Raw genomic sequence first — 49,306 nt, forward strand, 5'->3', positions numbered from 1 at the left:
TCTCAAGTTATATAGAGATCTTCAGCTTTTTTGGTGAATTATAATGGAAACTAAGGTGATCTGCTATGGCTATCACTTCCTTCCTGGTCGGTGAGGAGGAGACCCCGATGGGAGCGCGTTTTCGTACCCCCAGGGCGCTGCGCAGAAACGAGGAGGCGCTGGCTGTTCCCAGGCTGATGGTCGCTGGGGCCGGGCTGCTGAATGAGACGGAGGAGCTGCCCGGAACGGTTTGCTATGATCTGGCTGAAGAGTATCTGGCCAGGCTCGATGCCTGCTATCAGCGGCTGAGCAAAGAGCATGCCCATCTGCGCCGGCGCCTGGCTTTAACGCATCGCCTGGTGGTGGGGGTGTTGCCAATGAGTATGCTCTCCCTGGGTCTGGCCCTGGCCGGTCTCTTGCTGGCCCTGCCTCTGGAATGGAGCATCGGGGCAGCCTCGCTGGCGGTGGTGCTCACGCTGCTACTGCTGCGCTTCCATCAGCGCTCTCAGCGCGAGCTGGAGGAGCATCTGCAACAGCTGCATGAGCTGTATGCGGCCTATCTGGAATGCTTCCGGGCCTATGAGGTGGCTGACGTTCAGCAACGTGGGGAGGCTCTTGCTTCTCTGTTTGAGCACTGGGTGGGGCCGCATCAGCCCCCTCGCTCGTGTGAGTAATATATGTTTTCTATTGTTTTTACCTAGAACATAAAACAATATATGATATGAGTAGTAAGCGATCCTGTGCCGGGTTGGGGGGCTGGTATGCGTGATCACTCGGCAGAGCAGGGAGCGGGCCCGTCCGAGGAGGCTGAGGGCACATCGCGCCGGACCAGGCGCCGCCAGGTCCAGGCGAAGGTGGTGGCATCCCCTTCTGAGCCGCTGGCATACTTTCCCGACCATCTGGCTGATTTCTATCAATTGCTTAAGTCGGACTATGAAGAGCTTCGCCGTGCCAATCGTATCATCTTCTATGAGACGCGGGTCATTGTCTGGCTCTGCGTGATTGTGGCTTTGGTGATTATGTTCAGGGCCTCCGTTGTGGGTGGCTCGATTCTCTCGGTGGCGACGCTGCTGGTAAGCCTGATTGGTAAGCTGATCAAGGTTAAGAGCAGCGAGCGGGAGGATCTGGGAAAGCGGCTGGAGGCGCTGCGCCTGACGACGTTGGAGATTGAACGCATCTGTCTCAGTTTGCATCTGGCCCGCTCCATTAGCGATCAGCAGCGCCGTGATCGGCTGCTGGAGGAGCTGGCGGAGGAGCGGGGCCTGACCAGCGAAGAGGCGAGGCAGTCCCCTGCTGCCGGTTCTCCTATTGCCGACCAGGAGCCTGGGATGCAGCAGTTTCCGCCCCAGGAAGGGCGGACCTAGCGCGTTGCGACTAAGGCAGAGAGTGAACAGCCGCAGCATTCCCCGGATCTCCTTTAAGGACGAGCAAGAGGAGCGAAGGTCGAGTACCCAGGCCAGGGTGGGCCTTCGCTCCTTGCTTGTCCTGGTCGCGGTAAGGTGCCGGATGCAGCCGCTCACGGAGACTGGTGGGCTGCCCGGTCAGGAGGGGGGGCGGCGATGGTGTTGCGCAGGAGACCTAGCCCGGCGATCTCTAGCTCTACGACGTCGCCCGCCACCAGCCAGCGATGGCGCTCCTGGCCAAGTTCGAGCAGGCAGCCGCCGCCGCAGGTGCCGGAGCCCAGGATGTCGCCAGGGCGCAGGCGGACGTGCTGTGAGGCGCGCTCGATCATCTGGGGAAAGGTGTAGTGGATCTCCTGAAAGTTGGCTTCGGTCAGGAGGAGGCCATTGACGCGGGCGCGCATGGGGAGGTCGAAGCGCTCGTGGGCGCCGCTGCCACGGCGGTAGGGCTGCAGCTCGTCGGGCGTGACCAGGCAGGGACCGAAGGAGGTGGCGAAGTCTTTGCCTTTGGCAGGTCCCAGCTGGACGGCCATTTCCTGAAGCTGGAGGTCGCGCGCGCTCCAGTCGTTCATAATCATATAGCCTGCAATGTAGTCGGCAGCTTCCTCGGCGGCGATGTCCTGGCCCTTGCGCCCGATGACGGCGGCCATCTCTAGCTCATAGTCCAATGCCTGGCTGTGGCGTGGATAGGGAATCGCTTCGTCGTGCCCGTAGAGGGCCGAGGTGTTCGAGAAATAGAAGACAGGAATCTGGTACCATTGCGGCGGCACCTCCAGTCCGCTGCGGGCGCGGGCGTTGCGCACGTGGGCCTCGAAGGCGAAGAAGTCGCGGATGGTGGGAGGGGTGGGAATGGGCGGGCGCAGGTGGACCTGCTCCAGCGGGTAGGCCAGTCCTTCTTGACTTTGCAGCCATCTTGGTTCACGCTGGCTGGCCAGGGCGAAGGCAGCGCGCAGTCGCTCCCAGGCCGCTGCTCCTTGCTGAAGGAGGGCCAACACTGTGGAAGGAAGGGGCTCTTCGCTGCCTGCGCTGAGAGATCCGGCAGCCAAGCGACCAAGGGCGGCCAGGTCGAGAACGAGGCTGTTGAGGAGGACGCCGGCCCTCCCCTCGTCGCACGGTGCGGTGGGGTTGAGGACATAGGTTACCAGTTTCATGGGCTTCTACCTCCAGAGAGACCTCGGCTGGTGGGCCGAGTGGGGAAAGCAGTCGACTCGACGTGCTTGTGCTGATGCTGGCTGGGGTCCCTCTTCCTGCAGGAGGCCTCTCTATCTCCTTCTCTGCTGTGAGGGCCGGAGATGCGAGCGATGCTGAAGAAGGAGAAGAGAGGCTCAGCCTGACGCTGGCTTACGCGGGACGATCAGGAAGCCACTGCGGCCATGCTGGCGAAGAGCAAGGGCTTCTCCGGCTCGTTCTGGTCGCCGCTGAATTCGCGGTACATGGCGGCGACGTTCGCCACGATGCGCTCGCCATCGGTCCAGGTCGCGTAGCGGTCGAGGGGAATATCGCGGGCGGCCTCCAGAGCCGACAGGCCGGCCTCGTAGCGCTTGCGGGCCTCGTCATAGATGTACTGCAGGTAGCCCTTGAGTTCGCTGACGCCGTGCTGGTCGGTGATGGGGCCGTGGCCGGGAACGATGATTTCGGGGTCAAGCTGCAGGATCAGGTCGCAGGCACGCAGCCAGTTCGCCGTCGGGCCGGCCCACATGATGGGGTGGGCGCCGATGAAGAGGATGTCGCCGCTGAAGACCACGCGCTCGCTGGGGACGTAGACGATGATGTCGCCGCGGGTGTGGGCTGGTCCGACTTCGATCAGACGCACCTCTTTGCTGCCGACGTGCAGGGTAAGCTCGCCGCTGAAGGTGCGCGTCGGCGGGGTCAGGGTGATGTCGCTGAAGTCGAAGGCGCCGAAGGCCCGCTGCAGGAAGCGTTGCAGTTGGGGCAGGTTGGCTGTCTGGGTGAGCAGGGTGCGCAGGCGCTCGGGCGGCTCTTCTTGCATCTCGATGGCGGCTTGCCTGGAGGCAATGATCTGGGCATTGGCAACAAGCTGGTTGCCGTAGCAGTGGTCGCCGTTGGCGTGGGTGTTGACAACGGTGCCGATCTCGGCGGCGGCTGGCACGGCCCGTTTCATGGTCTCCAGCATCTGGCCGGTGAGCTTGAGGTCGAACAGGGTGTCGACGAGCAGGGTGGCCTGGCCGTCAACGATCAGCCCGGCGTTGCTCAGGCCCCAGGTGCCGGGCGGCTGTAGATAGGCATAGAGGTCGTGGCCGAGGTCGTGTAGTCCGCGGGTGTAGGCGAAGCTTGCCATGTCTTCTCTTTCCTCCCTTGTTGGTCTCCTGCCTGGCTGGCTGGCTGGGTCCCTGACGGTGCCGCCAGCCAGACCTTCCTTGGGCCTGGTAGCCCCAAGGCGGAGGTGCTATTGTGAACTCCCTGATCCTTTCCTTGCTGGTCCTGATACAGTATCGCACGTCTTCCCAGCCTTGGCGAGGGGAATCGTTATGTGCTGGCCGCTCGGGCCTTCTCCTTGCTGAGGACGACTTTCCATGCTCGCTGCTGGGAAAGGTCATTATGACCTATCTATATCGAAAAAAATAAATTTAACATGGGCAAAATTGGGGCATATAACTATTGATCTTCGCCACTTATGCTGATATAATAGGTCACTGTGAGTGATCTCCGTTATCGGTTCTACCAGCTACCTGGAACTGGCTGACGATAAGCCCCGACCTGTTCCTGCGGAGGGACATGGGTCGTCTGCTGCTTTCGTTGGCGGTACACTTGTGCTAAGAGAACGAGTAAAGGGAGGTAAAGGGCATGGTACAAGCAACAAGGCCGGCAAGCGGTCTGGGGCGCGGGACGAATCCCTGGCTGGCGCTGCTGGCGATGATGTTCGGGCTGTTTATGGCCCTGTTGGATCTGTCGATTGTGACGATTGCTTTGCCGGCCATTGTGCAACAGTTGCAGACCGATCTGACGATGGCTGGCTGGGTGTTGGATGCCTATAGCCTGGTGTTCGCTGTGCTGCTGGTGACCGTGGGGCGCCTGGCCGATCTGTTCGGGCGCAAGTGGATCTTTATGGCTGGGATGGCGGTCTTTATGCTGGGGTCGCTGCTCTGTGGACTGGCTCCTTCGATCGGCTGGTTGATTGGCTTCCGGGCGTTTCAGGCTGTGGGGGCGGCGGTGCTGAATCCCGTCAGTCTGGCCATTTTGATGGCCATCTTCCCCCGCGAGCAGCGGGGGGCGGCGGTCGGCCTCTGGGGTGCGGCGGCTGGTCTGGCTACGGCCCTTGGCCCGGTCCTGGGCGGGCTGATTGTCCAGACGCTGAGCTGGCGCTGGATTTTTTACGTCAATTTGCCGTTCTGCCTGGTTGGGCTGGTCCTGGTCTGGCTCTGGGTGCCGGAGACGCGCGAGGTGCGTCGGGATGGGCGCGCCGGGCGCCTGGATTGGTCCGGTTTGTTGTTGTTGAGTGTGGCCCTGTTCTCGCTGGTGCTGGCGGTGATGCAGGGCAATGATTGGGGGTGGGGTTCGCTGCCTACGCTGGCGCTCCTGGGCCTGGCCCTGGTCGGTCTGGCGGTCTTTGTCGGGGTCGAGCTGCGTGTGCGGGAGCCGATGGTCAACCTGCGCCTCTTCGGGATTCGTAGCTTCCTGCTCTCGGATGTGGCGATGTTGCTCTTCGGGGTGGCGATGCAGGGGGCCTTTGTGATGGCTGTCTTCTACTTTACCGAGCTGCGTGGCTACGGGCAGCTGGAGGCAGCCTATGCTTTGCTGCCGCTACCGCTGGCCTCACTAGTCCTATCGCTGCTGATGGGGGCTGTCGGGCGCCGCCTGCCGCCGCTCCTGGTGGGCCTGACGGGGCTGCTGCTGGTGGCGCTGGGGTTCACCCTGCTGGCGCTGGTGAGCGCCTCGGCGGGATCGCTCGACACGGCCTGGCGCCTGGCCTTGATTGGCGTGGGCATGGGCATGTGTTTCCAGAGCTTCCCCACCTTTGCTCTCAGCGAGGTGCCCCCGGCTCAGCTTGGGGTCGGCAGCGGGATTCTGAATACCTTCCGCCAGGTGGGCTTTGCGCTCGGGGTGGCTGTGCTGATTGCCCTCTTCACGGCCCAGCTTCAGCAGGATCTGCAGCAGGCCCAGCAGGAGAGCCTGCAGGTGGTGGCGAGCGATCAGCAGTTGCCGCCGGCTTTGCGCAGTCACCTGGTGACGGCCTTGCGGCAGGCACAGACGGGACAGACGGCGACACAGGCTCAGACGGGAGGTACAACGACGACGGTCGATTTGAGGCCACTGGCCCAGACGGTGCCTCCTGGCCCACAGCGGGAGGCTCTGCGTAGCCATCTGCAGATGTTGGGTGGGCGTATTAGCGCGATCTTCAAAGATGAGGTGATGGCGGCTTTTGCGGCGACGTGGTGGGCTTCTGCCGCCTTCGCTGCCCTGGGTCTGGGGTTGACGGCGCTGGCAGCTTTCTCGAGCAGGGGGAAGGGCCGCGCTCGTCAGGGCGCGCCCAGGGGCGGCGATGAGACGGTTATGGCTGAGGCGGGCGCCGTTTCCTAGCTGAGGATGGCCCTGCTCCTGTCAGACCCCACTGAGGTGGAGGGACTGGGGCCGGGCCTTCGGCTGGGCTGGTCCTGCGGCTCTGTCCCAAAGAGGGGCGAACAAACCGGCCCTGGCGCGTGGAGAAGAGGAGGAGTTGCACGCTGCCCTGCCCCGCGCGGCTCCGCTGGCTGAAGCCGGGAGCCTGGACTGCGAGCTGCCGCGGCTCGCTGCGAGGCCGCGGCTGGGTGGTTAGTTGTCGGACGCCACTTGCGGCTCTGGGCCGGCTGTGGTGGCTGCCTCTTCCTGGGCCAGGTGCTGCAGGACACCCTCGCGCAGCTGCTTGGCCCAGTACAGCTCAAGTTTCCATTGCTCGATCCAGTGGTACATGACGTTGAGGATGTGCTCAAGGCGCTCGGGGCTTCGGAGTGCTTCGTTGTCGTTGGCTTTCCGGAGGAGATCTTCAGCTTCGCGATAGATGTGTTGGATGTGCTCCTTACAGTAGCCGATGTAGTGCTCGATCAGCTGCAGGCGCTCGGCAGGGGTGAGGAATTCAAAGCCGGCCACTTTGTGGGCGAAGATTTCACGGTATTCCCCCAGGTTGGAAGTGGTGTCCATCATGCGCTGGTGGAAGCGCTGGCGCCCGGCTTCGGTGATGCGGTAGACGCGCGTTTGACGGTCGCCCTGCTGGAAGCTCCCGTTCTGCTCAACTTGAATAAGTCCCTGCTGCTCCAGCCGGGCCAGCAGCGGGTAGAGTCGGCCATGACTGAGGGTGGCGTAGGGGCCGATCATGTCGTTGATGATCTTGGCAATCAGGTAGCCGTGGGCCGGGCCTCGCATGAGGGTGAAGAGGATCAGTAGTTCATACAGCATAGGGTCCTCAGCATCTGGAATGGATCAGCTTTTCTTCTGTCAGTGTGCGGGCAGGGCGACGCTCCCTTCCTTACAGTATAATAGCAAACAGCGTCCCCTTCCTGATAGGGGCGCTTCCTTGCTTGTTCATTGCCTGACTGCGTCGGAGGCCGTCGATGGCTGCCGGCAATCTGCTCAGTCTGGCAGATTGCGCGCCTTCTTATAGCACAGATACACCACGCGCCAGGCAAGCGATGAGGCGGGATGAGGCAGGATGAGGCGGAACGAGACCGTTAGCTCCATCGCGGAAGGGAAGAAAGGAGTATGCTGTGAGCACTGAAGCCTCTCTATCAGCATCTTCGGTCAGGGCGGCTGACGGGGTGCCGCGGACTCGGCGCCTGGTCGGCCCGGGCGAGGCTGCACGTCTGCGCTGGGTGGACGAGTATGATCTGACGCCCGATGGGCGCCGCGCTGCCTTTGTGATACGTGAGTCGCTGCCTGGAAAGGCCCGCCCGCAACGACACCTCTGGCTGCAGGAGACCAGCGGCGATGGCGAGCCGTACCCGCTCTCCGCTGGACTGGATACGAGCGAGCAGTATTCTCCGCGCTGGTCACCTGACGGGCGCCTGCTGGCCTTTTTGGCGAAGGAGAAGGAGGAGAGAAGCGGCGATAGAGAGCGGTTGGCGCTCTTCGTGCTGGCGGCTGAGAGGGGGACGGCCCGCCGCCTCTGTACGCTGCCAGGCGGCCTGAGCGACCTCGCCTGGTCGCCGGATGGCTCGCGCCTGGCCTTTCTCGGCTATGAACGGCCCGAGCCGGAGGGTGATCCGCGCGTCTTTGGCCGCGAGGCCGAGCGCTGCCAGCGGTTGTGGACCGTCTACCTCGATGAGGGTCTGCCGCGCCCGGTGACCCCCGATGGGCTGGCGATCTGGGAATACTGCTGGTCGCCGGATGGCCGCCGCTTCGCCGTCTATTTCTCTGATGGCCCGGAATTGACTACCTGGTACCGCGGCCAGATCGGCGTCGTCGAGGCCGGGGGCGGCACTGTGCGTCAACTGACCTCCCTGGAGCATCAGGCCAGCGGCCTGGCCTGGTCGCCAGATGGCAGACGCCTCGCCTTCGTCTCGGGCGAGTGGAGCGATGTGATCCGCGGGGCTGGCGATCTCTATGTGGTGTCCTTGGAGGGCGGTCCAGCTCGCAATCTGACCCCCGATGCCGACATCAGCCTGGCCTGGTGTCGCTGGTTCCCCGACGGGCGGCACCTGCTCTATACGGCCTGGAGCGGACTGCACCAGCAGATCGGCATTCTGGATGAGGCCAGCGGCAAACGTCAGGTGCTGGAAGCCGGGGTAGTGCTGCGCGACGGCTGGCCTTCACTCGCGACAACACCAGACCTGCGCCGCTTCCTGACAACGCGCAGCTCGCCTGAACAGCCGCCTGACCTCTACCATGTCGAACTGCTCGACCTGGCGCCGGAGGACCAGCCAGGCCAGGAGACAGAGAGACGCCTGACCTGGCGCCGTCTGACGCGCCTGAATCCGCTGGCCGAAGAGACCTGGTGGCTGCCGCAGAGCCAGCCGTTGAGCTACCGCAGCGTTGATGAGTGGGAGATTGAGGCTCTCTTTACGCCGCCCCTGGTGCGTCGCGGCCAGGGAGCGCCGCCGCTGGTGGTTTGGGTGCATGGCGGCCCATCAGGGGCCTTTCTGGCAGGCTTTGAGAGCGGCTGGAGCCTGCTGCTGGCCTCCGCCGGCTATGCCGTGCTGCGCCCCAACGTGCGCGGCAGCCTGGGCCGAGGCCGAGCCTTCGCCGAGGCCGTGGTCGGCGATATGGGGGGCAAGGATCTGCAAGATGTGCTGCGGGGCATCGATCTCCTGGTGGAGCGCGGGCTGGTCGACGGCCAGCGCCTGGCGATTGTCGGCTGGAGCTACGGCGGCTTCATGGCGGCCTGGGCCGTGACGCAGACCCAGCGCTTCCGGGCGGCGGTCATGGGGGCCGGCATCTGCGACTGGCATGGCTTCCATGCCCAGACCAACATTCCCGATTTCGATGTGCGCTTCCTGCTGGCCGATCCCCTGACCCAGCCAGAGGTCTACCGCGCCCGCTCGCCCCTGACCTACGCGGCCCAGGTCACAACGCCGACGCTGATCCTGCACGGGGCCGAGGATGACTGCGTGCCTGTCAGCCAGGCCCACGCCTTCTATCGGGCCTTGCGTGAGCGCGACGTGCCTGCCGAGCTGGTGATCTATCCGCGCGAAGGGCATGGCCTGCGCGAGTTACCTCATCTGCGCGATCGTGAGGAGCGTCTTCTGCACTGGCTCGATCGCTACCTCTGGTAGGTGAGGCTCTGGGAAGCTCGGGAGAGAGAGCCATCGATGGACCGGTGGGGGTCTCTCTCCTGAGTGAGGTGCCTGATGGGCTGCCTGCTGCCGCTGGTGCCTGACCCTCAACTGCTTTCCCACTCGCTCGCCTGAAAGTACCACTTCCTGTACACTTGCCCGCTTCCTTTCTGGAGAGTATGCTACACTGTTCCCTGTCAATCAGCAAAGCAGGCAAGTGCGAAAGGATCAACGTACGCGCCAGAGAAAGGAGCGGAGCGAGCGCTATGAGCTTGAGACTGAGTCGTCATGGTCGCGCGAGCTTCATTCTGGCCCTCTCTCTCCTGGCTTTCTGTGTGGCCTGTGGGAATGCCAGCGGGTCGGGCGGGCAGTCACAGGGGACGGCGCCGCAGACCCGAACGATGAGCGACGCCGTGGGCAGTCTAGAGCAGCATCCCCGGCCCACCAGCATTGTGATCCCCAGTCAGCGTAGCACGCCGACGCCAACGCCAAAACCGACCTCTACGTCGTCGAGCGTCAGCAATGCCTCCCATGTTTGTGGGGCAACTGCTCCCGCCACGAGCGGTGCGGCTCCCGCCGCTGGCTCTATCGCCTCTACCGGTAAGGGCAGCGCTCCTTATGGTCAGCCGCCAGCCCTCACTTCCGAGGAGATCATGCTGACCCAGAAGCTCTTTCAGCAGATCAATCAGGATCGCGCCGCCTGCGGCCTGCCGCCATTTGTCTGGAATATGACGCTCTCGGGCGGGGCGCGCCTGCATAGCTGGAATATGTATCACTGCGGTTTCAGTCATACCTGTCCCGATGGGCTGCCGCAGTGCACGCGCATCGCTAACGAGGGCTTCACCTTCAGCGACTGTGGTGAGAATATCGGTCTGGCCGGCCCCTATCCGACGCCCTCGGGCGGGGCCTATAACATTCAGGCCAGCATGGCCAATGAGCCGGCCACGGGCTGGCACCATATCCATCTCTTCAGTACGACCCTACACCAGATTGGGATCGGCGTCTATGTGGCCCCCAATGGCTGGATCTGGTTCACCGAGGATATGATCAGCTAGCCAGGGTCCGGGAGTGAGACGGGCGCTATCCGGCCTCTGGCTTTCCTCCCTCTTGCCTGGCCTGCTTTTTTGCAGGCGCTCGACCGTCCTCTCTCTTCCTCTCCCTTCTTTGCTTCGCCCGGCCTGGCTGTCTCTCTCCCTGCCGCTGCACTGGCGGCGGGCGGGAAACCGGACCTGCTACGTCGCGGGCGCCCCGCTTGTTGTGAGGGAGCATATACTAAAAAGGAAACTCTGGGAGTCATGTGGTGTAAGCGGGAGGGAAGGTAGCATGACAGCCGAGGGAGACATACGGGCGCTGGCCTGGCGACTGGCTCGGCGAGCGCGTGAGCTGGTCGATTGCCAGGCGGCTGGCCTGCTGCTTGGGTGCCCCGATGAGACGGTCCGTCATCCCCTGCTTGATCTCTTTGTTCCTGACGCCGCCAGCTATGTCGGCTGCTCTGGCGGCGGCCTGGATGAGGAGAGGCTACGCGCCTTGCTGCAGTATGAGCAGGTGCGGGCTTTGCTGGACATTGCCGCTCAGAGCGGGCGCGTGCACTGTTGCGAGGCTGATCCCGTCCTGCGCTGTGCTACTGCCATTGGCAGTCTGGCGGTGGCTCCTCTGGAGCGCCCGGCGGGCGTTCTGGGGTCGGTGCTCCTCTTCGATGAACGGCGCACCGCTTTCGCTGCCGGCGAGTGTCGACTGCTGGCGGCTGTGCTCTCCCGGCTGGCGCGCGAGCTGGAGCAGCAGCTCCGCCTGCTTTCACAGGTCGCCCGTGCGCCTGCTCGGGATCAGCGCCAGGGGCCACCACAGAGGCTGATGCTGGTGCCTGGAGGGGACGGCGCCGCCGCCGGCGTTGGCGACCACCACGCGCTGTGCTGGCCGTCGGAGCTGGATCAGTTGAAGTATGAGTTTATCTCGATGGTCAGCCATGAGCTGCGGACCCCACTGACGGCGATCAAGGGCTATGCCAGCCTGCTGCAGGCGTACGGCCTCTCCCCCTCTGGCCAGGGGCAGGGACGCAAGGGCAGCGACGGGCTGACGGAGGAACTCCAGCGCCATTATCTCGATGTGATCATGGAGCAGGTCAATCATCTGGAGGCTCTGGCCGGCGATCTGCTCGATGTCTCGCGTATTCATGCCAATCACCTCGACCTGCGCTCGACTTCCCTGGATATCGCCGCGCTCTGCCGCCGCGCCGTGGAGCTGATTCGCCAGCGCGTCGAACGCGAGACCCCTGGCAAGTATCTGTTTCGCTGCCGCTTCATGGAGCCGCTTCCTCCGGTCTGGGCCGACGCCGACCGCGTGCAGCAGGTGCTGACCAATCTGCTGGAAAATGCAGTGAAATACTCACCCGCCGGCGGGCTGATCACCATCGAGGCCGGCCTCTCCCGAGAGGGACGGCAGGCCGGAGGTGGGTTGATGCAGGTCAGCGTCTGTGATCAGGGGATTGGCATCTCGCCTGAGCAGCAGTCGCGCCTCTTCCGGCCTTTTAGCCGCCTGGAGCAGGAGAGCAGTGAGTGTGTGCCAGGGGTGGGTCTGGGACTCTATATTACACGCCGCCTGGTTGAGGCGATGGGTGGGCGCATTGAGTTGCGCAGCCGCGCCGGTGAGGGGACGCGCGTGACCTTTACGCTGCCGCTGGCGACGGCTGTGCCGGAGGCGACGGCTGGCCGTGCGCGCTAGCTCGTCTGGCCGTCTGCCGAGGACGCCGCGCAACCGTTGCGCCCGGTGAGGCTGGCAACGGCCCGGCCCCTACTTGCGAAATATAGTCCAGTTTGCTATAGTGTGGCTGGAATGATAGTGAGACTCAACAAGGTAGGGACGAGGCCATGCATATCAGCCTGCTAGAAGATGACTCCGCTATTCAGGAGATGTTACAGCTCGTCCTGCAGGACGAGGGCTACAGTGTCACGATCTACCCTACTGCTGAGGAATGCCTGAATGCGCTCAAGGGTGCCACGCAGGATCAGGCCCCCTCGCCCGATCTCCTGATCGTTGATTGGCTCTTGCCAGGGCTGGTCTCCGGGATTGAGGTGATCCAACAGGTCCGTCGTCTCCCACAGTATCGCTCGCTCCCCATTATTTTGACGACCGCGGCTACGCTGACCGAGCCGGAAGATGCGGAGTTGCAGGGGTTGCAGGTGACGCTTTTGGAGAAGCCGTTTGCTATCGATGATATGGTCAGGCTGGTCCGCGATCTGACGCAGCGCCATAGTCCTTCGGAACGCTAACGCTCCCGCTCCCGTGAGAGGCAGCGCGCGGCGCGCTGGTCTCTTGCCTGGCTCGGCTTGTCTGGCTCGCGGGTGTGGTCTGTGGTGGCTCTCTTCTCTCGCTGATCGATCTCGGGCCAGACTGGCCCAGGCCGAAGGTCTTCAGGCGGCAGGCTGCAGGGTGTTGCTGGCCTCTTCCTGGCCCCGCTCTGTCCGTTTGTCCGGCTGTCTGGCTGGCCAGGGCGGTCTGGTTTGCTGGGCTCTCCGCTGCGCGGTTGGCTGATACGCTCTGGCTAACCTTAAAGAAAGCTGAAACTTTTTGGTAGAGGCGTATTGTTGACTTGTTCTTCTCCCCATGAGCCTGTTATCCTAACAGTAGGGAATGCACCCCGACTGCTGCAAGGCAGGAAGCAAACAAGACAGCCGCAGCGGGTTCGCTGTGGTCTGCGTTTGCGTCACTCAACAGCGACGTTTCACTCGTTTGAAACGCGGAAGACGAAGAAGAAGAAGGAGAGCACAGCATGCAAAATCAGAAAGGTCGTGGTCGTGGTTTCGCATCCATGAGCCCGGAGAAGAAGCGAGAGATTGCCAGCAAGGGCGGTAAGGCGGCCCACGCTCTGGGTACGGCCCACAAGTGGACCAGCGAGGAGGCCCAGGCTGCTGGTCGCAAGGGTGGCTCGATCAGCCGGCGGCGCCCGAAGAATGCCCAGACTCAGGCTCAAGCCTAGCCTGGACTCAGGCGTTGCTGGGGATGATACGGCCTCGTGCGCCGCACTGCTGGGCGCCGCACGGGGCTAGCTGCGATCTTACTTCAGACTGTTCCGCGTCCGTTGGACGCTGGTTGTTTCCTTTCCCTTCTTTTCCAGACTGGTAACGCTACAGAGGCTGGCCGTTCTTCGACGGGCAGCCTTTTTTTTGGGGGCCTGCCAGGGGGCTAGGCTGGCTGTGCTTGGGAAGCCGGGCGCGGCTCCGGACGGGCTGGGACTGGCCGGGAGTACTTTTTTGAGGGTGCGCTGTCTGCTGCCTGGGAGGGGCTGGTATAATCTCCTCTGTACGCCGGAGCAGAGGCGACGAGCAACAACTGTCGAAAAGGAGGCTCCCTATTTCGCAGAGAGCACCACGCCTGGTTGATCCGACAACGGGTATCGCGGTGAGCGAGGCGCCCGGGGCGGGCGAGAGCGCTCAGTGGGAGGTCGAAGAGGAGGAGGCGGCGGCGGGCGCTGGCTGGTCGCTGCTGGGGCTGCGCTTGCCCTTCAGTCTGGCGCGCCTGCGCCCGGGCCGCGGCTTGACCCTGCGCCGCTTCTCGGTAGTGGAGGCGGCCCTCTTGTTGATGCTGGGTATTCTGGCTTCGAAGGGCCTGGGGGTGCTGCGCCAGGCGCTCTTTAATGCCCTGTTCGGGACGGGACCGGAGGCCAATGCCTACTATGCGGCTTACCGCTTGCCTGATACGCTCTTCAATCTGGTGGCTGGGGGAGCGCTGACGCAGGCTTTTATTCCGGTCTTTGTGGCCTACCAGCGCCGCGGCGATCAGCGCGAGGCCTGGTATCTGGCCAGCCTGGTCTTCAATGTGCTGCTGGTGGCGCTGACGCTCCTGCTGCTACTGGGGTGCTGGCTGGCGCCGGCCTTTGTGGTCCATATTTTGGTGCCGGGCTATCCGCCGGCGGTCCAGGAGCTGACGATCCGCCTGACGCGCATTATGTTGATTCAGCCGCTGTTGTTGGGCCTGGGGACGATCGTGACGGCGATTTTGAGTAGTCGTGAGCAGTTTTTGCTGCCGGCGCTGGCAACGGCGATCTATAATGTGGGCTTGATTGCGGGCTTGCTGGTGGCGCTGGTGGTGCCAGGGGTGGGGATTTATGGGCCGACGCTGGGGGTCTTGCTGGCGGCGGCGCTGCAGATTGTGGTCCAGCTTCCGGCTCTCTGGCAGCAGGGGGTACGCTATGTCTTCGCCTGGAATCTGCGCTATCCGGGCCTGCGCGAGGTGATGGCGCTCTTTATTCCGAGTATGCTGGCGGTGGCGGTGGCGTATGTGAGTTCGATTCTGGAGACGACGGTGACGTCGTTTCTGCCGGATCTGGCCAGCCTGGCGGCGCTGCATAATGCTTATATGTTGTTTTATTTGCCGGTGTCATTGATCGCGCAGGCGATCGGTCAGGCGGCGCTGCCGCGCATGGCGCGTCTGGAATTGGAGGGCCGCTATGGGCGCTTGCGCCGCTTGTTCGGGCAGGTGATTGGGTCGTCGCTGGTGCTGAGTGTCTTGTCGGCGCTGGCTTTGGGCGGGCTGGGGCTGTTTGTGATCGATCTGTTGTTTCGCCACGGGGCCTTTGATGATCATTCGGCCTGGTTGACGAATCTGGCTCTGTTCGGCTATGTGGTGGGGTTGCCAGGGGTGTGCGTCGGTGACGTGGTGGCGCGCAGTTTTTATGCCCTGAAGGATGCGCGTACTCCTTTGTTGACGAATGTCTTTGCGCTGCTGACGCGGGTGGCGCTGATGGTGGGGCTGTTCGTCTGGCTGTCGGGCGAGCAGCAGATTCTGGCGGTGTCGCTGAGTTTGTCCGGCTCGGCTTCGGCGGAGGCCCTGCTGTTGTGTCTGGTGCTGTGGTGGCGCCTGCGCCAGCGTGAGCAGCGCGGGCAGGCCCAGGAGCCGGCCCGCTGAGGCTGGTTTGGCCGCTGCACTGGGGCCGCGACGCCTGGTGGAAGGGGGTCAGGATGGCTGTGGGTGGTGACCAGGCGTCGGCTCTTTTGTTTTTGGCTGTGGCTGCTGCGCCGCGGCGGTTTGCTCCTCGGTTCTGGTTTCCTCTGGGCCTGGCTCTCTGACTGGCAAGACGCTGGACCTGGTGGCTGCTCCTGTCTTGCTCCTGCCAGTCAGCTTGTCTCTTTGTCTGGCTGGCTGGCTGTTCTCCTCGGTTGCGGTCACCCGCGCGTCGCGCTCTTCGTCGCCGGCTCCACGGGCTGTCTGGCGCAGGGGCCTGGTTTGGTCGGCGCGGGTCGCCTGCGGACTGGTCTGGGCTGTGGGCCGGTAGGTGGGGTGTGAGGTGGGAAAGTGGGATGGGGTCGCCAGATCCCCCGCGTGATGGCCTCTGTGAGGGCCGCTTTCGAAACTCTCCACGGGCCGCTCAGAAATACGGTGGATTCTGACCGTATTTTGACGAATCTGTACATGTAATGCTTGTAGAATATGCCTATGTTTATTCGTGCTTTCTCGAAACTCGCCCCTTGCGCGTTGCAAAAAACGAGTTTCGAGAAAGGTCGTAATCCGATAGATTTTTGGGCAGGGGGGCAGGGGAAAACGAGGCTCTCAGCGCCAAAAAATGGGGCCTCGATCGTTATAGTCTATGAAAGATGTATCCCGGGTCCGTTTCCGTTGGGCGCGGTTGCAGAGGGGACGATCCGCACGAGGATACTGAAAGTGGAAGATCAGTTTGGTTCTGATGGAAACGTTGTAGGGTTGCAGAGGGGACGATCCGCACGAGGATACTGAAAGTCATGCAAGATGGCGCTTGATGTGCGATATTTGTCAGTTGCAGAGGGGACGATCCGCACGAGGATACTGAAAGGCTCCGCTGGCACACGTGCCATGATGACCATGCCGCGTTGCAGAGGGGACGATCCGCACGAGGATACTGAAAGTCCTGGCCAATCTGCACTTTTGCCACCACTTTGCCGCGTTGCAGAGGGGACGATCCGCACGAGGATACTGAAAGCTCCCCGCAAGTTGCGCCGCTTGCATGTTCTGCAAGGTTGCAGAGGGGACGATCCGCACGAGGATACTGAAAGGTGCCGGCGAGGCCGAAAGCCGACAGGGGCGCGGGAGTTGCAGAGGGGACGATCCGCACGAGGATACTGAAAGGGTCAGATCTTCCTCATGCAGCCGCTGCTGCACGACAAGTTGCAGAGGGGACGATCCGCACGAGGATACTGAAAGCCTCTGCCGGTGCCGGTGCCGGTGCCGGTGCCGGCGCGTTGCAGAGGGGACGATCCGCACGAGGATACTGAAAGGCTCCCCGCAAGTTGCGCCGCTTGCATGTTCTGCAAGTTGCAGAGGGGACGATCCGCACGAGGATACTGAAAGGGCGAGAAAACGGAGCCGCTGTTGCAGCAAGATACGTTGCAGAGGGGACGATCCGCACGAGGATACTGAAAGGTCAATTCTGGGTTCTCTTTGGATATAATACCAATGTTGCAGAGGGGACGATCCGCACGAGGATACTGAAAGTTTCGATCTTCGTGTGTGGAGTTGTTTGAGGTGACGTGAGTTGCAGAGGGGACGATCCGCACGAGGATACTGAAAGCTTTGAGCCGCATAACTACCGGAAATACTACTTGTTGAGTTGCAGAGGGGACGATCCGCACGAGGATACTGAAAGCGTTGAAGAAATCGGCAGCCGCGTTGTCTCTTCATAGTTGCAGAGGGGACGATCCGCACGAGGATACTGAAAGTGGGGCAGGGCGAAGGACACGCCCCAGCTGCTGGAGTTGCAGAGGGGACGATCCGCACGAGGATACTGAAAGCCTGGCTCTTGGACAGGAGAAGGAGGAACAGATCGCGTTGCAGAGGGGACGATCCGCACGAGGATACTGAAAGTTCTTTATCTTGCCTCTCTTAGCGTCTTCTTCCAAAGTTGCAGAGGGGACGATCCGCACGAGGATACTGAAAGAATTCACTGCAGCGGGCCATCAGCAATGATCAGCCAGTTGCAGAGGGGACGATCCGCACGAGGATACTGAAAGGAGGAAGATGAGTTTCTCGACGGGGACTGGCTCACAAGTTGCAGAGGGGACGATCCGCACGAGGATACTGAAAGGAGGAAGATGAGTTTCTCGACGGGGACTGGCTCACAAGTTGCAGAGGGGACGATCCGCACGAGGATACTGAAAGGTTGTTGTTCCATCCAGGCTGATGCCTCCTTTCTTGGTTGCAGGGGGAACGATCCGCACGAGGATACTGGAAGAAAGAAAAGGAGGATACTGAAAAGAGATAAAGAAAGTAAAAAAAAGAGGCACAATATATAAAAAGAATAGCGTATTGCCCCGGGCATCGCCCCCCGACTAGCCCGGCGACAATACACTACATTCCTACAAAACGGCCCTTTCCTCCACTTTGGCGGATACCCACCCACCTCACTCCTTCACTCGCACCATCATCCCCCAAAAAAGAGAGCCGGAGCCGCGCCCCAGCTCGTCACCTGGCACGCGCTCCGACTCCCCAACGGACCAAGTACAGAGCGAAACTCGGATAGAGAGAGCTCGGGTACGTTAGGGAAATGGTATCTTGCTCAAACGCTGACTCCTGACCCAACGCCCTAAGCGCGCCGCTCCCGCTGAGACTGAGGCTGATGAGGCCACCGCTCCCACGCTCAGAGGCCGCGTCTGCACCTGCTCCACCTGCTCCGCTCCTCGCTCGCCTTCCTCGCCTGCAGCGTCAGCCCCCAGTGCGCTCCCTCCTCTGATCATACCCTCCGCCTCCGCTTCCGCAATGCCTCTCCTCATGTCTCGACCAGTGTCAGGACCAGCCTGCCCCAGCACGGGACCCACCTCTGCCTCGCCTCTACCAGTGCCTGTACTGGCGCCTGTACCAGCACCTCTACCGGCATCTGTAGCAGCATCGTGACCGGCATCCGACCCGGCGCCTGTACCAGCACCTCTACCAGTGCCTGTACCTGTGCCTGTACCGGCGCCCGCCTCCGCCAGAGGAGGCAGCGGCACCTGACTCCCATACACAAAGAGCCGAAAGTCGCTCTCGGTGAGCACCCGCCAGGCTTGCCGCTGCAACTCCTCACTGACGATAAATCCCCCGACGACCTCGATCTCCCCCAGACCACAACACGCGAGCCGCTCGCGCAAGACAGACAAGACCCGTCGCGCCTCCTCCCAACTGACCGCTCCCCCGATCTCCATCAAATAGACCGTCCGCAACGGTACACCCGCCCGCCGCGCCAGCTCAGGCGCCGTCAACCCACCACAGCGCCGCCGCAACTGGGCCACCGTCCACAACGGTCCCCGCTGCGGCTCAGGCGCCCCCTTCTGCCGCGCCTGACCCTGGCTCGACCCTGCTGCCGCTGCTGCCACCACTCTCATGACGTAAGTACCTCCTCACACAGCGATCGTGAATCTCCAATACCGCCGTCAGCGCTCGCTCTGATCCCACGTAGAGGCTCAGCTCGTGCCCCAGCTCGCCAATGCGCTGCATACGCGCGTTGATGAAGTCGTGCCGCGCGTAACAGGCCAGGCCCGCCAGACCACGTAAGGCCGCCTCATAAGCACCCTCGATCTCATCAAGCAGACGCGCTACTTCGCTCTCGGCCATCATCCTCGGTCCTTTCTTGCTCAATCACGACAGCCCGCCGCTGTCGCTCGTAGGCCGCCGCTATTTCCTCTTGCGCTCGCTCCAGTCCTAGATGCTCACTCAGGGCCTCCTCTAGCTCGGCCAGACGCCCCATGCGCGCGTTGATGAAGTCGTGCCGCGCCCAGCAGGCCAGCCCCTGCAACCCCCAAAACGCCGCCGCATACTCCTCCTCAATCTGCCGCCGCAGCCTCGCTACCTCACTCTCCGCCATCTCTCTGATGCTCTCCTTCCTGCATCGTTTCTCCTCTATCCTTTCTACCTTTACCCGCTTCTCGCTCGCCACATCTCTTGTCCCCCAGCAACCTCGACTTGGTCGCCCTCTCTTCAATTTCTTGCCGGCTACTAACAGATATAAGCTTATCATAGAGACCATACTCTAGTCAATATAGTATCTAGATCATAGAAATCACCAATTTGTTGCCAACAAAGAAGGAGATAGATTGATGAAAGCCCGCTTCCTCCCTGATACCATCCAGCTCGCAGCTTGCCACACGGATATGATCAATAAACTTACTATAGTTTTTAGAGATAATAATAATTATCTAACTTTAGAAAGATAACATTGAAAACGATACTATAAAGGGACTACCTCGCGTTCTAACCTTTTGTTATAGTAGTAAAAAAGCTGGGCTACCTGATGCTGCGTCTGCGCGTGAGGGAAGTCGCAGATGCAAAGGGCATTTCAAGGACCAGGCTTTCCCAAAGGCCTAAGATTAGCTACAGCGTCATCAAAGAGATCTTTCGCGATTCCTATCGCGTCATCAAGACAGACACGTTGCAGCGCCTTGCTGCGGCTTTGCGCGTGCCAGTGACCGAGCTAATCGAGGAAGTGCCTGAAGAACAGTGGAGGCGTGAGACTGGGCAGACAAGTTAATGCCTGATCTTACCTGTACCTGGGTAAGGAAAGAAATTCTTATAGTCATAGAGCCGGAGTAAGAAGAGAGGAGCAGCGGTTATGAAGAGCAAGGATAGCTGCGTCAGGTTGGAAGTGTTTGCACATCTTTCAAAGATGGGTGAAGCTATGATGATTTCAAAGGCACTGCGGCGCTGCGCAATGATAGAGAAGCTGGCTAGCAAGGGGATAAAAGAGGCATGTTGCGCCTGCGCGTAAGGGAAGTGGCCGAGGCGAAAGGCATTTCGATGAACAAACTGTCGCAGCGCTCCGAAATTAGCTACAACATCGTTAGAGCTATCTTCCATAATCCCTACCACGTCATCAGGACCGACACCCTGGACCGTCTGGCGCTGGCCCTGGATGTGCCGGTGACCGAACTGGTCGAAGACGTCTCCCCCGAGCAACGTCGGCGCGAGCTGGAGCAGATCGGCTCCTAAGTGCGGCTCGCCAGCCCGTCAGCGCCAGCCACCCGCTGGTAGCCGGCGGTGCTGCTCAGGCTGGCGGCGCTCAGCCTCGTCCCCTGATCTCACTACGAGCGCGTCAGCCCCGACGTCTCCAGCAAGCGGCGCGCCAGATGCAGCCACTCCTCCGGCGTCTCATCCGGCACCGAACAGCCATTTGCCAGAATCAGGCGGCGCGCGTTCGTCTGTGAGATCGCCGACAACATCTCATTCTTCAGCTCCTCCTCGCTCCCGCGCGTCAGCGGACCCCGCTCGTGCAATCCGCCCATCAGCGTCTTGCTCGTCAACTGCAGCGCCTCGCTCAAACTCGGACCCGTCAGGCGATCGCTCCAGCTCATCACCTGCACCGGATAATCCGTAAAGCTCTCAAAATAGACCTCATCCTCGGTCTGATCGGGATCGGCGTGCACATGGACCACATTCAGCCAGCCGCCCTGCGCCCCCTCCAGGGCTGCCAGATCGTAGGGCCGACCCAGCTCGCGGTACTCCTCGCGCGTAAAATCCGCCGTCGTCGCCCCCATACACGAAAAGAAAATCCCGCTTGCCCCCGCCTGGATCAGCTCGCCCATCAACAGGCGCAGATTGGCCGCAATCGCCTCCATCGCCCGGCGCGCCGCCTCGGGATGGGCGCGGATCACCTCCACCCCCTGACGCTTGCCGATTGCCCGCAGCACATAGGTCAACGGACTGAACAGCGTCACGATCAGCGGATAGTCCGGCCCGACCCGCTCGCGGATCGCCCGCACACACACCACCTGCTCCCGGAAACTCGGCGTTGACAGATCCAGGCGCGGATGCTCCGCCAGCTCCTCCAGGCGGGCCGACCCATCCGTTGGCAACGGATACGGCAGGTCCGGCATTACCTTGATAATATCCAGGGCAAACTTCTCGACAAAGAACTCCAGCGTCAACTGAGCCAGACGCTGGCCTGACCCCTCGGGCCGGAAATGATGCCAGAAGATAAAGGGCACGCGATCCACCGCCTCCCCGGCCAGGGCCGCGCGCACCCGCTCATAGGGCGTCATTGTCTGAGCCATCGTCACACATCCTCTCTCACTCAAAAAGAACCATCAAGCGCCGTCATCGATCCCGCCCGCCCGTCGGCCAGCCAGGCCAGGCCAGACCAGGGCAAGCGATCACTGGATTATATCACGCCGCCCGGGCAGTGCGCCTGACGCCGTCCCTCCCGAGGGCGAGGACGGCGTCGCGCTCGGCCTCGGAGCCGGCTCCAGCAGCAGAGCCAGCTCTGCCACCTGGCCGGTCTGCAGATCGCGCGCCAGCAAAGCATGCCGGCCCGGGGGCCACTGCGGCAGCAGATGCAGCGCCACCGTAAAGTGTCCAGCCCCATCGGCCTCGATCAAGAGCGGCCAGCCACGTCCATCCACAAAGGTCAGATGCCCATCCAACCAGAAGCGCACCGGAGCGAAAGCACTAAAACCGCTGCCCGCCACCCGCACCGTTCCCCCCACAAAGGGCGAACCCCCATCCAGGCGCACCAGACGCGGACCCGGACCCGGACCCGCTCCCGGACTCAGCGTCGCCGCCGGCGGCGACAGAGAAAGCCCCGGCGCAGCCGTCCCCTGCCAGGCGCGCGAGAGCGGCACACTCGACCGCAGCAGAACAGTCCAGGCCAGCACCGCCGTCAAAACCAGCAGCACCAGCGTCCCCCCGAACCACAGCAGGCGCTCAGCGAACGGGCGCCGGCGTGCCAGTCCCGGCCAGGACAGCCCCGTCTGCTCTCCCCGCAGCAGCGCCGCGGATGTCCCAGAGCGTCGCGACATCCCCAGCCGGCGCAGCGGTAGCGTCGTCACCATCGCCAGCATCGCCCGCCGCGCCTCAGCCCGCGCCGCGCGCCGCTGCTCCAGAGCCGTCCGCGTCAGCCCCGTTGCCGCCTCTCCATCCCCACTGCCGGCAGCGGCAGCCGAAGACCCTCCAGGTCCTGCTGAGGCCGAGCCTGGCCGGGGGCCGCTCCCGGCTGCTGGCTGCCTTCTGACCGCCTGGGCCAGCGGGTGTGTCGGCAGCTCGGCCAGGGTCTGGCGCCGATCAGCCTGCAGCCGGGGCTGAGTGCGCACACGCCCCGCCGGGCGGTCAGGATGCGACCGGGCAGAGCGCCCCGCGCCCCGGCTGCGTAAATTTCCCCAGCCAGCGGGCAGCAGCGTACCACAAAACGGACAACGTCGACTTCTACGAGAGAGTGCACGCGCGCAGCGCGGGCAGAGAGCAGGGCGCGCGGCACCAGACCGATGCCCAAAGACATGCATGGCAAAGCCATCCACTTTCTCAGCCCAATCCACCGGGTGGGGGGCAGAACCTATCAGGAACCAGTTGACGCAGTGACGAACACAGGGCGCCCAGATGGCCTGGACCCGGCCCGGGCGGGCGGGCAGAGACCATCTCTATCGTCATACAACGGGAGCCAGCGACCTTTTCGAGCAGAGGAGTGAGGCGAAGGCCGACCCAGGTGGGGAAAAATCCGCACCACCCTGAAAAAATTTACGGCAAGCGGGCGTCATTTTGAGCACGAAAGCATGAAAGAATCGTCATCGCCGTGCATACTTAGATATTGGCACATTTCTTGCAATAAAGAGAAATGGGGGGAAAGAGACCGAAAAAATTTCGGGTTTTGCCCCGGCAACCAACACGTGGGAAGTGGTTATGAGAGGTAAAGGAGTCAGGAAAAAAACAATGGCAACCAATGCGCGGAGAACATCGAGGAGCGCACGCCGAGCCAAGCATGGATGTCAGGAAGAGCCGGTCCTGGCCTTCTACCAGGACGACGACGACCTCTTTCGTGACGACGACGAACTAGTCACAGGAGAAGACGACGAGTTAGAGGAAGAAGAAGAGGAAGAAGACGAGACGCTAGACAACGCCATTCGCAAATATCTGGGAGAGATCGGGCGCTATCCGCTATTGAGCGCCGAAGAAGAGATGGAGCTGGCGCGGCGAGTCGCCGAGGGAGACATCGAAGCCCAGCAGCGTCTTGTCGAATCCAACCTGCGCCTGGTCGTCAGCATAGCCAAGCGCTACAACACGCAAGGCATCTCGCTGCTTGACCTGGTCCAGGAAGGCAACCTGGGACTCATACGCGCGGCCCAGAAATTCGACCCCTCGCGCGGCTTTCGCTTCAGCACGTACGCCACCTGGTGGATTCGCCAGGCCATCAGCCGCGCCGTAGCCGAACACACGCGCACCATCCACATTCCGGTGCACGTCGTCGAAATGATCTACAAAATCAAGCGCATCACGCGCCATCTCTACCAGGAGCTGGGGCGTGATCCCGAAGCCGAAGAGATCGCACGTGTGGCCCGCCTCAGCAAAGAGCGCGTCGTCGAACTACAGGGCATGGCCGAGAATCCCATTTCCCTGGACGCCCCCCTGACCGACGACGAACCCTATCACCTGGCCGACACCCTGGAAGACACACGCGCCACCGCCCCGGCGGAGGCCGTCACCCATCGGGCCTTGCGCGACCAGATCGCCAGCGCTCTCGAACTGCTCAACCAGCGCGAGCGGCAAGTCATCGAAATGCGCTACGGTCTGGCCGACGGCTACTGTCACACCCTGGAGGAGCTGAGCGCCCACTTCAAACTGACGCGCGAGCGCATCCGCCAAATCGAAGTCAAGGCATTACGCACCCTACGTCAGCCGATCCAGGCCCATCTCTTGCGCGACCTTGCCTGACAGGACGCGGGCAGCAACTTCATGGCGTTCTTCATAGAGCGAGCGGGGACGGACCTGGCGCCGGCGGCCTCTTCCGCTGTCTGGAAAGCAGCGACCAGGCCGCCCGCCGTCCAGTCCCCCCTTGCATGACACCGTATCCCCTCGCGCCCTGTGCACCACCTGCCGTCTCCTCGCTCATTCCTACTTACAGATCGCGATGGGCGAAGCGCAGCATCCCCAGCAGCGGCAGCACCACGATATAGAGGACCACCCAGAGCGCCATCGCCGGCGTCAGCGCCTCCGCCCCGATGATCGGCAGAGTCTGAGCCTGGCGAATCCCGATCAAATCCTGAGCCACCGGCGGCAGCAGGGCCGCAGAAGCCGCATGCCAGAGCGCATCGGCGGGCATCAGCAGCTCAAAGACCGTCCTAATGCGCTCCACCGTCGTACTCTCGCCCGTAATCTGCGTCACCACCTGGGCAAAGCTGGCGATCGGCGTCGCCAGAAAGAGCAAGGCTGCGATCGCCCCGTTCGCCAACGTTGGCAGACTGGCGCTGCCCACCGTCAGCAGGGCCAACAGGCTCAACATCCCCAGTTCCAGCAGCCCCAGGGCCTGAACCACCCCATCGGGCCAATAGCCGGTCTTCCAGTAGATCACCCCCAGAAAGCCCAACTCCAGCACCGCTGTATAGACTGCCAAAACCAGCGCATAGGCCAGCCACTTCCCAAAGACGATCTCCACCCGATGCAACGGCTTCGGCACAATCACCGACAGCGTTCCCGCCTCGATCTCCCCCGAGAGCATCCCCGCCGTCAGCAGCAGCGTCATCAAACTCGACTGCAAATAGACCGACCAGCTTGCCAGCACCGTCATCAGCGCCCCGATTCCCAGCAGCAGCAGATCGAGATTCTCAGGCTGGGCCCGCGTCAGATTATCGACCAGGGCATTGAGCAAGAGAGTAAAGAGGCCCAGCAACAACACCGTCAGCACGACCACCGCGGCAAAGATACGGCGGCGCACAATCTCCTTGATCGTAAAGCGAGCGATGACCAACCAGCCCATAACTCAGCAGCACCTCCTCAGCGGACCTATTGCAGGCTGCGTGACAGCTCGATGGTGCGCAGAAAGACCTGCTCCAGCGAGCGCCGATGCGGGGCCAGGCGATAGAGGCGCGCCCCGCAGGCATGGACCGCCTCCGCCACCTCGGCGGCCTGCTCCTCACTGCGCAGGCGCAGCAACACGCGACAGGGGTCATACTGATCGCGCTCCACCGCCAGCGCCAGCCTGGCCAGCTCTTGCAGCAAGGCCTCGCTCAGCGGCTCCGCGCGCAGCTCCACCAGCAGCGGCTCATCAAACAGCTCCTCGGGGGCCCCGATCTTCAAAATCCGTCCCAGATTAATAATGGCCACCCGATCGCAGAGAGCCTCAACATCGGGCAACTGATGAGAGTTAATAAAAATGCTCGTCCCCGCCTGCTTCAGATCGAGCAGCAAGCTGCGCAAATCGTGCTGACCGACCGGATCGAGGCCCGTCGACAACTCATCGATAATCAGCAGCTCCGGGCGATTCAGCAGCGCCTGCGCCAGGCCAATGCGCTGCAGCATCCCCTTCGAGAACGTGCCCAGGCGCTGACGCTCGCGGCCCGCCAGGCCAACCAGGGCCAGCACCTCCTCGATCCGTGCCCGTAAGAGCGAGCCGCCCATCCCATAGAGCGCGCCATGAAAGCGCAAGAACTCCTCCGCCGTCAGCCAGCGGTGGAAAGTTGGCAGCTCGGGCAGGTAGCCGATGCGGCGCCGCACCTCACGGTCGCCCAGCGGGCGCCCCAGCAGGCGAACCGTGCCTTCGGTCGGCTGCACCAGGCCCGTCAAGATCTTAACCACCGTACTCTTGCCCGCCCCATTCGGTCCCAAAAAGCCAAAAGCCTCGCCGCGATACGTCACAAAGCTGAGATGATCGACCGCCAGCAACCGGTGATAGAGCTTCGTCAGCCCCTCAACCTCGATCGCCGGCTCGCGTCCCTCTAGCTCACCACTCATGAACGCTCCTCGCTCCTCTTCCTCAGATTAGGTCACCAGCGCCTGGATGGATGGGATCACATCCAGACAGATCACAGGTAGCCAGCCAGCGCGATCAGCCGTCTCCCATTCCCTGGCTGAGAGCAGAGAGCAGCGGACAAAAGAAGACCTGGCCTGACCAGGTCTCCTGCCGTTACCTTGCCTGGCTTAGCCAGCCAGAAGGCAAACAGCAATGGATCGGCCAGAAGCCATCAGACCCGCGCTCTTGATGAGTCCTCCTGACGGCTTCTGCCGGTCCAGGCGCTACCTTGTATGACGCCGGAGCGCGCAGCGCGGCGAGCGTCCAATCCTGAGCGGCTGCCAGCGCCAGCGAGCTGGTGACAGCAGGTGGAAAGGCGGGCCGAGCTGATAAGGCTCACGGAGTCGACCCGCCGGCCTGCTGCAACCAGGCGCTGAGGCCAGCCTGGCCTGGCCTACCCTGACCTACTGCAGGCTATTGGCCACCGTCAGCAGCTCAGACCGATCGTGACTGCTCTCACCCAACAGATAGACGCGCCCCTGGGCCTGCCAGAGCACGGCCTCCCCGACCGGCAGATCCGTCATCTTATTGGACGACTCAAGCTGGTTACTGGTCAGCAAAAGGCCCGATTGACCCTGAACCGTCACCGTCTGGGAAGACATACTCGCCAGCACAGGGATGGGCACGGTCCCGCTGCTCAGATCGATCTGGCGTAGCTGCTGCACCAGCGACGGGGGCAGCCCCGGCAGCGAGAGCAAGAAAGCGCGCAGATCCTCCAGCGAAGCCTTGCCGGTCGCCTCGATGGTCGGCGATGGCGTCTGCACGATCACCAGCACCTTGCCACCGCTGCTCACATAATGCGCCTCAACGACGCGCGAGACATGGATCACAAACGTCGCCCCGTCCAACTGGGCCGGGACAGCGATATTCGCATGACCGACCCGCGCCAGATAGGCGCGAGCGCTGGCCGCCCGGAACGTAAAGGTCGCCTGCCCGCCCTCCAGCACATCAAAGACCGGCTGCCGCCCACTGAAAGAGGCGGGCAGAGTGGTCGGCAGCTTCATCGTGAAGCCAGCCAGCCGCTCAGCCTGGGCGCGCGTCAGATTGCGCTGCTGGTGCAGCAGCCCCGACGACACCTGAATCTCACCCAGGTCGCGCAACTGCGGAAGCTGCGACGTCTGGATCGCCTGCTGACTGACCGTCACCGGCTGGAAGCGCTGCACACTGAAGAACGAGAGGAGAGTCGCCGCCAGGCCCGTACCGCTGCTGATCACAAACAAGACCACCAGCAGCACCACCGCTGCGATGACCATCCACGAGCGGAGCAGCACCTGGCGCACCGGTACACGACGCCCCTGCGGCACCTGCACCGGGCGCACCCGTGGGCCGCTCGTCCCCAGCAGGGCCCCCTCGGCGGCCTGCGACGCCCGCTGGACCTCTGGCCGCCTCTGTTCAGCGACCTTCTCAAGCTGGCGGCGAGCCTCCTCACCCTCGGGGGCGGTCACCGTCAGCCCATCCTCAGCCGCCAGGGCGGCGTTGGTCTCTAGCAGCAGCTCCTCCAGACCAGCGTCCGCCCTGGCCTCCTGCAGCAACAGCGCCAGTCTCTGCTCATCGCCGCCCTCCAGGGCCTCCAGATAACGCCGCAAGAAACGCGCCCGTCGCTCCCCCTGGGGCAGCGCATGCTCCGATAAATGCTTCTCTTGCTCCATTCTTGATCGATCCCTTCTCTGCTCTGCTCTTAGGCAACTCTCTGACTTGATTTCCTGCTATCAGTCAGGAAATACCGCTCTTGACCAGCAGTCTCCTTTCACTGCGGCACTACGCGGTTCATGCTGGCCGTACGCAAATGGGACACCCACCTGGCAGCTAATCAGGGGCACCCGGATTGGCGGCCGCCCGTTGCTGGAAGGCTCGCCGCAGGCGCTGGAGCGCCCGATGGAGCCGCACCCGCGCCGCTCCCGGGCTAATCCCCAGATGGCGCGCCAACAGCTCGCGCTCGCAGCCCTCGACCACCGCCAGGCGCAAGACCTCGCGATCCTCCTCGCCAACCAGCGCCAGCAAAGCTGCCGCCTCCTGCTCGGCCTCAACCTCCTCTTCCGGTCCGCTGGTTGGCGCCTGCAACTGATCGAAGATCTCCAGCTCGCTGGGGGCCTTCTCCAGGGCGAGCGCACTGGCCAGGTGCCCGGGCGACAGCTCGCGCTGGCTGCGGCGCGCCTGCTCGGCCTTCTGCCGTCGGATCACATTGAACCCGATCCCAAGCAACCAGGCCAGCGGCTGGCGACCCGGCTCAAAGCGCGCGGCATGGGCCAGCGCCTCAACAGCCACCTCCTGCAAGACCTCCAGCGCGACGGCATGAGCCTCCCCAGCGGGGGCCAGGCCCAGGCGCACAACATAGAATCGCAGGTTCTGGAGCAGCGTCTCGCTGTGCTCGATCAAAAACCTCTCCAGCTCGACTCTGGCCGCCTCCTCCGGCAAAGAAGCGGGCGGCACCGTTGAGAACCTGCTCCGCGCTGGCTCACGCTTCATCCGTTCTACAGATCCTTTCCTGCTACAACCTGCGCAGGAGCCGTCTCGCTCACCTTCCTGTCGGGAAGCAGACAGAAGCAGACTCCTGCTCGCTCACATCATTCTCTTCAAAAAAGCCTGACGCAATGTTACACCGCCAGGCTCTTGCCAGCCCCCAGGCCAGCATGCTATACTTCCTTATAAGGACCGGTCGCTAGCAGCGAACACGAGCCAGCTCGCTGTGCTGGCCGGTCCTTCCAGGCTCCTCCACTCGTGCTGAGCGGGCCAGGCTCTCTGCTCCTTTCTGGCCACGCGCCGAGCAGTCGCCTCCCCCCGATCGCGGCGATCGCAATAGTTCTGCCCTTATCCGGGGCCGCACGACAGCGACGCCCAGAGACCGCAACGCAAGCAGCGAGAGACAGAGCACGCCTGGCCCGCTCATGTGCCTCGCAAGCGCAGACCGGCCCACCTGGTGGTCAACTTGCCTGGCGCTCGCCCCGATCAGTCACACCAGCTCCCAGCTAACTCCAGCCCCAGCCTCAGCTCTGCCAGCCATGCCTGATTGCTCTACGCCTGAGCCACCCCTGCCGCCGGAGAGCGACATCGACCACTTTGCCAGCAGCATTCTGGCGCGCCCGCTCTATCCCTACCAGAGTGAGATCGCTGCCGCCATCCTCGACTCCATCCGCCACGGACGCGGAGACATCTTCAGCGTCATGCTGGCGCGCCAGATGGGCAAAAACCAGCTCTCCGCCGTCCTTGAAGCCTATCTCTTAGCCAGCGTTCCCGAAGGCACCATTGTCAAAGCCGCCCCCACCTTCAAGCCCCAGCTCCTCACCAGTCGCCTGCGTCTGCTCACCCTGCTCCAATCCTCTGCCCTGGCCGAGCGCCTCTGGCGCAGCGGCGACCACCTGCTTGGCCTGGCGCCCGAAGCTGATCCGCAGCTCGTCCGTCGCCACAGCGGGCCGCGCATCCTCTTTCTCTCCGCCGCCCCTGAGAGCAACGTCGTCGGTGCCACCGCCAGCCTCCTGCTCGAAATCGACGAAGCCCAGGACGTCAGTCCCGACAAATTCGACCGCGACTTTCGCCCGATGGCCGCCACCACCAACGCCACCACCGTTCTTTACGGCACCGCCTGGAGCGACGACACCCTGCTGGCCCGGCAGCGCGCCCTCAACCTGGAGCGCGAGCAGCACGAAGGGCGGCGAACCCACTTTGAATACGACTGGCAGGCCCTGGCAGCCATCAACCCTGCCTACCGGCGCTTCGTCGAAAGCGAAATCCAGCGCCTGGGCGCCAGCCATCCCGCCATCCAGACCCAGTACCTGCTCCAGCCCATCAGCGGCGCCGGCTACCTCCTCACCCCTCTCCAGCGCAGCCTCCTCCAAGGAGACCACCCCTGGCAAGAAGAGCCGCAAGAAGAAGCGCACTACGTTGGCGCCATCGACATCGGTGGCGAAGAGCAGCGACCTGAAGAGCAGCTAGCCCTTCTCGGCCAGTCCACCGCACTCCCTCCACGACGCCGTCGTGACAGCACCGTCCTCACCATCGCCGCCCTCAGCCAGAACGAGCTAGGACTGCCCGGCCTGCGCGTCGTCCACCAGCAATGGTGGACAGGCCGCCCCTATCTAGAGCAGTACAGCGCCACCCTGGCCCTGGCTGAGCGCTGGCGCCTGCGCCGCCTCATCATCGACGCCACCGGTCTTGGCGCCGGCCTGGCGGCCCTCCTGCGCAGCCGCCTCGGCGACGAGCGCCTCCTTCCCTTCACCTTTACCCGTCCCAGCAAATCACGCCTCACCTACCAGTTCCTGGCCGCCATCAATAGCGGACGCCTCAAGCTCTACCATCCCGCCAGCGCTCCGGCAGCCATCGCCGGCGAATGCTGGCAGCAGCTACGCCAGGCCCGCTATCGTCTCCTCGGCGAAAGCGGCCTCGACATGTACGTTCACCCCAGCGACGGCCATGACGACTTTCTCATCAGCCTGGCCCTCCTCAGCGAGGCCCTCAACGAGCTGGACCCACCGCCTGCCTCGGCCCTCATCCTGCCGCGCCGCCTCTATCAAAACGAGAGTCTTTTCTGAGGCGGCCCACTCTGGAGAAACCTCCTTCTCCCGCTCCTGCCCGACCTGCTATCGACGTGCGCCCCCTGACGTGGTACAATCCTCACGATAGGAGGGCAAACCTAAAAGGAGAGAGGCCAATAACTCCCCCACCGCACGAGCGGTGACGCCCTGAGCCGGGCCGTACTGCCTCTGCAGACCGCCGGCCTCTGGATGGCAGCGGCGGCCCCAGGCGAGCGGACGAGCGAACGCCAGGGAGAGCCAGCACCAGCCCAACAGTTAGTCATCCAGCAACAGCAACGGGCCAGAAGGAAGCACAGACCAATTCAGAGCGAAGAGGAGAAGCGTCGTCCCATCCCCTCGACCGTAGTGGAGGACAGCGCAGAGAAAAGAGGGAGAGGCATGCCAAAGAAGCGCAAAGAATCGCCATCGCCGAGCATTGACGAAGTCCTCGACGCCATGTGTCACCGCGACACTATCGACCCCCTCCAGATGGACACCTACCTGGAGCGGCTTGACGAAGAATGGGCAGCAGGAGCGCGCGAGAAAGTGCTGGACCTGCTCCGTCGCCGCGACCCGGCGGCCCACTCCACCGCGGTCTATATCCTCTCACACCTGGCTACCGAAGACGACCGTGAAGTGCTCGAAGACTTTGTCACCGACCCGACCGTCAGCGACATCGCCAAGCTCACCCTGGCGCCCGTCCTCAGAGAACTCAACTCCGAGCTGGCTGAGGAGGGCCTGGTCGAATACCTCAACGATCCCGAGGCCGCCATGCTCCAGATGCAGAGCCGCCTTCTGGAGCTGGTCGGTAAGAGCGAGCTAGGAGTCGAAGCCGTCCTGGAAGACGTCCTCAGCATGCCGCTAGAGCGGCGCCTCGGCTTCGTCGACTGGCTTGGGCGCAGCCACGACCCGCGCGCCGTCCATCTCCTCCTGCCCCTACTTGAAAACCAGTCGACGCGGGTCGTCATGGCCACCATCGACGCCCTCGAACAGCTCGGCAGCCTGGCCGCTCCCCAGGCCATCCCTGCCCTCAACCACCTGCTTGCCAGCAGCTCGAACCGCCTGCTCAAACAGCATGCCCGCGCCGCCCTCGGGCGCCTCACCATGCAGGCCGCCCCCGGCACCGAAGCCCAGGCCCTGGCCGAGGCCGCTCGCCCCGCCTACCCGCTCTACGAAGCGCGCGTCAGCTTCATCGATGGCAGCGGCTCCCAGATCATTATGCTCGCCTGGAAGCACTCCGAAGAGACCGTCAAAGGGATCAACCTGCTCTGTCAAGACCAGTGGGGCATCAAAGATTGCTACAGCACGGACGAAATGGCCATCGAACGCTGGCAGCGCCTGGTCCGCGAAATGGGTGACCAGGGCTTCACCACCTTCGGCGTCCCGCCGGCCTACTGCCTGGCCCTCATCAACGAAGCCGCCGCCCTCAACCGCCGTGGGCGCCACAAGCTGCCCATCGCTTACGCCATCTGGCGCCCCCTGCTCTCCGCCGAGATGCAGCAGCACCTGAGCCAGCCCGTGGCCACCGCCCTGGAGCCGCAGCCCTTCACGCCCGAGCTGCTGCCTCTCGTCCAAAAAGGCGACGAACTATTTCAACTGCCCGAATTTTCCTCCTGGATGTACGAGCCGCTGGAGCGCATCCAGCCCTTTATGGCTCGCTACTGGGGCACTATCGAATTCCCTCGCGTCCCCCCGACCAGCGCGCGTGGACGCGGTCGCAGCCACAAGCCAGACCAGCAGCAGACTCCCACCGATCAACGTCAGGCCCTGGAGACTGTTGTAGAGCAGGCCCTGCAGGAACTGATCGACGAGCAGTGGCGCCTGCTCTACGAGACCCGCCTGCGCCGTCAGGGTCAGCTCTTCGCCTTCGCCGGACGGCGGCAGGAAGTGGCCCTCATCCAGGCCGTGGCCGCGGCCCTCCACCCGGCCTCGAACCTCCCCCTCACAGAGCAGCCCTTTGTCCGCGCCTTCCTCAGCCTCTCGATCCGCCAGGGGCCTTTCCGCATGCTCCTGGAGACGCTTGACACCAACGAACTGCAACCGCTGCCAAGCGACCTCTTCCCGCCGCGCTAAACTCAGCCGACTCGGCCTGGCCCGCCTCACCTCGCTTCTCTGCCTGGAGCAGAGGCGCGGGCCGCCAGAGCGGAGGAGAGAGAGAAGACAGCCGAGCGCGCGAGCTAGCTGTTGTAGAGATCCGGGCGTCGGTGCTGCAGCGACGGCACCTTCGCCCGCGCCTGCTCCAGGCGCTGCAGGTCCAGCTCACCAAAGACCAGCTGCTCGCCCTCGCTGCCCTCGGCCAGCACCACCCCCAGCGGATCAACGTGCAGCGAGCGACCCAGGAACTGATGCCCCGCCTGATCGCAGGTAAAGACGTAGGCCGTATTCTCAATTGCCCGCGCCACCACCAGATGGCGCCAATGCACCTCTTTCAAATGGCCGTTCACCCAGCCCGACGGCACCACAAAGAAATCGACCCCGCGCGCCGCCTGATAGCGCGCCACCTCCGGAAAGCGTAGCTCGTAGCAAACAAACAGCCCCATGCGCCCGAACGGTGTCGCCAGCGGCTCAAAGAGGCGATCGCCGCTCACAAAGACGTCCGACTCGCGATAGCCATAGGCATCGAACATATGCGTCTTATGATAAGCGCGCAGCAGCTCCCCCCGCTCATCGATCACCACCGTCGTATTGTAGGTCTTCTCCTCCGTCTCACTCGCCGTCTCGATCATACCCGCCACCACCCAGACCTGAGCGGCGCGCGCCGCCTCGCGCAGGCCCCCTACAAAGGGACCCTCCAGAGACTGCGCCACCCGGCGAGCATGGGGAGCCGTAAACTCCTCGTGCGAAAGATAGGCCAGAAAGATCTCCGGCAGAATCACCAGGCGTGCCCCCCGCTGGGCCGCCAGCGCGATGGCCGAACGCGCCTTCGCCAGATTCTCCTCCGCCGAAGGACTCGACTCAAGCTGTGCAGCAGCGATCAGCGTCGTCGTCATAGTCGTCTTCGCTCCTCTCCAGCGCACATGTGCGCCACCAGCAGCCCTGAGTTACCCGCCTCCGATCCTGACTGATCAACAGCAAGCCAGGCGGAGCGAGGACCCAGAGCCAGACCAGTCAAACAGACGGGACCAGGCGGCCCCCAGACCAGCACAGCTGAGCATGAGAGACCACACCCAGCAGCAAGAGTAGCAACAAGCCAGTCTGTCAGCCAGGAATCCGCCCGCCCGCCCGCCCTACCAGAGCGGGTTGATCACCAGCCCACTGGCCAGCTTTGGATAAAGATAGGTCGACTTCTGAGGCATGCGCTCATCAGCGCGGGCCACCTCGCAGATCTGACGCACCGGCGTCCCATTGAGCAGCAGCACCACCTGAGCCTCGCCACGCGGCAGCGCAGCCAGTGCCTCCTCCGTCTCATGAGTATAGCGCAAATAGCGTCCCGCCTTCACATCCTCAGCGCTCAGTCCAAGCACCTCCTCCAGCAGCAGTCGATGAGCGATGGCCACATCGAGCGCGTTCCAGGACGGATCACGCCCGCTCTCAGCCATCCGGGCTTGCCCCTCCTCTGTCAGACGCAGCAGCCAGCTCCCTTCCGGCGTCAGCAGCGCAAAGGAAGGCGCCGTCTGGCCCGCTTCCGCCAGACGTCTCAACAGCGCTGCCCCGCGCCCCATCTCGCCTTCCAGGCGCTCAACCTGGAAATAGCGTCCCAGACGCTCCGGGGTCAAACACTGTAGCTGCTCAGCCGAGAGGCCCGCCAGCAAGCGATGCGCAGGCAGCACCAGCAAGCCGGGATCATCCACATCGATCAACACCATCATCACAAAATTGGCCCCATCCTCTGGGTCCAGACCGCGATGCAGCTCGCGAATCTCCTCGCGATAGCTCAGCGCTGTCTCATAGCGATGGTGCCCATCGGCAATAAAGAGCTGCCGCTGACTGAAAAAGTCCTGGATCAGCGCCACCTGCTCCGGGTCCGTAATCGGCTGCAGGCGATGCTCATCGGCCAGCTCATCGCGCGCCTGGACCTCAGCGCGCTCAGCATAGGGCTGAAGCAGGCGACGCAGGCGAGCCTGGGGGTCCTCGTACCAGGCCATGATCGGGCTAAAGTTAGCGGCGCAGGCCCGCATCAACTGCAGCCGGTCATCCTTGGGCTTGCTCAGCGTCAGCTCATGGGGCAGCACCACCCGCGCACTCCACGGCTCCAGACGCACGCGCGCCACCAAACCCGTGCGCGTATAGCTTTGCCCTCCATAGCTGAAACGCTGCTGATACAGATAATAGCCGGGGGCCGCGTCCTGACGCAGCACCCCCTCCTTGCGCCACTCGGCAAAGGTGCGCGCCGCGCGCGTATAGCGATTGTTCAGAGTTGTATCCTCGGGAAACTCACGCCCCAGCTCCAGACGAATCATATTATAGGGATGGCGCGCATAATAGCGCTCCTGCGCCTCGGGCGAGATCACATCAAAGGGCGGACAAAGTACCTGTCCCACATCGCTCACCGCTTCAGGCGCATAGCGTATGCCACGGAAAGGTCGTACATCTGCCATAGTCGAGGCACTTCGCTTTCTCTCCAGATTCAACGCTCCCGCAGGAAACATGCTCAGCGACCCGCCTTGTCCCACCTGCCGGATCATCGCCCCGGCGGCGGAGGCAGAGGGAGCAGCGTCTTCTCTGCCCATTGTACCATCTCTCTGCCCTCTGGCCCAGCCCGGTCCCCATCTTTGCGGCTCACCCTCTCCGGCCAGCGAGCGGGAACGGAGCTTGAGCCAGCAGCCAGGAAGAACCCCCATACCCCCTTGACTTTTCGCTCCTTCTATGGTATCCTGAAACTAGAACGTAAGTTCCAGTTTTGCGATTGAAGCGACCTCCCCTTTTCCTCAGCCGGGAGGCGGTCCCCCGCTGCCTCCCGACTCGCACTCTCTCTCACTTCGCTCTCGCGGGCGGTCAGGTTTCTGCGTGCTCCCCCTGGCCGCCCGCCTCTACTTGTAGAGGTCTGGCGGCAGCGGTCTGTCTGCCCTGTGGTTAGTGAGAGAGGGAGCATCGAGCCGGCCTTTGGTCCTCTTCAGCCGTCTACGGGCGAGTCAGCCTGACCATGCCCCGGCTGCCCGCCTCTCGCGGCCTGCCGGGTCAGCGGCAAGGGCTGGTGATGATCATCCTGCGGGAATAACCCACAAGTCCTACAATAGGCGTAACAGATTGACTCGCCCTGATATACTTTGTAATCTCATTACGTCGAAGCCGTGAACACGCCTTATCGAAGCACAGCGAGCAGGCGCTGCGTGCCGTGGTAGGCGTACGGCGAGCCGAGCGCGGCAGGTCCGTGACGCCGTCCAGGCGAGCGAGCAGTGTCTGCAGGAACTGACTATCAGGAGCTGCCTGTGGGGAGGAGCGGGCGACCCCGTAGCCTGCGCACTGTAGCGGGTGGGGTGCCAGCCAGCCCCTCGCTCGACAGGTACCGGGCACTGTCTCTGACCCGTCCAGCCAGCGATGGGTACAGTTTCGGAGAACGGAGATGCTATGTACGAGACGCAGCAAGAAGATCTGCTGGTGGGGCAGATGGTGGGAGGGTACCGTGTTGAGCAACTGCTGAGCAAAGGTCGTGTCAGCGCTGTCTATCTGGCCCGGCACTCCGTCAGCGGTGTGCCAGTGGCCGTCACCGCGATCATTATCCCGGAGGACTTCTCGGTACGGGCGCGTAACCGCTTCATCAGACGCTTTACCCAGGTTGCGACGGCCCTCCTTGAGCTGGACCATCCGCATATTCTGCCGATTTACGACTTTGGCGAGCAGCTTGGCTATCCGTACTTGATTTCGCCCTATGTCACTGACGGCTCGCTGGCGCACGTCCTCAAGCGCGATGGGCGCTGTGCTCCCTCGTACGCCCTGGAGGTCCTCCAGCAGGTGGCAGCCGGGCTAGACTATGCTCACGCGCGGGGCATCGTGCACCGGGCCTTGAAGCCGGCCAACATCGTGCTCCAGGGTGACGAGCACCATGTGATCGTAGCGGGCTTCGGCCTGGTTGATCTCTTGCAGCTGCGCGGCGTGCGGCGTGTCGAGCATCCCTATCTCCATCTGCTTAATCTGGCCGGAACCTTCCTCGGGTCCCCGGAATATCTGGCCCCGGAGGTTGTCCTCGGTCAGCAGCAGGTTGATGCGCGCGCCGATATCTATGCCTTGGGGATCATCTTATATGAGCTGCTCAGCGGCAAACCGCCCTTCACCGGCAGCGATTCGCTGGAGATCGCTCTGCAGCATGTCAAGCAGCCGGTACCGGCCCTGCGCAACCTCTGTCCGACTCTGCCGCCGGAGATCGATGAAGTCCTCTCGCAGGCGCTGGCCCGTGATCCGTCGCGCCGCTTCCCCTCAGCGGGAGCCTTTGTCACTGCCTATGCGCGGGCCCTGCGGCGGGAGCGCAGCTTTGCCGCCGCCGCTCCTGTCGCTGCCAGCATCGGCCAGCTCCAGGCCCAGCTCGCAGAAGAAGATGAGCTTACCAGCTCCGGCAACCACTGGCAGCTGCGGCCCCCCATTGTCACCGGGCGCCTGCCGAGCATCAAGCGCAGCGGAGAGCTACCAACGACCGGCCCCCTGGTCGGCGGAGGCGCCTGGCAAGACCAGCCCCTGCCTCTGACGAGGGAGGCGCCTGCCGTGGGAGTGCCAGCGGCGAACGGCGCCAGGCGTGAGATGGTCTCGTTGCCCGGCACCCTGCCGCAGGCCGTACCCCCCATGCCCCCGGCTCCGCCCATGCCTGTCCCTAGCGGCAACAATGCCGATCTTGACAGCTTCGCCTGGTGGTCCGGGCGGCCCGAAGACTACGCTTCCAGGCGCGCCGGCGCGGCTCAGCAGGCATCTGCTCCGGCTTCGTCGGCCCCGGCCAGAGTCGCCCCCACAGCTGGCAGCCCCGAAGCTGCTCCGGTCGTCTTGCCTGCTCCACGAGAGCAGCGTCGAGAGCAGCAAGCGCGCTCTCGCCTGCTGCAACAAGAAGCGCCGTTTGCGGCGGAAATCCCCATGAGTACGCGACGTGGACGCAAGCGACGACGGCGTCAGGTGGTGGCCCTCCTGGCTGGCGGTGGCCTGGCCGCGGCTGGCCTGGGCCTGGCCCTCAAGACCTCGGCGGCCCAGTCGCTGCTGAGCGGCCTCTTCCATTCCAGTCAGGGCAGCAACATGGCCGCCACCTCCTCTGGCGCCACCGGCAGCCAGCAACAGACCGGCGGCCAGACCACAAACGGCACCAGGCAGAACGGCAAGGTCATTGGTACCACGGCCCTGGCTCTCAATTCCGCCCAGGCCTTCACCAATCCCGCCGATGGCAAGCAGGGCCTGCTCGTTCACCTGCCAGGCGGCTCCTTTGCGGCCTACTCGCGGAGCTGTACTCACGAAGGGGTGGCCGTCAACTATGATCCGGCGACCCATTTGCTCGTCTGCCCGGCGCATGGCGCCATCTTTGATCCAGCCAAGAAGGGGAGCGTTGTCCAGGGCCCGGCCACGACCCCGCTCCCGCAGATCATGATTCGCGTCAATGCCGACGGCTCCATCACAACCGTCTGAGCGGGCCGGCGGCGTCAGGGCCACGCCGTCCATCCTTGCTTCCCCAACGGAGAGGCTAGCCGGGACGGCCTGCCCTGGCTTGACGTGCCAGGGCAGCCCTGGGTAGACTACAACCAGTGACTCCTGGTGCCGCTACCCTCCCTTGGTGGGGGAGAGTCGACGCTGGCAGCACAGTAATCACGTGGGAAGGAGGCGGTGCCTCTCTCTCCGCCCCCATGAACGAGGTCTGTTCGGGGCAGGGAGGCGCCGCAAGAGATGGCCAAATGGATGAGACCGTTCTGGGCTATATTGGCTTTATTGTTGCTGCCCTCATTCTTGCCTGGGCTGCCCTGGAGATCGGAAAACGCCTCAACACCGTCCGCCGCTCGGGCACAGGTACAGAGACGGCAGATCGCTTGATCAAGCTGGACCCCACTCAGCTCAATCAGCTAGAGGAGATGGCGCCCGAGGTCCCCCTCGAAGACGATGAGGATGAGCCGCCTTATCCTCCCACGCGCTCCCGGCTCAATGGCCATTATTCGAATAAGAGTAAGCAAACCTTCTGACTGAGGATAGAAGAGGCCGCTGATCAGGCGAACGAGGAGCAAGGCCCTGGCGTGGCGGCCCGGCCCGCACCCCGGCTCATCACCGCGTCTGCGCGCCCGCCCGCCAGCCAGTCGTAGAGCGCGCCAAGAACACTCAGTCGGGATCATCATCGCGCTCCCGGCTCCGGCCCTCCTGCAGCATGCGCCTGATCTCCGCCAGCACCTCGGCGGCATCCAGCTCGGAAGACGAAGCGTCAAGCTCCATCTCGTCTTCCGCCAACTCTTGTCGACTGCTGGGTCCCTCCTGCCAGGAAAGCCGCTCACCTTCGTAACTCTCTAAAAAGGCCTGCTCGCAGGCTGTGAGCGCAGCTCGCGCCGTGCAGTGTCCATAGATGATGCGCGGCAGCAGGCTGTGATAGATGACGATTGTCTGTATGACCGCTTCGAGATGATGACGGAAAGCTGGCAACGATAGCCTCTGCTGGCCCAGATAGACGCTGGCACAAAAACGTACCTCGTCGTCCTCCAGATCCAGACCAAAGCGCCCCAGCGGCAGTGTGTAGTTCAGGCTCATCAGGGCCTCCAGGCAACTCAGGCGCTGCCGTTGCGGCAGAATACTGAGATGGGGAACAATGAAGAGCAGCCTCCGCCCCAGCGGCGAACCAGCCTGCAGGATGAGCAGCAGTTGCCACTGACCCAGCTCGTCGTGAAACACTAACTCTGCCACTCCCTGGCGCTCGTCCACGCTGGCAACGCGCAACCCTAGTCGCGTGAGATAGCTCACCACGTCGGTAATGCGAAAATCTTCACTCACTGATCTGCTCCTTCTCGTTCACTGCCCACCTGTCACCGCTTCTCTCCGGCTACCCTTTGCCTCACCTCAAAACAAGCAGGCTCTGTCTTCCTGTATGGAGTATAGCAAGGCTCTGGATCGGTAGTTCTCACCTTCTCGCTATACTGAAAGCGGAGAGCGCGCCCTCACCGTCGTTTCCCAGAGGCGTTACTCTCACGGGAGCGGCGGCGTCTCTCTCTCCAGAGCGGCCTGACCGGGGAAGATGAGATCAGGAGGGGAGGAGAAGGAGATGGGTAAGAAAATCGGAGGGCTTCCCTGCGTTCTCTCTAAAGTAGAGAGCAAGAAGAGTGTCGTGAGATTAGTGAAGGAAGAAGGCAGGAACGCAGAATCATGAGCCAGCAAGCGATCACGAACATCCAGAGCAACCCTGAGTTCGAGGCGCGAGTGCAGCGTGGGGCTGAGAATGCGCTCAACTGCATGGGGGTAACAGCCACTGACCGGCTCTTTATCTTGACCGACTACGAACGGGGAGCCATCGCCCGCCGGGTGGCTGCAGCGGCTCTTGATCGCCATGCCGCCGTCAGCGTGCACTTTCTGGAGCACTACGGCAAGCGGCCCCTGACAGCCTTTCCCGAGAGCCTGCGTCGGGATCTGCAGCAGTTTCATCCTACCGTTACCTTCTACATTGCCACGACCCGCCCGGGCGAGATCGGTTTCCGTATTCCGCTGCTGCCCTTTTTGACCCAGGAGCTGCGCGTCCGGCATGGCCACATGCCAGGCATCGATGAGCAGCTGATGGCCGAGGGCATGTGCGCCGACTATGACCAGGTCTACGAGATCACCAACAAGGTCTATGAGATCGTGCGCCAGGCCGAGCGCATTCATGTGACCTCCATCAAAGGCAGCGACCTGACCGCGACCTTTCATAAGCACTGGAAGTGGATTCCCTGCCACGGACGCTATCACGAGCAAGGGCAATGGGGCAACCTCCCCGAAGGCGAGGTCTTTACTGCTCCTGCTGATGTCAACGGCGTCGTGGTCTGTGACGTCCTTGGCGACTTCTTCTCTGCCAGGTATGGCGTCCTGAAGCATCCTGTGCGCATCACCATCAAAAATGGCCATGCTACCGAGGTGACGAGCGAGGACGCCACCGTTGCCAAGGAGCTGCGCGATTATCTCTTCTCGGTCCCTAACGGGAACCGCGTGGGCGAATTTGCCATCGGTACCCTGATCAGCCTCAAGCAGCCGGTCGGCAACCTGCTCCAGGATGAGAAGATTCCTGGCTTGCACATAGCCTTTGGCAATCCCTATCCAGAGTATACTGGGGCTGACTGGGATGCCCGCATTCATGTCGATGTCGTGCCGACGACCTGCACCATCGAGGTCGATGGACGCCTGATCATGCGCGACGGCGCCTTCTGCCTCTAGGTGTGTGCCGACTCGCACGAAGCAGCCTGCGGCCTGGACTGGACTGGACTGCTTGCCTGCTCACAGCATCTCAAGAAGTCCAGGCCACGCCAGGCCACGCCGCACCCGGTCTGAGCGCCCTCGTTGCCGCCCGCGGACAGGGTTGCTGCTTCTTCGCTGTCCAGGCCAGCCAGAACCGAGACAGACAGGCCAAAAATCGAGAATAAACCCATCCGCCTCGCGCTGACGGCACTGCCGCCGTCGCGCCGATGAGACAGAGGCAAAAGGAAGAGGAGCCGCGAAGTGTTGCATAGCAGGGGTCAGGAACTGCTCGGGAAGACCCTTGGAGGCTATGTGCTTGAAAAGCTGCTTGGCTACGGTGGTAGCAGCGCTGTGTATCTGGCCCGTAGCAGTGAACCAGCAGCCTCCTCCGCGCCCGTGGCCCTGAAGGTCTTTCTCCCTCGCGCCCATCTGACAAGAGCAGCCCGGGCCGAATTTCTGCGTCGTTTCCTGCAAGAAGCCCAGGCGGCCAGCCGCTTACAGCACCCGCACATCGTGCCCATCTACGCTTGGGGTGAGGAGGCTGGCCTGGCTTATCTGGTCATGCCCTACATGGCCGGCGGGACCCTGGCCCACTACGTACGCCGCCGCGGCCCCCTCTCCTTAGAGCAGGCCGCCAATTATCTGGAGCAGATCGCTTCCGCCCTGGACTACGCTCATCAGCGTGGCTACATCCATTGCGACGTCAAGCCCGCCAACATTCTGCTGAATGAGCAGGGGCAAGCCTTCCTCTCCGACTTCGGCCTCGCCCGCCTGCTGCGGGACGAACTGACGGACGAGGGCCAGCTTGAGCAGTCTCCAGCCAGTGAGCAGGCAGCCGCTGCTCCCACTCCGATCCCGATGGGCACGCCGGATTATCTGGCCCCAGAGCAAGCCCTCAATGGGCCGGTTGATCACCGCACTGACATCTATGCCCTGGGCGCCACCCTCTTCTATCTACTCGCCGGGCGTCCTCCGTTCCAGGCCGATTCGCCCATCGCCCTCGCTCTGCTCCACGTCCACGAGCCACCGCCGGCTCTCTGCGAACTTGACCCACGCATCCCGCCCCAGGTCGACTATGTGCTGCGCAAGGCCCTGGCCAAATTCCCGGAGGAGCGCTTCGCCACCGCCCGCCTCTTGTGCGAAGCCTTCCAGCAGGCCATTGCCGGCCCAGAGACGCCTGCCCGCCTTCGCCTGAGCGTCCACGGCCTGCTCCTACCGGCCTGGGTTCCCTTCCCACTGGTCCGGCGCCTGGAAGCGCTACCCATTCCCGCCAGCTTCAGCGGCAAAGGGAAAGCCCTCTTGCTGGCTTTGCTTCTGCTGCTCCTGCTTTGCTCCAGCTCGCTGGCCTACGCCCTGCATGCCACCCATACCAGACCGGGCAACAGCGCCAGTGCCAGCCTCTCAGCCCCCGATTTCGCTCAGCCCACTCTGACGCCCACTGTCCCCGTCGATCAACTGCTGACCGGCGCCAGCGATTGGCCGCATAGCTCTAGCGCCTTCTTTGCCGATGGCGAGTATCATCTCCTCAATACCACCTCGCGGGCCAGCGCTCTCGCCCTCTACGCCCACCATCGCTTCCTCGATTTTCACCTGACCGTCAACGTACGTCAAGTACGCGGCTCTCACGACGACTCCGACTACTATGGGGTAGTCTTCCGCGCCAGCAGCGAGCAGCAACGCTACTATGTTTTTGCCGTCGCCAGCTGGGGCGGTGGGTCATATGCCGTCTGGCGCTACAGCGGACGCTGGACGACCCTGGCCGAGGGGCCGGCGCCCAGCTTGCTGATCGGGCCAGGAGCCGTCAATACCCTGGAGGTCGATGCTCACGGCCCCCTCTTCCGCTTCTTCATCAATGGGCAGGGACTGTCAGCTACCCCACTGCGCGACTCTCTCCCGTCCGCCCCTGTCAACGGCGCTATCGGCCTCTACGTGGAAGAAGAGGGGAGCGAAATCGCCTGCTCACAACTCTATATTGAGCCAGCTCGTTTCTGAACTTAGGCCAGCTCCCTCCGACTCCGGCGGGTGAACCATCCAAAAAAAGCCTCCAGCTCTGCCCAGACACAGAGCGGATGATTGAGCGCTGGAGCCTCCTGTCTTGTCGCAAAGACAAGAGGCCGCGCATCGCATCCTGGGCGGAAAATAGAGTATAATTCAGAAGGATCGTCTTGAAGGCGTTGCGTGTCGATGGAGCCACCTCTGCCGGACCTGTCGCTTTGAAGAGCAAAGGATCATGTATGAAAGGTCGTTTAGCCCTGTACCATCCCACCCTTGGCGTAGAGGAAGAATTTCAGCTTGTTGAGCGTTGCAGTGGGCAACTGTGCAGTGCCATCGAGCGCGTCCTGGAGAAAGGTCAAACCCTCTTTGGCGAGCAGATCAAGCCTGAAATGCACGCCTCAACGGTCGAGATCATCAGCCCAGTCTGTGCCGATATCGCCGCTGTTCGACAAGAACTCTATGGGCTGCGCCGGCGCCTTATCGAAATGCTGGCCGCAGAAGACCTGGTCCCCGTGAGCGCCGGCACCCATCCCACGGCCCGCTGGCAGGATCAGCAGCGTACCGAACGCGAGCGCTACGCTGAACTGGAAGAGGAGGAGCAGGACGTAGGCCGCTCGCTCCTCATCTTTGGCCTGCACATCCATGTCGGCATTCCCGACCGCGAAGTGGCCATTGCCGTCATGAACCAGGCTCGCCTCTGGCTCCCTCATCTCCTAGCCCTCTCCGCCAACTCACCCTTCTGGGCTGGCAGGATGACTGGCATCAAGTCCTATCGCTCCGTCGTCTGGAAACGCTGCAACCGCAGCGGCCTGCCCGAGGTCCTGCCCAGTCTGACCCACTTTGAACGCTACGTCGACGACCTCATCGCAGTGGGAGCCATCGACAATGGCAAGCGCATCTGGTGGGATCTTCGCCTCCATCCCTTCTTCGACACCCTGGAATTCCGCATCTGCGACATGCCTGCCACCCTCGAAGATACCATTGCCCTGGCGGCCCTCTGCCAGGCCCTCATTGCCAAGCTCTGCCTGCTCCACCAGCAAGGGGTCACCACCCTTGTCCTGCCGCGCCTCTACATCGAAGAAAACAAATGGTTGGCCATGCGCGACGGCCTCGACGCCACCTATCTCGACTTCGTCAACCATCGTCGCCTGAGCATGCGCGAGGCCATTGGAGAGCTTCTTGATTTCGTCGCCGACGTAGCCGAAGAGCTAGGCAGTCAGCGAGAAATGGCCTACCTGCGCGCCCTGTTAGCCGATCCCCGCGGGACCGGCGCCGATCGCCAGATCGCCATCTATCGCCAGACTGGAGCCATCGACCAGGTCATTCGCCTCCTGGTCGAACAGACCACTCAGGGCGTGCTCGAAGTCGCTTAACCATCCAGGCAACCAGCCGGGGGGAACATGCGGCGGCCAGTCCCTCTACTGGCCCACACGCCGCTGCTTGCCCCCTGGCTGCCTTGCTAGCCGAGCGGAAGCGTCCACGAAGGCCGCTTAGGAAAAAGCGTCTGCAGCAGCAGCTCCGCTGTCGGTTGAACCTCGATATCCGGGAAGGCGTAGCTCAGCTCCTCCAGGCTCCGGTAGCCAAAGAGCAGCTGCAAAAAGACCAGCGGCGGAAAGGCTGCCTCGGCCTGCTCATGGTCGTAAGCCTGTTCCACCTGCTGCACCGTCTCCAGGCTGCCCCTTTGAAAATGCAGCAGCAGCTCACGGCCATAAAAATGCAGCCGCAGTCTGCCGCTGTAGCCGGCCAGCGGCGAACGGGCCAGCCGACGCTCCAGCACTGGGGCCACCCGACGCAGCAAAGCCGCCACATCGGGAACACGCACATACCAGGCATAAGGGCGGCTGCTCCTCACCGCCAGTGGCTCGCCATAGCGATTGGGCAGGCGCAGCAGTGCCGCACGGATCGGGTGCTCAGTGGACAGGTAGAGGCACAAGTGATCAATCTCAGCAGGCTCCCTGCGTACCGGCATCTGCCGGCCTCTGGCCAGAATGGCCCGCAGCACAGGGGGCAACAGCCAGAACAGATCGACCCCAGGCACCACCTCAAAGCAGTGCATCACCGGCACTGCCGAGCGCCAGCGCATGGTCGGCATCACCAGAAAGCCGAGAAAGTCCCCACGCTCACTGTCCATCACCTGAACATGCCAGTGCTCACCCGTGCGGCAGCTCTGCCAGTGCGTCAATTGGTAGCGCCACCACTCCTCACCGATCGGCGTCGACACCACCAGCTCACCCCGCTGCCGGTGAGCCTCGTAGAGCGCCATAATGGCCGGCAGATCTTCCAGAGTCGCATCGCGCAGTCGCACCGGCTCCCGACCATCCGCGGGCGCAGATGGAATCAGTGCCACTGGCAAGGTCAGATAACCATCCAGCTCCAGCGCATACTCATAGCCGAACTGACGATAAAAGTAGGGAATACCCGTAATTGCCTGTACTAGGGCACCCTCTGCCTCACAGCGTGCGTGGAGCAGCCCAAAAAGCGCGCGAATCAAGCCGCGGTGGCGATAGTCAGGATCAGATACCACCAGCTCAGGACGCCCCACCAGCAAGCGGACGTCCTCGTAATCCCAGAACTGGCGCCAAAGACAGGCGCAAGCCACCACGCGATGCCCACCGCCTCGCGTGTCCTCTACCAGCGCAAAATCGCCGCTGCCCATCAGTGGGTGACTGTCGCTAAGCAACTCACGCACATGCCAGGCCAGTGGCTGATGAAGAGGTTCTGTCGGCCTATTCAAAAAGACCTCGCACTCCAGACGCGCCAGTTCCTCAGCATCCTCGGCGCGCGACCAGCGCAGTCGCAGGCCATCGCCCAGGTCGCGCACATACTGCGGATCGGCGGGGGATAACCCGGTGAAAGGCATCGTGGAAGCTCCTTTCCCATTGAAAGGTAGTAGATGATCATGAAAGACAAAAAAAGCCCTGCTTCTCGACGCTGGCCTTGGGGGCCAGGCTGAGCCGGGACAAAGGCAAGCCTTGCATCTGCAGACCGCTAGCGAAAGCGTTGTTCTCCGAGAGTGGGAGAGAAAGAGAAGAGCAGACGCTGAACAGGTTCAACGATGAGGTGGGCAGCAGGCAGCAGAGAAAGCGAACGGCATTGGCCGTCTGAAGGGAGAGAGAGCCGGGCTGGCCACCGTGGGATGAAACGCCTGCGCCTGATCAGGCCAAAGAGCGTCTTGTCTCTTCATCACCAGGGGCCTCCTTTCAACCTCAAACAACGAGCGACCATACACCGGATCGGAAAAGCAACAAAAGTATAGTCTGTAGAAGGCTCGCTGTCAAGCGAGCGGAGAAGCCACGCCGGGGAGCAACTTCTCTGCCACCCAGGCAGAGCGTCACTTACGGTCGCTGTGGGTCGTAGCTCCAGCGAGCGAAGATGGCCGTTGACAACAAGCGTTGGGCACTCTCCTCCACCAGCACCATCTCGCCGGTCGTAATCGTGCCACCATAGCCACGCATCATCTCCTCCAGAGCGTAGTACAGGCTAAGGGCCGAGGCGCGGATCGCATACGTCGTCAGCACCACAAAGAGCGGCTCATCACTCAGCAGAGAGCGGCAGGTTGCCAGCAGCGTTGGAAGCGACTCCTGCAGTTTCCAGACCTCGCCGCGTGGGCCACGACCGAACTTCGGCGGATCGATAATCACCCCATCGTAGCGCGAGCCGCGGCGCACCTCGCGCTGAACGAACTTCAAAGCATCATCCACAATCCACCGAATCGGGCGAGAGCTCAAGCCAGAGAGGGCCTGATTGGCACGGGCCCATTCCAGAATCTTCTTCGACGCATCGACATGGGTCACGCTGGCTCCAACGCTGGCGGCGGCCAGAGAAGCCAGACCCGTATAGCCAAAAAGATTCAGCACCCGTACCGGGCGCCGAGGGGCCACAGCGCGCACCAGGTCTGCCAGCCAGTTCCAATGGCTGGCCTGCTCAGGAAAGACCCCCAGATGACGGAAGGGCGTCGGAGCGGCCCAGAAGCTCAGATCTTTATAGCGCACCATCCAGCGCGGCTCCAGCGGACGGCGGAACTGCCAGCGCCCACGCTGCTCCTGATCTTCCGACGGTGAAGAACCGCTCACAAAAATCGCATCGGCCTTCTCCCAGAGTGCGCGCGGCAAAGCGGGCTGCCAGAGGGCCTGTGGCTCGGGACGCACAAAACAATAGGGACCAAGGCGTTCCAGGCGGGCGCCGGTCCCGCTATCCAGCAGCGCATAATCCTGCCAGTCTCCAGGGGCAAGCAAGAGCAGCGCAGGCCGTTCCGCGTGCCGCGGGGCTGAACTGTCTTCAAGCTGATCCTTAAGCTGACTCATGTCAATACTCTAAAGGATCACAGCCCTTTTGGCAAGACGTGAGTCGTCCCCCGGCCTTGGCATGCCCTTGTATATTGGTCGTGACCGCTGGCCTGTGGAGCAGTGTGGGCGAGCGCTCCCCTCCATCGTCGACCAGCACCCTTGCCTGAAGGACAGGCAACCAGAGCGCACCATTGAACAAGAAAAGCGCTGTGAGGCAGCTGTGAGAGAGGGCCAGACTCGTACCGCGAAGAGAGGCGAAGGCGCGGAAAAGCAGTGATCTGGAATTGACATCGACTTGCCAACCTTCTATACTGAACTAGGCTACAATCAGAGCCTGTCCATCGGGCACAGCCATCGCCATCGGCACACCGGCAGTCTTACGGATAGGCTCACAGCAACGACCGAAATGTCAGACTTGTGGCGGCGCCGAACCCGCACCGGGCGGTTCCATTACCAGAGAGAGTCAGCAAAGCAACGAGGCGCCCGCGCTCTCTGAATGGACGAAGAAGCTCAGGGGGGCGCTGACCGCGAGCGAGATCGAGAAGACAGGCGGGGCCTGATCGCTTGCTGACTGTCGAACCTTCTTGTTGCGAGGAAAACGCGCAGGCCCCGGCGCGCATCAAGCTCATCTCAGAGGAAAAGGAGGCGGCGCTGTTCCCCCTTTCTGCTTACAGGCCGAACGTGCTATGGCGTAGGCAGGGGTTGATGCGCCGGAATGTTGGATGCCCTACGTGATCACTCAGCCGTGCATTGGCGTGAAGGATGCTTCTTGTGTTGATGTCTGCCCGGTAGATTGCATTCATCCAACGCCGAACGAAGAAGGGTTTGAGGAGAGCGAGCAGCTCTACATCAATCCCGATGAGTGCATCGACTGCGGCGCCTGTGAGCCGGCATGTCCGGTCAATGCCATCTTTGAAGAGTCGGCGGTGCCTGACGAGTGGCGCCATTTCATCAGAATCAATGCTGACTTCTTCAAGAGGTAGAGGCTGAGCCGAGCGAGCACAAGGAAGGAAGCGGAGCGTGCTGGTCGCCTGGCAACGTGAGGGGCGGGCAGACCATCGATCTGCTTGAGGGTACTGAAAGGGCTGTGATATAATGCAGGTGCATGTATCATCCAGGAGAAAAGAACTTCTATTGAGGGAGCTGCCCCTATGCCAGTAACGAGGCGCAGACGCGCGAATCCACCAGAGCAACCGGAGAACGACAACCATAACCATGTGGCGGAGCAAGGGGAGGAGGTTGCAGCCGAGCCACTGACAACGGAGCAGGCTCCCATTGTACCGCTGGATGGTGAGCAGGCCTCGGCGGCGCCTCCTCGTCAGGGAGTGCAAGCGCCCGCGCAGTCGGGAGAGGCGCTCTCTCTGCCGTTCCCACCCAGTGAAGCACTCGCCACACCCGCAGGTCCGGTGACCCCACCGGTGGCCAATGGTGAACGTCCTCCAACAAATGAACGGCAAGGCCCCGAATATCTTCCGGCTCTGCCTCCGGAAGGGGGCCGTCGTACGGCTCGTGAGCACTTCCGCCGACCGACAGTAGCGGCGGCGGCCAGCGTCCCTGGCCCAGTGGCAACCTTCCAGCAACCGTCACCACCGGCCCCATCTCACGAGATTACCCTGCCGCTGGGCAACCTCTTGCATCTGGCCTATAATCCCAGTTATACCGGCGCCGAAGAGGCGCGCAGCCAGCTGCTGCGCCGTCTGGAAAGCGAAAGCAAGGCTGGTGGCCGCGCTCGCTGCTGGAACTGTGGTTCCCTGGCTGTCGTCTATGACCGCTGGGAAACACGCAGCAAGGCTTTCGGCGAGATTGGAATAGCCTACTGCGAGATCTGTGGCGTCTGGAGCGTCATGTAAGCCAGGGAGCCGCCGCATGTGGTGAGGTGGGCGCTGGCTGGTTGGCCCTGCCCTGCCCACCTTATCTTGTCTGGCCTGGTCTGATCTGGCCCTCACTGACTGAATGCATGAAGGCACATGGACTGGGCAGATAAGCATCTGTCCTGTCTGGCTCTCCATCTTCTGCAGGCGAGCGGAGCCTGGCTCAGTGCAAAGGTGCTAATCAGCTCGGCACTCGAACGAGCACGTAAGCGATGAACGAAGCTGGCTTCCCCTGCTGATTGGTGACGCTCAGTGTACACAGCAAGCAGAGGAGGGCTGGCTGATCTAACGGACAGGCAGAGCGGAGGGAAGCCGGTGCCCTGGTCCTGGTGAAAAAGCGCCTCGCCTGGAGCTGCGACCTGAGACGAGCCGCACCAGAGCCATGACCGTAGTTGGCTGATAGGTAGGCGGGCGGAGCCAGAAAGGAGGAGCGAAGACTGGAAGGAAGGAAGGAAGGAAGGAAAGAAGGAAAGGACCTGATGCGCAATCCGCTAGCTGCCAGACCGTGCGCTGGTCCTGTGTGATCTCCCGGCTTCGCAAGGGCAGGTGAGCGAGAG

The 49,306-nt window shown here is 62.8% G+C and carries 38 protein-coding genes and 1 CRISPR repeat array; of the genes, 21 read left to right on the top strand and 17 right to left on the bottom strand.

The genetic code is table 11. From position 1 onward, the window contains the following. The first annotated feature begins 65 nt into the window (after positions 1-65). Both BGC09_RS08395 and BGC09_RS08400 read left to right on the top strand, forming a co-directional pair. Positions 66-653 carry a hypothetical protein gene (locus BGC09_RS08395; protein ID WP_069803438.1) on the top strand — a complete coding sequence of 196 codons (588 nt, stop codon included), beginning with the start codon at positions 66-68 and terminating at the stop codon, positions 651-653. 87 nt (positions 654-740) lie between these two features. Next, positions 741-1,343 carry a magnesium transporter gene (locus BGC09_RS08400; protein WP_069803439.1) on the top strand — a complete coding sequence of 201 codons (603 nt, stop codon included), beginning with the start codon at positions 741-743 and terminating at the stop codon, positions 1,341-1,343. A gap of 152 nt (positions 1,344-1,495) precedes the next feature. On the opposite strand, the gene BGC09_RS08405 is transcribed toward BGC09_RS08400, so the two are convergent. Then, on the bottom strand, positions 1,496-2,530 hold the full coding sequence (locus BGC09_RS08405; protein ID WP_069803440.1) for a fumarylacetoacetate hydrolase family protein: 1,035 nt from the start codon (positions 2,528-2,530) through the stop codon (positions 1,496-1,498). Positions 2,531-2,733: 203 nt separating this feature from the next. Beyond that, complete coding sequence (locus BGC09_RS08410) at positions 2,734-3,678, bottom strand: MBL fold metallo-hydrolase (RefSeq protein WP_069803441.1); 945 nt, start codon at positions 3,676-3,678, stop codon at positions 2,734-2,736. Positions 3,679-4,184: 506 nt separating this feature from the next. Between BGC09_RS08410 and BGC09_RS08415 the strand changes: the two genes are divergently transcribed. Next, entirely contained in the window at positions 4,185-5,918 is a 1,734-nt protein-coding gene (locus tag BGC09_RS08415) for a DHA2 family efflux MFS transporter permease subunit (RefSeq protein ID WP_069803442.1), read from the top strand. Between the two features lie 231 nt (positions 5,919-6,149). Here the strand turns inward: BGC09_RS08415 and BGC09_RS08420 are convergent, their stop codons facing one another. Continuing rightward, positions 6,150-6,770, bottom strand: coding sequence for a PadR family transcriptional regulator (locus BGC09_RS08420; protein WP_069803443.1), 621 nt, complete (start codon positions 6,768-6,770; stop codon positions 6,150-6,152). A 308-nt stretch (positions 6,771-7,078) separates the two neighbouring features. Here BGC09_RS08420 and BGC09_RS08425 point away from each other — a divergent pair, with 308 nt between their 5' ends. From BGC09_RS08425 to murJ, 6 genes are all read left to right on the top strand, one after another. After that, entirely contained in the window at positions 7,079-9,082 is a 2,004-nt protein-coding gene (locus tag BGC09_RS08425; protein ID WP_069803444.1) for a S9 family peptidase, read from the top strand. A gap of 266 nt (positions 9,083-9,348) precedes the next feature. Beyond that, positions 9,349-10,137: a CAP domain-containing protein gene (locus BGC09_RS08430; protein WP_069803445.1), complete on the top strand. Its 789-nt coding sequence runs from the start codon at positions 9,349-9,351 to the stop codon at positions 10,135-10,137. Positions 10,138-10,405: 268 nt separating this feature from the next. Continuing rightward, positions 10,406-11,800: a sensor histidine kinase gene (locus BGC09_RS08435; protein WP_069803446.1), complete on the top strand. Its 1,395-nt coding sequence runs from the start codon at positions 10,406-10,408 to the stop codon at positions 11,798-11,800. 146 nt (positions 11,801-11,946) lie between these two features. Further along, on the top strand, positions 11,947-12,348 hold the full coding sequence (locus BGC09_RS08440; RefSeq protein WP_069803447.1) for a response regulator: 402 nt from the start codon (positions 11,947-11,949) through the stop codon (positions 12,346-12,348). A 500-nt stretch (positions 12,349-12,848) separates the two neighbouring features. Next, the gene (locus BGC09_RS08445; protein WP_052888400.1) at positions 12,849-13,055 is read left to right on the top strand and encodes a KGG domain-containing protein; all 207 of its coding nucleotides are present in this window, start codon (positions 12,849-12,851) and stop codon (positions 13,053-13,055) included. A gap of 422 nt (positions 13,056-13,477) precedes the next feature. Continuing rightward, the gene (gene murJ / locus BGC09_RS08450; RefSeq protein ID WP_084658189.1) at positions 13,478-14,983 is read left to right on the top strand and encodes a murein biosynthesis integral membrane protein MurJ; all 1,506 of its coding nucleotides are present in this window, start codon (positions 13,478-13,480) and stop codon (positions 14,981-14,983) included. 717 nt (positions 14,984-15,700) lie between these two features. Continuing rightward, positions 15,701-17,279: direct repeats of the CRISPR family, unit length 37 nt; unit sequence GTTGCAGAGGGGACGATCCGCACGAGGATACTGAAAG. Positions 17,280-17,583: 304 nt separating this feature from the next. On the opposite strand, the gene BGC09_RS08460 is transcribed toward murJ, so the two are convergent. From BGC09_RS08460 to BGC09_RS08470, 3 genes are read right to left on the bottom strand one after another with little or no spacing between them, the layout of a single operon-like run. Beyond that, positions 17,584-18,405 (bottom strand): hypothetical protein, encoded by an 822-nt coding sequence (locus tag BGC09_RS08460; protein ID WP_141727695.1) that lies wholly within the window; start codon positions 18,403-18,405, stop codon positions 17,584-17,586. Beyond that, positions 18,338-18,637: a hypothetical protein gene (locus BGC09_RS08465; RefSeq protein WP_141727696.1), complete on the bottom strand. Its 300-nt coding sequence runs from the start codon at positions 18,635-18,637 to the stop codon at positions 18,338-18,340. Before BGC09_RS08465 ends, BGC09_RS08460 begins: the two co-directional genes overlap by 68 nt. Next, a complete protein-coding gene (locus BGC09_RS08470; protein WP_052888405.1) occupies positions 18,603-18,884 on the bottom strand; it encodes a hypothetical protein in 282 nt (93 codons plus the stop codon). The genes BGC09_RS08465 and BGC09_RS08470 overlap by 35 nt, the downstream gene beginning before the upstream one ends. Positions 18,885-19,310: 426 nt before the next feature. Between BGC09_RS08470 and BGC09_RS23500 the strand changes: the two genes are divergently transcribed. Both BGC09_RS23500 and BGC09_RS08480 read left to right on the top strand, forming a co-directional pair. Further along, entirely contained in the window at positions 19,311-19,547 is a 237-nt protein-coding gene (locus BGC09_RS23500) for a helix-turn-helix domain-containing protein (protein WP_069803451.1), read from the top strand. Between the two features lie 218 nt (positions 19,548-19,765). Further along, positions 19,766-20,005 (top strand): helix-turn-helix domain-containing protein, encoded by a 240-nt coding sequence (locus BGC09_RS08480; protein WP_069803452.1) that lies wholly within the window; start codon positions 19,766-19,768, stop codon positions 20,003-20,005. A 92-nt stretch (positions 20,006-20,097) separates the two neighbouring features. Here BGC09_RS08480 and BGC09_RS08485 read toward each other — a convergent pair whose 3' ends face one another. Continuing rightward, positions 20,098-21,066, bottom strand: a complete 969-nt coding sequence (locus BGC09_RS08485) for a uroporphyrinogen decarboxylase family protein (RefSeq protein ID WP_069803453.1) — start codon at positions 21,064-21,066, stop codon at positions 20,098-20,100. Between the two features lie 99 nt (positions 21,067-21,165). Further along, positions 21,166-22,101, bottom strand: coding sequence for a hypothetical protein (locus BGC09_RS08490; protein WP_069803454.1), 936 nt, complete (start codon positions 22,099-22,101; stop codon positions 21,166-21,168). A 613-nt stretch (positions 22,102-22,714) separates the two neighbouring features. Here BGC09_RS08490 and BGC09_RS08495 point away from each other — a divergent pair. Beyond that, a complete protein-coding gene (locus tag BGC09_RS08495) occupies positions 22,715-23,713 on the top strand; it encodes a sigma-70 family RNA polymerase sigma factor (protein ID WP_052888409.1) in 999 nt (332 codons plus the stop codon). Between the two features lie 184 nt (positions 23,714-23,897). Here BGC09_RS08495 and BGC09_RS08500 read toward each other — a convergent pair whose 3' ends face one another. From BGC09_RS08500 to BGC09_RS08515, 4 genes are all read right to left on the bottom strand, one after another. Continuing rightward, positions 23,898-24,755: an ABC transporter permease gene (locus BGC09_RS08500; protein ID WP_069803455.1), complete on the bottom strand. Its 858-nt coding sequence runs from the start codon at positions 24,753-24,755 to the stop codon at positions 23,898-23,900. 26 nt (positions 24,756-24,781) lie between these two features. Beyond that, on the bottom strand, positions 24,782-25,729 hold the full coding sequence (locus tag BGC09_RS08505) for an ABC transporter ATP-binding protein (protein WP_069803456.1): 948 nt from the start codon (positions 25,727-25,729) through the stop codon (positions 24,782-24,784). A 462-nt stretch (positions 25,730-26,191) separates the two neighbouring features. After that, positions 26,192-27,436, bottom strand: a complete 1,245-nt coding sequence (locus BGC09_RS08510) for a hypothetical protein (protein ID WP_069803457.1) — start codon at positions 27,434-27,436, stop codon at positions 26,192-26,194. A gap of 157 nt (positions 27,437-27,593) precedes the next feature. Next, positions 27,594-28,253, bottom strand: coding sequence for an RNA polymerase sigma factor (locus BGC09_RS08515; RefSeq protein WP_069803458.1), 660 nt, complete (start codon positions 28,251-28,253; stop codon positions 27,594-27,596). Positions 28,254-28,786: 533 nt separating this feature from the next. Between BGC09_RS08515 and BGC09_RS08520 the strand changes: the two genes are divergently transcribed. Both BGC09_RS08520 and BGC09_RS08525 read left to right on the top strand, forming a co-directional pair. Next, on the top strand, positions 28,787-30,313 hold the full coding sequence (locus BGC09_RS08520; RefSeq protein ID WP_141727697.1) for a phage terminase large subunit family protein: 1,527 nt from the start codon (positions 28,787-28,789) through the stop codon (positions 30,311-30,313). 381 nt (positions 30,314-30,694) lie between these two features. Beyond that, the gene (locus tag BGC09_RS08525) at positions 30,695-32,368 is read left to right on the top strand and encodes a HEAT repeat domain-containing protein (protein ID WP_069803460.1); all 1,674 of its coding nucleotides are present in this window, start codon (positions 30,695-30,697) and stop codon (positions 32,366-32,368) included. 104 nt (positions 32,369-32,472) lie between these two features. Here the strand turns inward: BGC09_RS08525 and BGC09_RS08530 are convergent, their stop codons facing one another. Together BGC09_RS08530 and BGC09_RS08535 are read right to left on the bottom strand one after the other, a co-directional pair. Continuing rightward, positions 32,473-33,285: a carbon-nitrogen hydrolase family protein gene (locus BGC09_RS08530; RefSeq protein WP_069803461.1), complete on the bottom strand. Its 813-nt coding sequence runs from the start codon at positions 33,283-33,285 to the stop codon at positions 32,473-32,475. A 237-nt stretch (positions 33,286-33,522) separates the two neighbouring features. Then, entirely contained in the window at positions 33,523-34,833 is a 1,311-nt protein-coding gene (locus tag BGC09_RS08535; RefSeq protein WP_069803480.1) for a DUF1015 domain-containing protein, read from the bottom strand. A 970-nt stretch (positions 34,834-35,803) separates the two neighbouring features. On the opposite strand from BGC09_RS08535, the gene BGC09_RS08540 reads away from it, so the two are divergent. Further along, positions 35,804-37,831: a protein kinase domain-containing protein gene (locus BGC09_RS08540; RefSeq protein ID WP_069803462.1), complete on the top strand. Its 2,028-nt coding sequence runs from the start codon at positions 35,804-35,806 to the stop codon at positions 37,829-37,831. Between the two features lie 263 nt (positions 37,832-38,094). Then, the gene (locus BGC09_RS08545) at positions 38,095-38,376 is read left to right on the top strand and encodes a hypothetical protein (protein ID WP_141727698.1); all 282 of its coding nucleotides are present in this window, start codon (positions 38,095-38,097) and stop codon (positions 38,374-38,376) included. A 133-nt stretch (positions 38,377-38,509) separates the two neighbouring features. Here the strand turns inward: BGC09_RS08545 and BGC09_RS08550 are convergent, their stop codons facing one another. Further along, entirely contained in the window at positions 38,510-39,169 is a 660-nt protein-coding gene (locus BGC09_RS08550) for a YbjN domain-containing protein (RefSeq protein WP_069803464.1), read from the bottom strand. 369 nt (positions 39,170-39,538) lie between these two features. Between BGC09_RS08550 and BGC09_RS08555 the strand changes: the two genes are divergently transcribed. The 3 genes from BGC09_RS08555 (at position 39,539) to BGC09_RS08565 (ending at position 43,965) form a co-directional block, all read left to right on the top strand. Next, positions 39,539-40,576 carry an aminopeptidase gene (locus tag BGC09_RS08555; RefSeq protein WP_069803465.1) on the top strand — a complete coding sequence of 346 codons (1,038 nt, stop codon included), beginning with the start codon at positions 39,539-39,541 and terminating at the stop codon, positions 40,574-40,576. A gap of 282 nt (positions 40,577-40,858) precedes the next feature. Further along, positions 40,859-42,589 carry a serine/threonine-protein kinase gene (locus tag BGC09_RS08560; protein WP_069803466.1) on the top strand — a complete coding sequence of 577 codons (1,731 nt, stop codon included), beginning with the start codon at positions 40,859-40,861 and terminating at the stop codon, positions 42,587-42,589. Between the two features lie 242 nt (positions 42,590-42,831). Then, entirely contained in the window at positions 42,832-43,965 is a 1,134-nt protein-coding gene (locus BGC09_RS08565; protein ID WP_069803467.1) for a carboxylate-amine ligase, read from the top strand. Between the two features lie 86 nt (positions 43,966-44,051). Here BGC09_RS08565 and BGC09_RS08570 read toward each other — a convergent pair whose 3' ends face one another. After that, the gene (locus BGC09_RS08570) at positions 44,052-45,452 is read right to left on the bottom strand and encodes a GNAT family N-acetyltransferase (protein ID WP_069803468.1); all 1,401 of its coding nucleotides are present in this window, start codon (positions 45,450-45,452) and stop codon (positions 44,052-44,054) included. Positions 45,453-45,927: 475 nt separating this feature from the next. Continuing rightward, on the bottom strand, positions 45,928-46,896 hold the full coding sequence (locus BGC09_RS08575) for a class I SAM-dependent methyltransferase (protein WP_069803469.1): 969 nt from the start codon (positions 46,894-46,896) through the stop codon (positions 45,928-45,930). A 704-nt stretch (positions 46,897-47,600) separates the two neighbouring features. Between BGC09_RS08575 and BGC09_RS08580 the strand changes: the two genes are divergently transcribed. Together BGC09_RS08580 and BGC09_RS08585 are read left to right on the top strand one after the other, a co-directional pair. After that, a complete protein-coding gene (locus BGC09_RS08580) occupies positions 47,601-47,861 on the top strand; it encodes a 4Fe-4S dicluster domain-containing protein (RefSeq protein ID WP_069803470.1) in 261 nt (86 codons plus the stop codon). A gap of 168 nt (positions 47,862-48,029) precedes the next feature. Beyond that, entirely contained in the window at positions 48,030-48,728 is a 699-nt protein-coding gene (locus BGC09_RS08585; protein WP_069803471.1) for a hypothetical protein, read from the top strand. The last annotated feature ends 578 nt before the right edge of the window (positions 48,729-49,306 follow it).

Source organism: Thermogemmatispora onikobensis (assembly GCF_001748285.1).
Lineage (GTDB): Bacteria > Chloroflexota > Ktedonobacteria > Ktedonobacterales > Ktedonobacteraceae > Thermogemmatispora > Thermogemmatispora onikobensis.

What these genes read in the sequence shown, in the direction of transcription:
- BGC09_RS08470 (WP_052888405.1), bottom strand. Translation starts at nt 18,884, where the DNA reads ATGGCGGAGAGTGAGGTAGCGAGGCTGCGGCGGCAGATTGAGGAGGAG.
- BGC09_RS08555 (WP_069803465.1), top strand. Translation starts at nt 39,539, where the DNA reads ATGAGCCAGCAAGCGATCACGAACATCCAGAGCAACCCTGAGTTCGAG.
- BGC09_RS08545 (WP_141727698.1), top strand. Translation starts at nt 38,095, where the DNA reads ATGGATGAGACCGTTCTGGGCTATATTGGCTTTATTGTTGCTGCCCTC.
- BGC09_RS08575 (WP_069803469.1), bottom strand. Translation starts at nt 46,896, where the DNA reads ATGAGTCAGCTTAAGGATCAGCTTGAAGACAGTTCAGCCCCGCGGCAC.
- BGC09_RS08580 (WP_069803470.1), top strand. Translation starts at nt 47,601, where the DNA reads ATGCCCTACGTGATCACTCAGCCGTGCATTGGCGTGAAGGATGCTTCT.
- BGC09_RS23500 (WP_069803451.1), top strand. Translation starts at nt 19,311, where the DNA reads ATGCTGCGTCTGCGCGTGAGGGAAGTCGCAGATGCAAAGGGCATTTCA.
- BGC09_RS08500 (WP_069803455.1), bottom strand. Translation starts at nt 24,755, where the DNA reads ATGGGCTGGTTGGTCATCGCTCGCTTTACGATCAAGGAGATTGTGCGC.
- BGC09_RS08415 (WP_069803442.1), top strand. Translation starts at nt 4,185, where the DNA reads ATGGTACAAGCAACAAGGCCGGCAAGCGGTCTGGGGCGCGGGACGAAT.
- BGC09_RS08460 (WP_141727695.1), bottom strand. Translation starts at nt 18,405, where the DNA reads ATGAGAGTGGTGGCAGCAGCGGCAGCAGGGTCGAGCCAGGGTCAGGCG.
- BGC09_RS08570 (WP_069803468.1), bottom strand. Translation starts at nt 45,452, where the DNA reads ATGCCTTTCACCGGGTTATCCCCCGCCGATCCGCAGTATGTGCGCGAC.
- BGC09_RS08445 (WP_052888400.1), top strand. Translation starts at nt 12,849, where the DNA reads ATGCAAAATCAGAAAGGTCGTGGTCGTGGTTTCGCATCCATGAGCCCG.
- BGC09_RS08405 (WP_069803440.1), bottom strand. Translation starts at nt 2,530, where the DNA reads ATGAAACTGGTAACCTATGTCCTCAACCCCACCGCACCGTGCGACGAG.
- BGC09_RS08410 (WP_069803441.1), bottom strand. Translation starts at nt 3,678, where the DNA reads ATGGCAAGCTTCGCCTACACCCGCGGACTACACGACCTCGGCCACGAC.
- BGC09_RS08395 (WP_069803438.1), top strand. Translation starts at nt 66, where the DNA reads ATGGCTATCACTTCCTTCCTGGTCGGTGAGGAGGAGACCCCGATGGGA.
- BGC09_RS08530 (WP_069803461.1), bottom strand. Translation starts at nt 33,285, where the DNA reads ATGACGACGACGCTGATCGCTGCTGCACAGCTTGAGTCGAGTCCTTCG.
- BGC09_RS08540 (WP_069803462.1), top strand. Translation starts at nt 35,804, where the DNA reads ATGTACGAGACGCAGCAAGAAGATCTGCTGGTGGGGCAGATGGTGGGA.
- BGC09_RS08480 (WP_069803452.1), top strand. Translation starts at nt 19,766, where the DNA reads ATGTTGCGCCTGCGCGTAAGGGAAGTGGCCGAGGCGAAAGGCATTTCG.
- BGC09_RS08585 (WP_069803471.1), top strand. Translation starts at nt 48,030, where the DNA reads ATGCCAGTAACGAGGCGCAGACGCGCGAATCCACCAGAGCAACCGGAG.
- BGC09_RS08465 (WP_141727696.1), bottom strand. Translation starts at nt 18,637, where the DNA reads ATGATGGCCGAGAGCGAAGTAGCGCGTCTGCTTGATGAGATCGAGGGT.
- BGC09_RS08525 (WP_069803460.1), top strand. Translation starts at nt 30,695, where the DNA reads ATGCCAAAGAAGCGCAAAGAATCGCCATCGCCGAGCATTGACGAAGTC.
- BGC09_RS08510 (WP_069803457.1), bottom strand. Translation starts at nt 27,436, where the DNA reads ATGGAGCAAGAGAAGCATTTATCGGAGCATGCGCTGCCCCAGGGGGAG.
- BGC09_RS08485 (WP_069803453.1), bottom strand. Translation starts at nt 21,066, where the DNA reads ATGGCTCAGACAATGACGCCCTATGAGCGGGTGCGCGCGGCCCTGGCC.
- BGC09_RS08440 (WP_069803447.1), top strand. Translation starts at nt 11,947, where the DNA reads ATGCATATCAGCCTGCTAGAAGATGACTCCGCTATTCAGGAGATGTTA.
- BGC09_RS08515 (WP_069803458.1), bottom strand. Translation starts at nt 28,253, where the DNA reads ATGAAGCGTGAGCCAGCGCGGAGCAGGTTCTCAACGGTGCCGCCCGCT.
- BGC09_RS08535 (WP_069803480.1), bottom strand. Translation starts at nt 34,833, where the DNA reads ATGGCAGATGTACGACCTTTCCGTGGCATACGCTATGCGCCTGAAGCG.
- BGC09_RS08420 (WP_069803443.1), bottom strand. Translation starts at nt 6,770, where the DNA reads ATGCTGTATGAACTACTGATCCTCTTCACCCTCATGCGAGGCCCGGCC.
- BGC09_RS08565 (WP_069803467.1), top strand. Translation starts at nt 42,832, where the DNA reads ATGAAAGGTCGTTTAGCCCTGTACCATCCCACCCTTGGCGTAGAGGAA.
- BGC09_RS08430 (WP_069803445.1), top strand. Translation starts at nt 9,349, where the DNA reads ATGAGCTTGAGACTGAGTCGTCATGGTCGCGCGAGCTTCATTCTGGCC.
- BGC09_RS08495 (WP_052888409.1), top strand. Translation starts at nt 22,715, where the DNA reads ATGGCAACCAATGCGCGGAGAACATCGAGGAGCGCACGCCGAGCCAAG.
- BGC09_RS08400 (WP_069803439.1), top strand. Translation starts at nt 741, where the DNA reads ATGCGTGATCACTCGGCAGAGCAGGGAGCGGGCCCGTCCGAGGAGGCT.
- BGC09_RS08505 (WP_069803456.1), bottom strand. Translation starts at nt 25,729, where the DNA reads ATGAGTGGTGAGCTAGAGGGACGCGAGCCGGCGATCGAGGTTGAGGGG.
- BGC09_RS08435 (WP_069803446.1), top strand. Translation starts at nt 10,406, where the DNA reads ATGACAGCCGAGGGAGACATACGGGCGCTGGCCTGGCGACTGGCTCGG.
- BGC09_RS08520 (WP_141727697.1), top strand. Translation starts at nt 28,787, where the DNA reads ATGCCTGATTGCTCTACGCCTGAGCCACCCCTGCCGCCGGAGAGCGAC.